Source organism: Bradyrhizobium semiaridum, from assembly GCF_020329505.1.
Classification (GTDB): Bacteria; Pseudomonadota; Alphaproteobacteria; order Rhizobiales; family Xanthobacteraceae; genus Bradyrhizobium; species Bradyrhizobium semiaridum.
In genome coordinates, this window is the sequence record NZ_JAGKJJ010000024.1 from 1 (window position 1) to 57013 (window position 57013).

Genomic DNA, 57013 nt, shown 5'->3' on the forward strand with positions numbered 1-57013 from the left:
CGGCGGCGGCACCAGCTGGGCGGTCGGCGCGTTCAACGCCCACAATGCCTATCTCGATGCGGCGATCACGACCGGGATTCCGGGACTGATCCTGACGCTGGCGCTGCTGGTCTGGCTGCCGCTGCGCGACGTGAGCCGGGCTGCGGCGCGCGACAACGATCCCGCGCTGACCAGGCTGTTCACCCGGATCTGGCTCTACGGCGTGTTCTCCGCCTGTGTCGAGAGTCTCTATTTCCAGTCCGGCAGTCTCGTCTGGTTCATGCTGGTGGTCGCGATCTTCGGCCTTCGCCTGCAGGCGAGCGCGCACGAGATCCGCGAAGTTGAGGCCGCAGCGCCCGCAGCGGAGCCGGCCCATGCATAGCCCGGCCGCCGCTCCGCAACCGATCGCGCGCAACGCCCGCTTGCCGGCGCCGATCGACCGGCTCGCCGGCCGGCTGACCAACCGGCTGATCCGTGCCACGCCGTGGCAGCTCATCGATGTTCCGACCCGCAAGCCGATCGTTTCCTTCACGTTCGACGACGTGCCCGACACTGCACTTCGCTCCGGCGCCACGATCCTCGAGGCGCACAGCGTCCGCGGCACGTTCTATATCGCGGGCGGCCTGGAGGGGCGCATCGAGGCCGATCGCACCCTGATCGATGCGGCCGGCTGCCGCGAGCTTGTCGCGCGCGGCCACGAGATCGGCTGCCACACTTACGGCCACCAGGACTTGCGGCATGTCGATCGCTCGTTCCTTGCCGCGGACCTTGCCTGCAATGCGCGCTATCTCGACGCGATCGATCCGCGGCGGAGCCGGCGCAACTTCGCCTATCCCTACAACAGCGGCTGCCTCGGCAAGCGGCCGATGCTGGCCCATGCGTACCGGAGCTGCCGCGCTGGCGGCGAGGCGATCAATCGCGGTCCGACCGACCCGACCTTCCTGCGAGCGGTCGAGATCAGGCAGTCCGAAGCGCATGTCCGCGGATTGACCCGCTGGATCGACGCGCTGGTCGCCGATCCGGGCTGGCTGATCTTCTTCACGCACGATATCTCGCCGACGCCGACGCCCTATGGCTGCACGCCAGCCGCTTTCGCGCGGCTGGTCGGACATGCGGTCGAACGCGGCTGCTGCGTGCTGACCATCGATGCGGCACTCGACCGCATGGGATTCCGGGAGCGCACACAATGACCGGTTCACGGCGGCTGCTGGCCATCAACAATTACTTCTACCGGCGCGGCGGCGCCGAGAGCGTGTTCCTCGACCAGATCGATCTGTTCGCGGCGGCCGGCTGGGACGTCGTGCCCTTCGCGATGGAGCATCCTGACAATCTGCCCAGTCCGTGGTCCGAATACTTCGTCTCGGAGATCGAGTACGGCCGGGCGGGCGGGCCGATCACCAAGGCGCGGCAGGCCGCCAAGATCATCTTCTCGCTGGAAGCGCGCCGCAAGATCCGCGCCCTGATCGGCCGCGTCCCGCCGTCGGTGGCGCACGCCCACAACGTCTATCATCACATCTCGCCGTCGATCTTCGATGTCCTCAAGGGCGAAGGCGTGCCGGTCGTGATGACGGCCCACGATCTGAAGCTCGCCTGTCCCGCCTACAAGATGCTGAATCGCGGCCGCGTCTGCGAGCGCTGCTTCGGTGGACGCATCCACAACGTCTTGCTGCACCGCTGCGTCAAGGACTCGGCCATGGTCAGCGGGCTGGTCTTCCTCGAGACCCTGGTGCACCGGACGCTGGGTCTCTATCGCGACACGCTCGACTGTCTCGTGACGCCAAGCCGTTTCTACCGCGACAAGCTGGTGGAATGGGGCTGGGATGCGAGCCGGATTGCCTACATCCCGAACTTCATCGACGCCGACCAGTTCACGCCCTGGTGCCATGAGGGCGACTATTTCGTCTATGCGGGACGGCTCGCGCCCGAGAAAGGGCTGGGCACGCTGTTGCGTGCCGCCGCGCTATCGCGCCAGCGGCTGGTGCTGGCCGGCACCGGGCCGGAGGAGCCCGCGCTGCGCCATCTCGCCTTCGAGCTCGGCGCCGACGTCACTTTCACCGGCCATCTCGACAAGCCGGAGCTGAAGCGGGTGATCGGCGAATCGCGCGCGCTGGTGCTGCCCTCCGAATGGTACGAGAACGCGCCGATCAGCGTGCTCGAGGCCTACGCGCTCGGACGCCCGGTGATCGGCACGCGGATCGGAGGCATTCCCGAGCTCGTCGTCCCCAACAAGACCGGCGCGCTGGTGGCGCCGGGCAACGTCGCTATGCTGGCCGAAGCCCTGAGCGGCATGGCGCGGCTGTCCCGGACCGCGCGCAACAGGCTTGGCGCCGCCGGCCGCGATTGGGTGCTGCGCGAATTCTCGCCGGAGAAATATCGCGAGCGCACCACGGCCGTGTACGAGACGGTGCTGCACTAATGTACACCCTGACACCAGCCGCGGCAGGCCGCTCCCGGAGGAAGGTGATCTTCCTCGGCCTGCGCGGCATTCCGGAGGTTCAGGGCGGCGTCGAAACCCATGTCGCAGCCCTCGCGGTCAGGATCGCCGCGCGCGACTGGCAGGTCGAGGTGCTCGGACGCAAGCCGTATCTTCCGTCGCCAGAGCCCTATGTCTGGAAAGGCGTCACCGTGACGCCGGTCTGGACACCGCGCTCGAAAAGCTTCGAGGCGCTGCTGCATACCGCCCTGGGCCTGCTCGTTGCAGCCCGCCGCAAGCCGGATCTCGTCCATATCCACGCGATCGGGCCGGCGCTCCTGACGCCGCTGGCCCGTCTGCTCGGCCTTCGCGTCGTCGTGACCCATCACGGCTTCGACTACGACCGCCAGAAATGGGGAGATCTCGCCAAGTCGGTGCTGCGCGCCGGCGAACGGATGGGAATGAGTTTCGCGCACGCGCGCATCGGCGTGTCGAAAGGCATTGTCGATTCGGTTCGCCTGAGGTTCGGTGTTGCGGCGAGCTTCATCCCGAACGGCGTGGAAACTGACCTGCCGAAGTTCGGCACCTCATATCTCGATTACATCGACGTGGCCCCGCGCCGCTATGTCCTGTGCGTCGGCCGGATCGTCGAGGAGAAGCGGCAACTCGATCTGATCAGCGCCTTCGCCCGCCTCAACGATCCCGACGTCAAGCTGATCATCGTCGGCACGGCCGATCACAAGGGCGGCTATCTGCACGCGGTCGAAGCGGCCGCGGCGGCGACGCCCGGCGTGGTGATGACCGGCTTCCAGACCGGCGAGGCGCTGGCCCAGCTCTATCAGCATGCCGGCCTGTTCGTGCTGCCGTCGAGCCATGAGGGAATGCCGATGGTGCTGCTCGAGGCGCTCAGCCACGGGACGCGGTGCCTGGCAAGCGACATCGACGCCAATCTTGCGCTCGATCTCGGGGCTGACAGCTATTACCCGCTGGGCGACGTGGCGGCGCTCGCGGCGGCGATGCGGATGAAGCTGGCTACGCCCGACAGTGCGGCGGACAGGGAGGCGCGGGCGGCACGGGTCATGGCGTCCTTTGGCTGGAGCCCGATCGTGGACCGCACCATCGAGGTCTATGAGAGCGCGCTGGTTGCCTGGAAGGCGGGCGGCGCGCATCGCGGCGGCACCGGCCTCAAGAAACATCTCGAGATCGGAGGTCACTGATGACGCCCGCTTTGCGAACCCTCGAAATGAAGCTCCTGGGCCTCGGTTTCCTTGGCCTTGCCTGGAGCAAGGACAGGCTGCGCGGCTATGCCACGCCGAACACCGTGGCCAAATCCGATGTCGAGGGACAGATCACCTATCTGCTCGACGTCTTCGCCTCGCTCCGCCGCTTCATGCCGGCGGAATTCGATCTGCGCGGGCGCGACGTGCTGGAGCTCAGTCCCGGCGCGTCGCGCGGCAACGGCGTGCTGTTCCTTGCCATGGGCGCGCGGTCCTATCATGCCATCGACGTGTTCGATCTCGCAGGGAAGGAGGATCCGGCGTTCTACCAGCGGCTGCTCGATCGCTTCGCCGAGGGCAGCGAGACGGACCGCACGCGCGCCCGCGCCATCGCCGCGAACTCCGGCGCCCGCGAGTTCGGCTACGCCGTCGGACGCGACTTCGACATCCCGCGCCTCGCCGAGGGACGGACCTTCGATCTGATCGTGAGCTGCGCGGCGTTCGAGCATTACGACAGCGTACCGGATGCCGTCGCGGCCCTGACGCAAGTGGCGCGGCCCGGCTGTGCCAGCGTGCACATCATCGATCTGCAGACGCACTCGCGCTGGATCCGCGAAAACGACCCCAACAACATCTATCGTTATCCCGAGCCGCTCTACCGCCTGTTCCGGTTTCCCGGACAGCCGAACCGGTTACGTCCGGCCGACTACGTGCGCGCCTTCAGCGCCGAGGGCTGGAGCGACGTCCGCTTCGTGCCGTCGCGCACCATCGATCCCAGCCTTCGCGACGTCTCGCTGCGCGGGCTTGCTACGCCCTTTGCGGGGCAACAGGACATGATCGTGCTCGATGGCGCGCTGACGGCGCGTCATCCCGGAAGGGCCGGTTGAATGCGATCACGGCATCGTCCACGTCCGGACATTCGAGCGGCAGGAGAGGCCGCCATGACCACGCGCCGTTCGGTTCTCGGCAGCATCGCCGGCATCGCAATGCTCGCTCCGTTCGGGACGCAGGGCGCCTCGGCTCAGTCTGCCGGCCAGATGCCCGGCTTTCGCCGCGGGATCGGCGTCGCCCATGCGTTCGGCTGGGCGGATGTCAACGCGGACGGCTCCTATGCCGTGCCGCCGTTTTCGGCGCCGCGGTTTCAGTTCATCGCGGAGGAGCGGCAGGCGATCCGGGCCGCAGGATTCGACTTCGTGCGTCTTGCCGTCGACGTTGGTCCTTTTCTCGCCTTCGCGGGTACCCAGCGCGACCAGTTGGACGATCGTGTCATCAACACGGTCCGCGATCTGCTCGATGCCGATCTCGGCGTGATCGTCGATCTGCATCCCAGCATGATGAACTCCGCCTACCAGCCCCGAGAATTGACCGCCGGCGTAAGTACGCCGAAGTTCCAGGCCGTGCTCGGATTGCTGAAGCGTTTCGCCGGCCGCCTGGCGCAGCTTGCGGCGGAGAATGCGGCCGGCTCGCCGCGGCTCGCGCTCGAGCTGATGAACGAGCCGGAGATATCAGCGGCCGCATGGCAACCGATGCTCGAAGCCGCCTACCGGGCCGCGCGCAGCGGTTCGGAGACGCTGCCGCTCGTGCTGGGCGGTGGCTCGATGAACGCTCCCGGCGCGCTGCTGCAGATCGACATGCGTCCGTTCGCGAATGATTCCCGGCTGATCTACACGTATCACGACTATTCGCCGTGGCAGTTCACCCATCAGGGCGTATCAGGCAGTCCGGCCTACGCGCTCGATGCGATCGCCTATCCCGCGCCCGCATCGCCCGACGCGATGTACCGGGCAACCGATCAGCGCATCGCGGCGCTCGGCCTTGCCGGCGCCGAACTGCAGCAGGCGCAGCAGGCCAGGCAGACGCTGGCGAGCTATGTCAGCTCCGGATTCAACCGGTCGACGCTTGAAAAGACCTTCCAGCAGGTGAGAGCCTGGCGGATGGCACAGCGTCTGCCGGCGCGCGCGATCCTGCTCGGCGAGTTCGGGGTCCACATGACGCCGTATCAGACCACGGCCGAGGGCGCGACCGCGCGCGAGAGCTGGTTGCGCGACATGCGCCAACTCGCCGAGGCCTACGGCTTCGCCTGGTCGTGCTGGACCTATGTGGCGACAGGCGGGTTCGCGCTGGCTGAAAACGAGACCGGGCCCGGTTTCGACGCGACGACGCGGCGCGCGCTCGGTCTCGTACCCGCGTGAGCGCCGTCATGACATCCCAGCGCTACGCCAATATCGACGGATTGCGGGCCATCGCCGCGCTCGGTGTCATGATCGAACACCTGTTCGGCGATCTGCTGCGGCAGACGCCACCGGCGGCCGGCCCGCTCAACGCGGTGGCCGACGCGCTCGTCCATAACATAAGCCTCGGCCGCTTCGGCGTGGCGCTGTTCTTTCTGATCAGCGGCTTCGTCGTGCCGTTCAGCATCGGCGGCGAACGGCCGCTGCTGCAATTCGCCGTCACGCGGACGTTCCGGCTCTATCCCGCATTATGGCTTGCGCTCGCGGTGCTCGCGACCACGGCCTGGCTCGCCGGCGCGCCGCCGCGGACGGCAACGGTGCTCGCCAACATGACTATGGCACCGGCACTGTTCGGCCAGGCCTGGCTGTCGCCGATCTACTGGACGCTGTTCATCGAGCTGGTGTTCTACATCCTGGTCGCGCTGTTGTTCTCCGCCGGCAGGCTGCGAAGTGTCGGCGTGCTGTCGCTGCTGAGCCTCGGGCTTGTCGCTGCAACGGCGTTGCCCGTGCAGTTGCGCATGCACGGCATCGCCAATCTGCCGGTCCAGTATCTCGGCATGCATCTGTCGTTCCTGTTCCTTGGCCTGTTGCTGAGGCTGTGGCTGGTCGAGCGGGCGCCGGGCGCGCGCTTTGCCGTGCTGGCCCTTGTCGTCGCGCAATTCATTGCGGTGCCGTCCGTTGCGACGTTCTCGCTGGACCGCGGCGACAACTTCATCATGGAGGGACTGCAACCCGTCCTCGTCGCCTATCTGCTCGCTTTCGCCGTCTTCCTTGCTGCCGTCAGGTGCGATCGGCCGCGGTCGCTGCTGCTCGCGCGGGTCGGCCTGATCAGCTACTCGATGTACCTGCTGCACTGGAGCGTGAATGTCGCCGTTTACAGCGTCCTGCCCTTGTCCGGGCGGTTCGGTGACGTCGCCACCATGCTGATCTGCATGGTCCTCACGCTGATGGTGTCCTGGCTGGTCTATCGGACCGTGGAGCGTCCGATGATCCTGTTCGGGCGCGCGATCGTGCTCCGGTATGGCGCAAAGCGCCTCTCGAACAACGCCGATTCCTGATGGAGGCCAGCGGTCGCGTTCCGGCTGGACGCTCTCAAGCGCCCGTGACCGCTTGTCTGCGCAGAAATTTTCTCGGTGAATCGCTTCGCGTTAGGCGGTCTCGAACGGTCTTATAAGTGACATCCGGCACAGTCGGCGCGGCTGCCTGCGGCGCGCGGCGCATCACTGATGGCCGGATGCACGGAGCTTCGTTGGCCGGCCCGGCATCACGTCGGCTCCGATCGGAGCGGCGTGGCCTTTTGCCATGAACGGACCCGAGCCATCGGTTCGTGTCGCCGGCCTATTGGCCTGCGGTTAGACAGCCGTCACATTTCGGATATAAACAACGCTGGTCCATCGGCCGAAAGGCTGATCCACGCACATGCTGGCCGAATTCATCCGCGGTCACTTATGGGCCAAAGCTAAGCTATGACAGCAATTGAGTTATATGGTGCTGGCACAGCGACCAGGCGTGATGATGCCGCAGCCGCCGCGAGACCGCGACGCCTGCTCGGGATTGGCGCGGTCCTGTTGATCGCCAGCATCTGCGCCGCCGCTGCGCAGCAGCGCGAGGTCATTGCGGCATCCGCGCCGGTCGAATTCCACATCCCCGCGCAACCGCTCGCCAGCGCGTTGCAGGCCTATGGCGAGCAGGCCGGCATTCAGGTGCTCTATGAGAGCGGGTCGGCCAGCGGCCGCAGGTCGATGCCGGTCGACGGCAAGCTGCTGCCCGAGGACGCGCTGAGCGTGCTGCTGACCGGGACCGATCTGAAGGTCCAGTACATCCGACGGGATGCCATCACGCTCGCCTTGCGCACCGCAACGTCCGACCGTCCGCCGCCGAGCCCGCTCGCGACCGCGGACCTGTCGCTGGGGACGCTGCAGGTGCGGGCGACCACCGACGCTGACGATACCAGCGCATTGCATGACTACAGCGAGAGCCTTCAAACCGACATCCAGAAGGCGCTGCAGAAGCATGCCGCGACCCGCGGCGGCAACTATCGGCTCACTCTCGATCTCTGGATCGATTCATCCCGTACGATCTTGCGGACCCAGCTGCTGCGCTCGACCGGCGATCAGGACCGCGATGCGGCCGTGGCCGCGGCGCTGCGCGGCTTGACCGTCAGCCGGGCGACGCCGGCAAATGCTCCTCAGCCGGTGCGGATCGCGATCCGCGTGACATCGCTGCAATGAACGCCGGCGACACACGCGCACGGGACGAGGTGCCCGACACAGGTCCGATGACCTCGCTGTTCTATCCCGAGGACCCGAGTGCCTGGACCTCGCGCGAGGTGCTGCGGCTGTTGCTGGTGCCGACCATCGCGACGCTGTTGTTCGTCGGCGGAATCTACTGGATCCGGCTGCAACCGCCGGCCGGTCCGGCGAGCCGCGAGCAGAGCTCGGTCGTGCAGGTGCGGCTGCTGCCGAGCCCCGTTCCCGCGCCGATTCCGGTGGCGCCGGCGTCGCAGCCGCCGACGGCGGCGCTCGCGAGCCGGACCGACGTTTCGCCGGAAAACTCCGATCAGGCGCTGGACGACACGCCGGCGACCCCGGCGCGCGAGCCGATGCCGACCGAACCGACCATGCCGAGCCTGCGTCCTGCGCCATCCCCGGCCGATGCGCCGCCGAACAGCGCTGCGGTGAAATTTCAACAGGCACTGCTCCGCCATGTCGCCCGCTATCAGCGCTATCCGAACGCGGCGCGGCCGGGTCGGCTGCACGGCGCGGTCGAGACCTTCTTCTCGATGCGGCGCGATGGCACGCTGCTGGACGTCTGGGTGAAGACCAGCTCCGGGCAGGCGGTCCTCGACCGCGCCGCGATGGATGCGATCCGGCGCGCGCAGCCGCTGCCGTTGATCCCGTCCGAACTGCCCGACCGACTGAATATCCAGATCACGCTGGTATTCGAGCCGACCTGATTGCAGGCGCGGTGCTCCCCGTTGCGATGGTCGCCATCACGGTTGTGGTCGAGCATGATCGGCTCCCGGCATCGCATACGTCTTTCGGATGATGCGCGGCGACGCGACCGGCGCGCCGATGTGATCGTCTTGCAGCACATGACCGGGTGTCTGGCCGCCGTCTTGTCGCCGTCATAAATATGTTGTGCGGGATCGTTACGACGAGGCGAGTTTCAAGAACAATTCAATTCTGGATATCGGGCTGGTGTCTGGGGGGCCGCTGAACGTGGCTGATGTTAATCGAGTGCGGCTGCGGGGCCAACTCGTCGAGAACTATGACGGTCTGGTCAAGAAACTGACACGCCGCCTGGGATCTTCCGATTTCGCTTATGAAGCCCTGCACGAAACGTTTCTGCGGCTGGAGAGGGTGACCGACTCGGTGCCTATCCGCAGCCCGGCGGACTATATTTTCCGGATCGCCATCAATATCGCCAAGGATCGTCAGAAGGCGCAGAATCAGCGCGTCAGCGCCGCCGAGATCGATGCGCTGCTCGAGGTCTGCGACGACGGCCCGAGCCCGGCAAGGATCGTCGAGGCGCGTTCCGATATCGACGCCTTCAAGCGCGCGCTGGCCGGGTTGCCGGCCCGGCCGCGTGATGTGCTGCACAGCATCGCGGTCGAAGGACGATCGCCGCACGACGTTGCGACCCGCCTCGGCGTCAGCGTGCGAACCGTCGAAAGCGATTTGAAGCTCGCGCTAAGTCATTGTGCCGATTGCCTTGATTATACGTTGATCCGGCGCCTCGGAGGCCCGCGGCCGCGCATGTGATCGTGCGTGGCTCATCGTCTGCGGCCACCGAGAATGTCGTGGCCATGGTGAGCGCCCGCTCACGTGCATCAGGACCGAAATTTGCTGCAGAGGCCGTTTTCCAGCGGCCCGGGACTTGGTATCAGGAGTGATAGTTCAGAGAATATTTCGACTTTCGTTCTGCGGGATAGCGGTTTTTCAGTCGTCTATCGAATAGAGAACCATCTCATGAGGACCGCCGGGGTGCCCTGGGAAAGGTTCGCCGAAGTGTTGAGCCGTTTGAAAACAGGTCAAGATGCCAATCGCCGCCGGGCCGGCCTTGCGCGCGGGGCCGCGATTGCCGGATGTTTCTGTTTGCGACCCGCGCAGCCAGGCATTGCGGTCCCCGGATGCCGCAGGAATCGTCTATACAGCAGCTCCAAGATGCGTTCGACGCGACCAGAGGCTGGGCGTTGACGAGCATAGTGATGAGCAATCCATCGTGACCGAGCCGATCCGCACATCCGACACCGATCCGTTGCTGGACGAGGCGCTCGACTGGGTTGTCCGGCTGAAGGCCGGCGCGCCGACTCGGGCCGACGTGGACGCGTTGCAGGACTGGCGCGCGCAAAGCCCGGCGCATGAGGCGGCGTTCAAGAAGGCTGTAGGTGTGCTCCGCACCGCCAGCATCGCGGCGCAGGAACTGGCCAGCGAGCAGGGAGCGACTGCCGCTGTTGCGACCTTGCCGCGAAAGCCGCATCTGCTCACGCGGCGCCTCGTGCTTGGCGGCGCGATCGCCGCTGCCGCCGGCTACGTGATGATCAATCCGCCGCTCGACATGTGGCCCTCGCTCGAGGAGTTCTCCGCCGACTACCGGACCGGAAAGGGCGAGCATCGCAAGGTCATGGTGGCGCCGGATGTTTCGATCGAATTGAACACCCAGACCAGCCTTGCCCTGCGGCCGGTGCCGAACGAGACCCGGATCGAGCTGATCTCCGGCGAAGCGTCGGTTGCGGCCAGGCAATCGTCGTCGACGCCGCTGGTGATGCTGGCCCGTGACGGCCGCATCAGCGCGCTGCAGGCCGATTTCAACGCGCGTTGTCTCGACGGGGTGGTTTCCGTCACCTGCCTCGCCGGGATCGTGAGCGTCGAACAGGACGGCCGGACCGTGCAGCTGCGCAAGGCCGAACAGGTCAGCTATTCGCGCGCGGGATTGCAGGCGTCGCGTCCGGTCGATGCCGCGCAGGTCACGGCATGGCAGACCGGACTGCTGATCTTCCGCGACCGGCCGCTGGCAAGCGCCGTCGACGAAGTGAATCGTTACCGCTCCGGCAAGATCATCATCACCAGCACGGAACTCAAGCGCCGTCTCGTCAACGGAACGTTCCAGCTCGACAAGCTCGACAGTTTCGTCGCCCAGGTCGAGCAATTATTCGGCGCGCGGATCACGTCGCTGCCCGGCGGCGTCGTGCTGATGAGCTGAGGCGGGCCGAACCGCCGGGGCGCCGAGCCTGATTCCCTAACAAACCGAAAATTTCTTTCGCGAAGCGGCAAAATCTTTTGCATGTTAGCGCTCGCTCAGCCGTCTTCTGAATAAGGCGTCGTCATCCCGGCCATTCTGCCGCGATGGCGCGCGCCTGCGTGAAGCGAGCGAAGTCGGTGCGTAGTCGAAGAGATCATCCGAGTTTTGGGCATCGCAGCCGATGCCGGGTTGGGTTGCGCGCCTCGGTCGCGGCGATCACCGTGGCCGGATCCGTCGCTACCATCGTCCCGGCCTGTGCGGCGAAGCGGGCGGCGGATGCCGCGCCGGCCGCGGCCGCCAAGCCGCCGGCCCAGGCCAATGCGCCAGCACTGGCGAATGCGCCGGCGCAGAAGCCGGCGGCGCCGCTGCAGCGCTTCGACATCGACGATTTCGCGGTGCAGGGCGCCGACACCTTACCGCAGATCGAGATCGAGGAAGCGATCTATCCGTTCCTCGGTCCGAACAAGACCGCCGAGGACGTCGAGAAAGCGCGAGCCGCGCTCGAGAAGGCGTATCACGACAAGGGCTTTCAGACCGTCAGCGTCGCCATCCCGCAGCAGAACGTGCAAAGCGGCGTGGTCGCGCTCAAGGTGACGGAGCTGAAGGTCGGGCGGTTGCGGGTGAAGAACTCGCGCTATTTCGATCTCGACAAGGTCAAGAACGGCGCGCCCTCGCTGAAGGAGGGGACCGTTCCCAACTTCGGCGACGTCACCAAGGACATTGTATCGCTCAATCAGTGGCCGGATCGCCGCGTCACGCCGGCGCTGCGTGCCGGCGTGACGCCCGGCACCGTCGACGTCGATCTCACCGTCGAGGACAAGCCGCCGCTGCATGCCAGCCTCGAGGTCAACAACCGGCAGTCGCCGTCCACCACCGCGAGCCGCATCGCGGCGACCGTGCACTACGACAATCTGTGGCAGCTCGGCCACTCACTGAGCTTCACCTATCAGGTCGCGCCGGAGCGGCCGAGCGATGCCGAGGTATTCTCCGGCTCGTATCTGGCGCGGACAAACGTCGACTGGCTCAATCTCCTGGTCTACGGCGTTAAGTCGAACAGCAGCGTCGCGACCGTCGGCGGCACCAACGTGATCGGCCCCGGCGAGATCATCGGCGAGCGCGCCGTGATCACGCTGCCGACCCGCGAGGGCCTGTTCCACACGCTGTCATTCGGCATCGACTACAAGCACTTCGACCAGACCGTGAAGCTCGGAACCGACGGCTTCTCCTCGCCGGTCACCTATTATCCTGTCGTCGCGACCTACGGGGTGACGTTCCAGGAGGAGAAGTTCACCACCCAGTTCAACGCCGGCATCACCTACAATATCCGCACCCTGAGCAGTCCCACGGACGAGTTCGATACCAAGCGCTACAAGGCGTCGCCGAGCTTCACGCATTTCAATGCCGACGTCTCGCATACGCAGGAGCTGCCGGAAGGCTTCCAGCTCTACGGCAAGGTGCAGGGGCAGCTCGCCGATGGGCCGCTGGTGTCGAGCGAGCAGTTCAGCCTCGGCGGCCTCGATACCGTGCGCGGCTATCTCGAATCCGAAGTGCTCGGCGACAACGGCGTCGCCGCCAATTTCGAGTTCCGCACGCCCAATGTCGGCGCCCTGCTGCAGGCGGAACTGAAGGACGAGACCGGCCAGGGCAAGCCGCGCTTCATCACCTTCAACGACTGGCGCTTCTTCACGTTCGTCGATGGCGGTTACGCGGCGATCCATGACCCGCTGGTCGAGCAGCAAGCCACGTTCAGGGCCTGGAGCTATGGCCTCGGGACCCGCTTCAAGACCTTCGAGTATCTCAACGGCATGGTCGCGCTCTCGGTGCCGATGATTTCTCAAGCGTACACAACGGCACGCAGTCCGCGCGTGAACTTCCGGATCTGGGGTGAATTCTGATGGGGACGAGTTTTGATATCACGCGGCGCATGCGCCGGCCGGCGCTGCGGCGGGGCATGGCGAATGCCGCGACCGGATTGCTGCTTGCGCTCGTCGCGCTGCTGACATCGCTGTCGCCGGCCAAGGCCTGGTGGAACGATGAGTGGCAGCTGCGCAAGAAGATCACCATCGATGTCAGCGCATCCGGCGCCAACGTCACCGATCCGATCGGCACCGCGCCGGTGCTGGTGCGGCTGCATGTCGGCAACTTCCGCTTCAACTCGGCGAAGGACGATGGCAGCGATCTCAGGTTCGTGGCCGGCGACGACAAGACGCCGCTGAAGCATCACATCGAGAAGTTCGATTCCCTGCTCGGTGAGGGTCTGGTCTGGGTCGCCGTGCCGAACCTGTCGCCGGGCACCAAGAACGATATCTGGCTGTACTACGGCAACAAGAAAGCGATCGCGACCGGCGATCCCAAGGGCACCTACGATCCGGATACCCAGCTGGTCTATCACTTCAACGAGCGCGGCACGCCGGCACTCGATTCCTCGGTCTGGGCCAACAATGCGCAGAGCGTCGGTCAGCCCGCGGACGGCTCGTTGATCGGCACCGGCCTGCGGCTGGACGGCCGCGCGCCGCTGACACTGCCTGCTTCGTCCTCGCTGGCATGGCCCGAAGGATCCGCGCTGACCTGGTCGGCCTGGATCAAGCCGGCGGCGCTGCAGCCGAACGCCGCGCTGTTCAGCCGGCGTGACGGCGCCAATGCGCTGGTAATCGGTCTCGACAACGGCATTCCGTTTGTCGAGGTCACCAGCGGCGGCTCCGCGCAGCGCACCGGCGCCGGCGCGCCGATCGCGGCGAGCACGTGGCACCATGTGGCCGTCATCGCCGCGAACGGCCAGGTCACGCTCTATCTCGACGGCGTGTCCTACGCCTCGCTCGGCGCAACCGTGCCGGCACTCAATTCAGTTGGCCTGATCGGAGGGGACACGTCGACCTCCAACGCTTCTCCGATCGCGCCTGCGACGGCCCCGTCCGCAGCGACATCATCAGCGCCCCCTGATGCATCGACTGCGGACGGTGGCGCCGCGGCTGCCGCCACGCCCGATGCCGCTGCCACCCCGGCGCCCGCCGCCGCGATGGCCGGCTTCGCCGGCGACATCGACGAACTGCAGATCAGCAAGATCGCGCGCCCGGCCGGCTTCATCAAGGTCATGGCGATCGGGCAGGGCCCCGACCAGGCCAAGCTGATGACCTTCAGCGTCGACGAGGAAACCGCGAGCTGGCTGTCCGGCTATTTCGCGGTGATCCTCAAATCGGTGACGCTCGACGGCTGGGTCGTGATCGGCTTCCTCCTGATCATGGCGGCGGTCAGCTGGGTCGTGATGATCGACAAGGCCTCGTATCTCAACAAGCAATCCAAGGCGAACGCCCAGTTCATGAAGGGCTTTCGCGAGATCGCCGCCGACCTGACCATGCTCGATCGCGGCGATGCCGACGATGTCTCGACGCTGGGCGGCCGTCTCACCGAGGCCGACGCCAAGATGATGCGCTCGTCTTCGCTCTATCGCATCTATCACATCGGCGCCGCCGAGATCCGCCACCGCTTCGTGGGTAGCAACGGCCAGCAGCGTGCACCGGTGCTGTCGGCGGCGGCGATCGCGGCGATCCGCGCGTCGCTCGACAGCGGCGTGGTCAAGGAGATGCAGCGGCTCAACCGTTTAATGGTGGTGCTGACGATCGCGATCTCGGGCGGACCGTTCCTCGGCCTGCTCGGCACCGTGGTCGGCGTCATGATCACCTTCGCGGCGATCGCGGCGAGCGGCGACGTCAACGTCAATGCGATCGCGCCCGGCATCGCCGCCGCGCTGGTGGCGACGGTCGCCGGCCTTGGCGTCGCGATCCCAGCGCTGTTCGGCTACAACTATTTGATCTCGCGCATCAAGGACCTGACCAGCGACATCCAGGTTTTCGTCGACGAGTTCGTGACCAAGATGGCGGAATTCTATTCCGCCGACCGGCCGGACCCGATCGAACACCGCATCGCGGCGGAGTAACGGCGATGCAGGTCCAGAGCGACGCCAAGCCGTATGACGACATCAACATCACGCCGATGTTGGACCTCGCCTATGTACTGCTGGTGATCTTCATCATCATGACCACGGCCACGGTGCAGGGGCAGAAGGTCAACCTGCCCAAGGCCTCGGCGGCGCCGAGCCTTGCGACCCAGACTACCAAGGCGATCACGGTGGCCAATGACGGCAAGATCTTTCTCGACACCGTTCCCGTCACCCTGGCCGAGCTCGAGCAGCGTCTGATCCAGCAGAAGGCGCTGACGCCGGAGTTTCCGGTGGTGCTGCGCGGCGACGCGCAGGCGCAGTACCAGAGCGTGATGGACGTGTTCGATCTGCTCAGCCGCATCGGCCTGACCCAGGTCGGGCTTGCCACCAAGCCGCTCGTGAAGTGAGCGGTCCGAGAAGCGCCGCCATGACCACGCCGATGTCGCCATTCGTACTCAGACAGCGCAGGACGCTGCGGTCCTGGCTGAGCAGCGTGTTGCGATCGTTCGATCATGGCAGAAACGCCGGGGGTCATAGAGGCACCGCGCCGGTGTTGCCGGCGGTGCTCCGCACTGCCATCGATCCTGAGCCCCGCGTGATCCCGCCTCGCGCTGACGCGAGCGAGGAGATGCGCGGCGAAGTGGTGGCATTTCCTCTCCATGGCGAGGCCCTGCTGGTCAGGCTGGCGGACGTGTTGCGCCAACGCGTCGCGGGCCGGCAGCCGGCTCACAATCCGCTGTGGCTGACGATCTCGCGGACCCCGCGCACACGGCTGTCGATCGATCGCACGGCCTATGTGGATTACGTCAGCGAGGCCTCGACATATCGCGCTGCGATCGAGGCGGCGCCGGACACCAAGGTCATCCTGAAGACCACGAATTTCGATGCGCTCGCCAGCTTCGTCATGCAGTACATCGATGACCGGCTGCTCGACCGCGCGCCCGTGGAGGCCGCGCCATGAACGTGCCGGTTCGAAACGAGAAAGCACCGGCCGCGTCCGGCGAGAATCAGGCCACTGCGACGACCGGAACGGCTTCGGCCCCGCCGCCGCTTGCCGGCAAGCCGGCCGTCCGCAGCAAGGAGCGTTCGCTGCTGCGCCACGGCGCGGTGGTGGTGCCGGTCGCGATCTTGATCTGCGGCGTCATCTATTTCCTGCTGCGCTCTGACGATATGCCGCCGCCGCGTCAGGTGCGCGATCTCACCATCGTCAACGTGACGCTGCCGCCGCCGCCTCCTCCGCCGCCACCGCAACAGCCGCCGCCCGAGCAGAAGATGGTCGAGCAGCCCAAGATGGCAGAGCCCGAGTTCAAGGAAGAGAAGCCGGTCGATAAGCCGAAGGACGAGCCGGCCAAAGAGGCGAAGAACGACGAGCCGCCCGGTCCGCTGTCGCTCGACGCCAAGGCGACCGGGCCCGGCGATCTCTTCAATCTCGGCGGCAAGCCCGGCGGCAGCCCCTATGGCGGCGGCGGCGGTGGCGGCGGCAGCCGCTGGGGCTGGTACGCCACCATCGTGACCTCTCAGATCGAGGCGGCGATCCGCGCCAATCCGAAGACGCGAAACATGACCACGCAGATCCAGGTGCGGCTGTGGGCCGACAGCTCCGGCCGTATCAGCCGGGTCGTGCTGACGCCGTCGACCGGCAACGCCGAGATCGACGCGGCCCTCCGCAACGAGGTGATCGGCAGCCTGACGCTGCGCGAGCCGCCGCCGAAGGACATGCCGATGCCGGTGGTCACGCGCGTCACCGCGCGGCGGCCGAGCTGACGACACGCGACGTTTCAAACTATTCAATGTGCGAGTGAGAACTGGGGGACTGATGTTTAGGATCAAAGCTGACGCAGAGTGGCACGTCTTGCCGCTTGCGGTGTCGCTGAGCGCGCTCGCTTGCATCACGCCTGCCTTGGGCCAGAGCAACGCCGATCAGGCGGCCCCGGCCAAGCGCACCGAAGCCAGGCGGCCGACGGTGTCGAGCGCGAAGCCGACGTCGCCGAACGCCACCATCAACCTGGTCAACCTGCTGGTGAAGCAGGGCGTGCTCAAGGAAGAGCAGGCTCAGGCCCTGATCAAGCAAGCGGAAGACGAGGCCTATGTCTCGCGCCAGGCGGCAAAGGATGCATCGAGCAAGGCCGACGAAGCGACCAAGGCTGCAACGGCGGCCGCAGCGGCGGCGCAGCCGCCTGGAACCAAGCACGTCACCTATGTACCCGAGATCGTCAAACGGCAGTTACGTGAGGACATTAAGAAAGAGGTGATGGCCAAGGCACAGCAGGAGAACTGGGCGTCACCCGGCACCTATCCCGAATGGGCGCAGCGCATCCGGTTTTACGGTGACGCGCGCGTGCGCTATCAGGGCAGCTATTTTCCGACCGGCAACGACCAGGCAGGTGCGGCCAATTACAACGCGATCAACACCGGCCCACCTTATGACGTGTCGAGCCCGATGTTCGGGCCGACCTACGACGCGACGCAGGATCGCAACCAGTTCCGTTTCCGCGGCCGGCTCGGCATGGAAGCGGATTTGCTCTACGGGTTCACCGCGGGCCTGCGCATTGCGACCGGCGAGAACAGCTCGCCGGTGTCAACCAACCAGACTCTCGGCGGCGGTGGCGGCAATTTCTCGAAATACGGCGTGTGGCTCGATCGCGGCTACATCAACTGGCAGACCTGGGGCGGCGATCTCAGCCTTTCCGCAGGCCGCTTTGACAATCCATTCTGGTCGCCGACCGATCTCGTCTGGTACCGCGAGCTCGGTTTCGACGGCTTTGCCGTTCAGGCCAGGCATGAGGTCTTTGAAGGCTTCACATCGTTTGCGGTCGCTGGTGCGTTTCCGATCTACAACACCGATTTCAACGCCGGCAACAATCTGCCATCCGATCCGACCAACCCCGATGGATCGCCGCCGAGCAAGTTTCCGAGTCACGACAAGTGGATGTTCGGAGGCCAGGTCGGCTTCAATGCGCGTGTCAGTCCGGAATACGCATTCCGTTTCGGCGTTGCCTTTTACGACTTCGATAACGTCCAGGGGCAGCTATCGAGCCTTTGCCAGGTCAGATCGGCATCCGATGTCTGCGATACCGACCTGACCCGGCCATCCTTTGCGCAAAAGGGAAACACATATTTCCCGCTGCGCAACATTATGCTCGATCCACCCGGAACGGGTAACAATACGGGTGGAACCAATGCCGGTCTGTACCAGTACTTCGGCCTTGTCAGCCAGTATCGTCCGGTGGTCGCGAGCGGCCAGCTCGATATCGGAGTCTTCCACCCAGCCCACATCGTGCTCGATGGCGAGTATGTGTACAACACCGCATTCAGCCGCTCCTACATGAACTCGCAGGCGGCCATCTACGGCTTCCTGATGAACAACCGCGCAGCCAGCCCCGATCAAGGGGTTACGCCCGGTCCATTCAACGGCGGCAACCAGGGTTGGCTCGGGCGCGTCACGGTCGGCAACAGGGAGATCAAGCATCTCTGGGACTGGAGCGTTCATGCCGGCTACAAGTATCTTGAATCGGACGCGACCCTCGACGCCTTCGCGGACTCCGACTTCGGTCTCGGCGGCACCAACCTCAAGGGATACTTCCTTGGCGGCAGTGTCGGTCTCGGCGAAAACGTCTGGGCGACGTTGCGCTGGATGAGCGCTAACAGCATTGCCGGCAACCCCTATGCCGTCGACGTCCTGCAAGTCGATCTCAACGCGAAGTTCTGACCATGCGCATCGCTCTCTTGATCCTGATCGCGGTGCTTGGAGCGTTGAGCTCCGGCACCGCGTCCGCCCAATCCGAGACCGACCGGCTGCGCGATGCCTTGCGCAACGCGACGGCGCAGACCCGTGCCCTGGAAGACCAGCGCACCGCGTTGCAAGCCAAAATCGCCGATGCCGAACGCAAGACGGCGGAGGCCAAGAAGGAGGTCGACGGCCTCAAGGCGCAGCTGAAGAAGGCCGAGAAAGAGCACCGCGACGCGGTCGAGGAGTTCAATCAGCGGCTCGCCGAACGCGACGATACGCTGGAGAAGTGGAAGGCGGCCTATGAGGAGGCCGCCACCGTCGCCCGCAGCAAGGACGCCGAGCGCGCCAAGTTCGAAAGCGAGGCCACCACCTACAAGGCCTCGACCAAGAGCTGCGTCGCCAAGAACACCCAGCTGGTCAAGGCCGGCAAGGATCTGGTGCAGCGCTATCGCGACGTCACGATCGGCGAGATCGTGGTCGCGCGCGAGCCTGCGCTCGGCTTGCGCCGGGTCGAGATCCAGAACCAGCTGCAGGAAACCCAGGACAAGTTCCTCGATCAGAAGGTCAATCCATGAATAACCCCCACATCGTGACATCGCTGCGGTCGATCGGGATCGCAGCCCTCGTGACGGCTCTCGCCGCGCCGATCGATGTGTCGGCGCAGCCGGTGACGCCGCCGCAGCAGCCGCGGGCGGTGCAGGCCCCCGCCAGGCCAAAAGCGCAGCCGCAGGCCGCGGCCCAAGCTGCCGCCACGCCGGCGCCCGCGCCTGCTGTTGCCGCGCCGGCGCCGGCAGCCGGAAAGGCAGCCGGTGCCGACGACATCATCGCGCGCGTCGGGGATACCAACGTCTCGGCCGACGATCTCCGCAGCTATGTCGCCGCGCTTGCGCCGCGTGAGCAGGCCGCGCTGGCCAAGGATCCGGCCGTGCTCAGCCAGGCCGTCCGCCTGCTGCTCGCCAACCGCCTGGTGCTGCAGGAAGCGCAGGCCAAGAAATGGGATCAGCAGCCCAATATCGCCGCCCAGCTCAACCGGATGCGCGAAGGCGCGCTGGTCGAGCTCTATCTGCAATCGGTGTCGACGCCGCCGGCCAACTTTCCGAGCGAGGACGAATTGCAGAAGGTCTACGACGCCAATCGCGCCGCCTTCCTGATGCCGCGCCAGTTCCAGCTGGCGCAGATCTTCATCGCCGCGCCGAAGGAGGGCGACAAGGCCGCCGAGGACAAAGCGAGGCAGGATCTCGACGACGTGCAGCGCAAGCTGAAGGCGCCGGGAGCGGATTTCTCGGCGATCGCGCGCGGCGACAACAATGCCGCCAAGGACTCCGGCGACCTCGGCTGGGTTGCGGAAACCCAGATCCGTCCGGAGATCCGCAGCCAGGTGATGGGGCTGGCCAAGAACACCGTCTCCGAGCCGATCAAGCTCGACGACGGCTGGCACATCATCAAGCTGATCGACACCAAGGCGTCCTACACCCGCACCCTGCCGGAGGTGCGCGAGCAACTGGTGCAGCAGATCCGCTCCGAACGGTCGTCGATCATGCGGCGCGCCTATCTCGCCGAGCTGCTCAAGCAGCATCCGCCTGTTCTCAACGAACTCGCGCTGTCGAGCCTGCTCGACGCATCGAGGAATTAGCACGGAGACCACGATGTCCGAGACCATCACCGGCCTCACCCTCGAGGCCTTGCGCGATGCCTTCCAGAATGTCGGCTACCGCGTCGAGACGCTGACCGATCCGGTCGCCGGCACCAGCTACCTGCGCTCGGCGACGGCGGGCCTCGGCTTCGAGATTCGGCCGGGCAATAGCCTCGTTGGCGACGACCAGAATTTTGTCGATGTCATGCTGGTCTCCACGCTGCAAGTGCAGGGCGAGCTGCCGCTCGACCTCGTCAATCGATGGAACGCGACGCGGCGGTTCGGCCGGTTGCAGCTCAGCCCGCCGTTTCTCGCGTTCTGCCTCGACGTCTCCGTCGCAGGCGGCGTGGCGCCGAACTATCTGCGTGCCCAGATCGAGATCTGGGACCGTCTGGTCCAGGAGCTGATCGGCTATCTGCGCGAGGAGCTGCCGAAAGTCGCCGCTGCGAACAATGCCGCCGCGGCGGCCGCGCAGGCAGGGTCAGCCGCTCAGCAGCCCGCGCTTGAGCGCACGGCTGAGCAGGGCGCGGGAGCCACGATCCAATAGCGGTGCCGGAGTTCGGCGATCGATCATGACCGCGACGATGACGGGGGCCTTCACGATGGGCAGGAGCTGTTCCGGGCAGCGGCGAATGCTGCCCGGTTCGGCGCATCGTGCAGGCGGACCTGTCGCCGTTGCCGCTGCGCTCGCCGCAGCCGTTGTCATATTTCCTGGCCTGACGCGGCCAGCCGCCGCTGAGACTGACGCCGCGACGTCGTCCTTCAGCACGCGTTTTGCCGCGGTCGAAGCGGCCGAGCCCGAAGCAGGAACGACACCGTCCGAACCCGCGTCCAAATCCGCCGAGCCGGCCAAAGATGCTGCCAGGGATCCGCCCGCCAGGAATGACAACGCGGCGCCGCCCAAGACTCAGCTCAAGCTTCCGTTCACCAGCCGGACCGACGCCGTCTCCGGTGCGCGCGCGCGTTATCGCGCCGCGATCGAGAAGGAGACCGCCGGAACGGGACTCGCGCCGGAGATTGCCGAGGCCGTCATGGGCGTGGAAAGCGGCTACAATCCCGACGTGATCGGCGGCGTCGGCGAGATCGGGCTGATGCAGCTGTTGCCGTCGACCGCCCGCATGCTCGGCTTCACCGGCACGCTCGCCGAGCTCGCCGTGCCCGAGACCAATATTCATTACGGCGTGATGTATCTGGCGCGGGCATGGCGGCTCGCCGGCGGCGACCTCTGCACCGCGACCATGAAGTATCGTGCCGGTCACGGCGAAACCCGGTTCTCCCATCTGTCCGTCAACTATTGCGTCGCGGTGCGCGCCAGGCTTGTCGCGCGCGGCTTTCCGGTCACGGGAACCGTCCCGGTCGCTACCTTCGGCGAGCCCGCCCGCGGTGGCGGGGGTGGCGGATGTGGCCGCAAATGTCTCGGCGGTGCGCGGATCGGGCGAGTCGATCTCGCCGCGCTCAACACGCGGCTGAATGCGCTGGTGGTGCAGGTCCGGGGTGGACGGTAACCCGCGACGCATTGATATCGATGTCGGGGCTTTCTACCGTCTGAGAACAGTCAGGTTCTGCAAGGAGCGGCACCGATGAAATCAATCGTGTCAGCGATCGCCATTGTCGTGCTGGCCGGCCTGCCGGCGCAGGCACAGGAACACACGACGCTGCCGGGAATCATCGTCGGCGCGCCGCCGCCGGTCAATCTCAACCGCGACGGCGGCAACGGCGCAGGCCGGGCCGCCACCGGACGAGGCACCGGTCAGGAGCGCTGCGGCGATGCCGCAGCGAGCGGCGGCCAATCGCTCGGCTGCATCAACGAGCGGCTCAGGCAGCAGGTCGACCGCGTCAATCCGCCGGTCACCAACACGGCGCCGATCGACGCGAAGTCGCAGGATCTCAAGGTCGGCGTGGTGAACGTCCCGGCGGTGCAGCAGCAATATGGACGCAACTTCGGAGTCTCCGCTTTTCCCTATCGTCCGGCAGCGCCGGTGTACACCTCGCCGGTCGGGCATCGATGAATCCGCGGCGATCGGTGAAGATCGCCGCCCTTTTGGCGTGATGCGTCACATTTCCGCCTACGGGTGTATGGGAAAATGGAGAGAGCAACGGCTTGCTGATCGCATGCGCAAATCGGATGTGACCTGTCCCCAATGCCAAGCCGGGTATCGCCGCATCGAATTGACGTCGAAGGGCGGTGTCGCCGGCGAGTTTCGCTGCCTGGTGTGTGACCATCTGCTGGAGCAGATGGACGGTTCGACCGAGATCGCCCTGCGGCTGACCGTGCAGCCGAACAAGACATCTTACGCCACCTAAAGCATGATCCGGAAAAGTGCAAAGCGGTTTTCCGAGAAGATCATGTTCAAACAAAGAGCTAAAGCGCGATGACGATTCAACCAAATCTCATCGCGCTTTAGACCCGTCGATGCTGGCGCACGGTCACTCCGCCGCGTGCGGCACCCCGGACGGCTTGTTGGCCTCGGCCTTGCCGCGAGGCAGCACGGCGATCGCGACCAGCGCCGCCGCGAAGCCCGCGGTCGCGCCGACGCCGAGCGCCCAGCGCGGGCCGAGATGATCGGCGACCCAGCCGACGATCGGTGCGCCGATCGGCGTGCCGCCGAGCGCGACGCCGAGCCGCAGCGCCATCACCCGTCCGCGCATCGCCGGCTCGGTCGAAAGCTGCATCAGCGCGTTCGAGGTGTTGGTGACGGTCAGCGCCGCGAGGCCGATCACCACCAGCGCGGCGGCGAACAGCCAGTAGTTCGGCGCCAGCGCGGCCAGCGTGCAGCCGAGGCCGAAGATCGCGGCGCCCTTCAGCAGCGAGGCGAAGCGCGGCCGCTCGCGGCTTGCGGCGAGCAGCGCCCCCGACATCGTGCCGACCGCCATCATCGACGACAGCAGACCGAAGCCGCGCGCATCGGTGTGGAACACGCCGACTGCCATCGTCGAGATGAAGATCGGGAAGTTCAGCCCGAACGTCCCGATCAGGAACAGCATGATCAGCATCACGCGCAGGTCGGAGCGGGACCAGACGTAACGAAACCCTTCCGTAAGGCCGCCCTTGGCGCGGTGCGCGCGCGGATTGGGGCGCAATTCGGAGCGGCGCAGCAGCGACAGCGAGGTCAGCACCGCCATGAACGACATGCCGTTGGCGAGGAACGCCCAGCCGGTGCCGACCGAGGCGATGACGAGGCCGGCGACCGCCGGGCCGATCATGCGCGCGGCATTGAACGTGGTCGAGTTGAGCGCGATCGCGTTCGACAGATCGGCATCGCTGACCAGCTCGGCGACGAAGGTCTGACGCACCGGCGCGTCGAACGCCGCGCTGCAGCCGAACAGGAAGGCGAACACATAGACGTGCCAGAGCTGCACCAGCCCGGTGACGGTCAGAATTCCGAGGATCAGCGACAGCGTGCCCATCGTCGCCTGCGTCAGCATCAGCAGCCGGCGCTGGTTGAAGCGGTCGGCGGCGAGGCCGGTCCAGGGCATCAGCAAAAGTTGTGGTCCGAATTGCAGCGCCATCACGATGCCGACGGCGGAGGCGCTGTGATTGGTGAGCTGGGTCAGCACCAGCCAGTCCTGCGCGGCGCGCTGCATCCAGGTTCCGATGTTGGACACCAGCGCGCCCGCAGCCCAGACCCGGTAGTTGAAGTTCCGTAGCGATCGAAACACGTGCCTCATTGTCGCTCGGGCTCGTTGCCGCCATGAAACCGGCCGAAGTGCCGCGCGAGGTAGAGGCCGATCACGAGTCCGCCGAGCAGGAGCGCGACGACATGGCTCGTCGTCCGCAAGCCGAACTCGCCGACACGGCAGACCAGGAGATATCCGATCAGGAGATTGAAGAAGCCCCATGCGATGTTGACGGTTGACGACGAGAGGCCTTCGCCCCGCGGTTTCGCGAACGGGGTCTGGAACGGCTGGCCCATCATGCCGGCCACGACATGTGGAATGGCATTGGTGAGGAAGGCGCCGCCGAAGAAGTAGGCGACGAGGTCGAGCCCGTCCATGCGCGTGTCCTTTGTCAATCGTCGATCAGCCGCTTCAGCAGTCCGACCGCGGCGGCCAGTTCGTCCTGTTCGCGCGGCGTCAGCCGCGCCGTGATGGTGCGCGACAGCCAGTCCTGCCGCGCGGCGCGGCCGGCGCGGATTCGCTCGCGGCAGGCGCCGGTGAGGGACATCAGGGTTTGCCGTCCGTCGTCCGGGTCGGGCGTGCCGCGGACATGGCCCGCGGCCTCGAGCGCCGCGATCGCCGAGCTCATCGATTGCGGACGCATCCCTTCGGCGCGGGCCAGGCTCGACACCGTCGCCGGACCATCCTTTTCGATGCGCAGCAGGACCGCGACCTGGGACGGCGTCAAATCGTCGTGATCGCCCTGCTCGCGCAGCCGGCGCTTCAGCCTTCCGACGAGCAAGCGGAGGTCTTCGGCAAGCGCGGACGCGCGCGCAGAGGCAGGGCGGGCCGGTGAGGTGCTCATGCCGGCCTCAATAGCAGATATGAAGGTAAACTGTAAAGATAATCTTTGCAGTTTACCTGCCGAACCTAATTCGCGGCGCCGTCGGTTGCATCGCCATAGATGTCCCGCGCGCGCTTCGTGACCGTGGCGTAGCGCGCCGTCGCGCTGAGGCTCATCAGGCCGGCGCGCACCAGCCCGAGAATGGCGCGCCGCGAATGGAACGGTCCAGTCTTGCTCGCGGCGTAGCCGCGCGGATAGAGCTGCAGGCGGCCGGCGAGCGCAGCCTGCAACGCCAGCTTCTGCGTCGCGCTCACGCGGCGGCGCCGCAGGGGCTTCGTCGCCTCGGCCAGCATGCGCAATTCGGTGCGCGAAAGTCTTTGTGGCGCGGCCGTCATCTGTCAGCTCACACTTGGGTCGGACCGCACCGCCTTCCCGAGGCGCGGCCCACCTTGGAGCGCCGTGTCGCGGGCAGGGGCCCGTCGCGGCGTGCGGACTTCGTCATGGTGAATCAGAACCGCATTTTGCGCGGCAGTAACATCTGACGAAGGTCAGGATCGGTTATGACGAAAGTCATATTCGTTTGCGGCGGCGCATGGCTTACGCCAGAGTGGGCGGCTCGCCGAGCTGGATTTGGGCAACGCATGATCGACCTGAGCGCGGACTTGCTTGCGGCCGCAGAGGCCGATGTGATCGGTCTCGCCGTCATCGGCGCCGACCGCAAGATGGTGCGCAAGATCGGACGGCTGGTCGAATGGCTTCCCGCCGCGGGTGCCGATTGCTGCGAATGCATGCTGCTGGTCGGAATGGAAGATGAGCTCGCGGCGCTGGCCGCCGGGCGGCGGGACAACATCGCGCTCGCCGGCGTGCGCGGCGCGGCGCCGGGGATCGCCCAGCCGGTCACCGCGGTGGTGCTGTGGAACGGCGCGCGGTCGCACTATTTCGTTATCGCGATGCCGGACTTCGCCGCGCGTCAGGTCGAGACGCTGCTCGGCAGCGAGCGGCGCGCTCGCCGCCTGATGGAGCAGCAGCTCGAGGCGGCGAGCGCCGAGGTGCGCTTTGCCTCGCTGGCGCGCACGCGGCTGCGGCTGGCGCGCGATCTGCACGATACGCTGGTGCATTCGATCGTGGCGCTGCTGACCCAGATCCGCCTCATCAGGCATTTCCTGTCGGCCGATCCCGCGCGGGTGGCGGACAGCCTTGCCACCGCGGAGAACGCCGCGGCGAGTGGCCTCGCGCGCGCCCGCGAGGCGATCGCCCGGCTGCGCATGCCCGACGATCTGAAGCTCGAGCCCGATGTCGATGGCTTGCTCGCCGATTTCGCTGAGCGCAGCGGTGTCGCGGTATCGACCCATATCGACGAGCGGGCGCGCGACGGCTTGCGCGATTGCGCGCTGACGGTGCAACGGATCCTCAATGAGGCACTGCGTAATGTTCAGACCCATGCGCAGGCGCGGCAGGTGACGTTTCGCGCCTTCGAGGAGCCGGCCGCTTCCGGCCGCAAGCTGATCGTCGAGATCCGCGACGACGGCCGCGGCTTCGATCCGGCCATCCCGACACCAGGACATTTCGGATTGATCGGCATGGCCGAATTTGCTGAACTCGTCGGCGGAACTTGCGTGGTGCAGAGCGCGCCGGGTCTCGGCACGCTGGTGCGGATCGCGCTGCCCGTGGCCGCGCCGCCGGCTGCGACGCGCGGCGTGCTGGCCGATTGAGCTGCGGCCTGCGATGATTGCGGCGACTTCAAGAGGATGACGAAGAGCTCGTGAGCAAGATCGACAAGGTGCGGGTGCTGATCGCCGAGGATCAGGCGTTGATCCGGGAGGGCATCGCGACGCTGCTCGCCCAGCAGAACGACGATTTCGAGATGCTGCCAGGCGCAGCCGACGGCGAGCAGGCGATCGAGTTCGCGCGCCGCTACCGGCCCGACGTCATCCTGATGGACTTGCAGATGCCGCGCGTCGACGGCATCGCGGCGACCCAGCGCATCCTGCGCGAACTGCCGCACACCCACATCGTGGTGCTGACGACGTTCGAGACCAACGACCTGATCTTCGAGGCGGTGAGCGCGGGCGCCAAGGCCTATCTGTTGAAGGACGCCAGGATCGACGAAATCGCGACGACCATCCGCGCCGTGATGAACGGCCAATCGGGGCTGTCGCCGAGCGTCGCCGCGCGCATCCTCGACGAGTTCAAGCGGCTGCGCGGCCCGCGCGTCTCGGCCAAGCTGCCGGTCCGCGACGGCCTGACGGCGCGGGAGAATGAAATTCTCACGCTGATCGTCGAAGGCAAGAGCAACACCGAGATCGGCGAGCGGCTGCATTTGGCCGAGGGCACGGTGAAGAACTATGTCAGCACTATCCTGGAGAAATGCCAGGTCAAGAACCGTACAGAACTCGCAATAAAGGCAATAACTTACTAGGATTAATTGCCCGCGCTTGGACGCCCGCCGGTTTCATCCCCGCACTATTGCTCGCCTCGCTCTGGGCCGGGCCATTGAAATTGGCTATAGGATTGTTCTGGATTGCTTTTTGGCTTGCAGCCGGATCGCGCAGCTTGAGTAAGTAAGGAATGACCATGAAGGGAAACGAGCGCCAGACCAAGGGTCCGGACGGACTCGCAAATGCCGCGCCGGCCGGCAATGGCACGGATACAGCGGCGCATGCCATGGCGGCGATCGACCAGGTCCGTGATCTTCTGTTCGGGGGCGCGCAGCGCTCGATCGAAGGCAACCTCGCAGGCCTCCGCGAGGAGATGCAGGCGTCGCTGAAGCAGATGCAGGCGGATTTTGCCAACGAGGTCGCCGCCCTTCAGGCGAGGGTCTCGGATCTCGAGCGCGACACCGAACAGAAGCGGCTCGACTCGCTGAAGGATATCGGTTCGGCCATCTCGCAGCTCGGCGCTGCGATCAGCGGATTGGGATCCGGCCGTACGGGAAAATAGCATGGCAGCTGCTGCCGGCCAGAACCGCGAGATCGAGCAGCTCAAGACATTGCTGTTTCAGCCGGAGGCGACGCGCCTGCAGTCGCTGGAGGCGGAGCTCGGCTCGCTGCAGCAATATGTCGGCAACGCCGATCGCCTGGAGGCGGCCACGGCCAGCATCCTGGTCGAGGCGCTGGAGCGCGCCGAAGTCAGCCGCCCGCGCGAGCTCGCCAACGCGATCGCGCCCACCGTGGTCTCCGCGATCAGGAGCGAGATCAAGAACTCGCGCGAGCTGATGGTCGAGGCGCTCTATCCGATCGTTGGCCGGTTGGTCAGCGCCGCCGTCGCGAACTCGTTCCGCGAAATGGTCGCCTCGCTCGAGCAGCGCATCAACAACCTGACCTCGGCCCAGCTCTGGGTCGGGCGCATCAAGTCGCTGGTCACGGGACGTCCGATCAGCGAGTTCGTGCTGGCCGACAATCCGCCGCGGGTGAAGCGGCTGTTGATCATCGAGCGCGGCAATGGCCGCCTGGTCGCGGACTGGAAGCGCGATGAAACCCCGGACGAGCGCGCCGATCTCTTGAGCGCGATGGTCGCCGCGATCCTGGAGTTTTCCGTGCAGGCGCTCGCCGGCGAGGGCAATCTGCAAACGCTCGATTTCGGCGGCCGCGAGATCGCGCTGCGCGCTTCGCCGCGCTTCATCCTGGCGGCGGAGTGCCTCGGCCCGCTGCGGCCCTCGGACAATGCCCGGATCAATGCGGTGTTCTTCGATGCGATCGAGCGCATCGACCGCGGCGCGGACTGCGATGTCAGGATGCTGGCCTCGCTCGCGACGTCGATCGAGACCGATGAATTGCCACGCAAGGCGACGGGCCGGCGCGGCAAGGTCATCCTGTTCGGCCTGCTGGCGGGTGCCGCCGCGCTGCTGGTCTGGTTCGCCGCAGTCTCCGTCACGCGCAGCCTCCTGGAGAAGCGGACGTACGCGGCGTTGGAGCAGCTTACGGCCAGGCAGCCGCTGCTGGCGTCGTTCCCGCTGCGGCTCGACTTCGATCATGGCAATCGAAGCGTCACGGTATCCGGCATCGAGCCGAGCCAGCTTGCGACCGCGCCGATGATCGAGACGCTTGCGGCAGCCGCGGCGCCGTACCGGGTCATCGATCGCATCGGCCTCGTGTCCGGACCGGAGCAGCAGGCGGCGGCCGAAGCCGGCATCGCCGGCGTGCAGCAGAGCCTGGCGCGCCTGCAGGCAAGCCTCGACCAGATGCGCGATGCGATGGCAGCGCAGGCGAAATCGGGCGAGCAGCAAGTTGCCGGCCTCAGCCAGCAGGTCGACAGGCTCGGCGGCCAAATCGCAAAGCTTGGCGAGCAGGCGGCCGGGCTCGAATCCGTCGTCGACGGCCCGGCCGCGCGGCTCGGCCGCTTCATCGGCTCGACCGCGATCTTCTTCAACAACAATTCCGACAGCTTCCTCGACAATGACCAGGCCGAGCAGCAGATCCGCGAGCTCGCGGGACTGCTGGCGAGCAACGACCTGAGAGTGCGCATCGTCGGCTATGCGGATCAGAGCGGCACGGAAGGCACCAACCGGACGCTCGGCCGCAAGCGGGCGGAGCAGGTGACGAACCGGTTGACGGCGCTCGGGATCGAGCCGTCGCGGCTGATCCTGGTATCGCGTGCGGCGACCATGCCGATCACCGACCGACTCGATGCAACGACCGGCGGCAATCGGCGGGTGTCGTTCGAAACCGTCTATCGAGGCGAAGTGGCGCGCTGATGCTGACCGCGAAAGTCATGCTGCTCGGCGATATGGGGGTCGGCAAGACGTCGATCCTGTACCGCCTCGTCTATGACCGGTTCGAGGGCCAGTACAAATCGACCCTCGGGGTCGAGATCCTCAGCCACGACGTCGCGGCGGCGGATGGCAGCGAGCCGATGCGGCTCGTGCTGTGGGACACCGACGGCGATTTCGGCACGCAGATCTTCGACACGGTGTACGTCACCGGTGCGGCGGCTGCGATCATCGTCTCCGATGTCACCCGTCCGCAGACGGTGGCGCGCATGGTCGAGCTGGTCCGCGGCTTCGAGGCCCGCTTCCCGGGCCGGCCGTACAAGGCGCTGCTGAACAAGATCGACCTTCCGGAGGCGGCGGGCAGCGCCGGCGCGATCGGCGAGCTCGCCAGGTCGAGCGTCAAATCGGTGAGCGCCAAGACCGGCGCCGGCATTGCCGAAAGCTTTGCCGAACTCGCCGCGGTCATTCGCCGCCGGCAGCTGTAATCGTCTTTCGTCTTGGCAATGACGGATAGAGCTGCGTCGGCCGCGTCATCACGACGCGCAATTCTTGTCAGCCGCCCCGGCTACACGGGGCTGGCGAATCGGGGCCGAGGCGGCTGACTTCATCGTACGTGGGGCGCACGATGAAAGGGTTTTAGCGCGCGGTCCGTTCAGCACCACACGCTGCGCGGCTGACTGCATCACGTCGCCACGCTTTCCGAAAGTGACGATGGTCATCTTCCGCGCGTCCGGCCGCCTGCCTATCGTCCGCCCCATCGCTGGACCCAACCACGCGATTTCAGGCGCACGGAGTGAAGGATCATGAGCATTTTTGGAAGCATCATGGGTGCAATCTTCGGCCACGCGGCCCAGGCCCAAACCCCTGCGGCGACGCCCGCGGCAGTGCCGGCCGGCTCATCGGCGCCCGCAGCACCGGGCGCGGCTGTGCCGCAGACCGTCGATGTTGCCGCGATCGTCGACAAGGCCGCGGCCGCGACCGGCGAGCGGCTGGCGTGGCGAACCTCGATCGTCGACCTGATGAAGGCGCTCGGCCTCGACAGCAGCCTCGCCGCGCGCAAGGAGCTTGCGAAGGAATTGCACTACACCGGCGACACCAGCGACAGCGCCACGATGAACGTCTGGCTGCACCAGCAGGTGATGACGAAGCTCGCCGCCAATGGCGGCAAGCTGCCGGATGACATCAAGAAGGCCTGAGCGCCGGCGCCAAAACCGTGCGAGACGTCCCACGCAAATGCGGGCCGCCTCGCATGCGTTGCAGCGATTTGTACCGCGTGAGGAGAGTCGCAATGGCTTCGCATGACCTCGCCACCATCGATAAGTCGCGGCCTGCCGGCAGCAACACGCTGCAACCGGCCGCGCCCGTCAAGGCAAGCCTGGCGCTGGCGGCGCTGCTGCTCGGCGTCGTCGGCGCCGTCGCGCACGCCGATAATACGACGAGCGAGCCGCGGCCGCCGGCGCCCGTCGATGCGCAGCGCACCGCGCAGAATCCGCCGCCGGCGCGGGTCATCCTGCCGGCACCCTGGGAGCCGGCCACGGCCACGCCGTCTGCCACCGCGCAGGCCGCAACGACCAGCCGCAAATAGGCCGGTGGCCCTTCTATCATTCATCTTTCAGAGGAGATTACGCATGCTGAAGGAATTCAGGGAATTCGCCATGAAGGGCAACGTCGTCGATCTCGCCGTCGGCGTGATCATCGGCGCGGCGTTCGGTGCCATCGTCAGCTCGATGGTAGCCGATATCATCATGCCGGTGATCGGCGCGATCACCGGCGGTCTCGACTTCTCCAACTACTTCACCGCGCTCTCCAAACAGGTGACGGCGACCAATCTGGCCGACGCCAAGAAGCAGGGCGCGGTGCTGGCGTGGGGCAACTTCCTGACCTTGACGCTGAACTTCATGATCGTCGCTTTCGTCCTGTTCATCGTGGTCCGTCTGATGAACCAGCTCAAGCGCGAGGCGCCGGCCGCGTCCGCCGAGCCGCCGAAGCCGACCAGGGAGCAGGAACTGCTCGGCGAGATCCGCGACCTTCTGAAGGCGCGCGCGTGAGGGGCGATGGGGGCATCGCGCTCACGGTCCAGCACTGGAGTCACAGCCATGCCAGACGAGGTCAAGCTGCCCCGTAAATTGTCCCAGGAGCCTGACGCACCGGCGCCGCTCCGACCCAGTCACGAGCGGGTCATCGAGGAGCTGGACCGCTGGGCCAACAGCGCCGGCCTGCAGCCGCCGACGGCGAGCGAGGGAAGGCGGAGGGATCGCAAGCGCTCGCGTGGATGAAGAGAGCCTGGACGATCAGGGCCGCATCGCGGTCGCGATCAGCGCGGTCGACGGAATTGGAAAGAGATCGCCGACCCGTCCGCGCTCGATCTCGTCCCAGAACGCGCGCGCGACCGCCTCGCGCTGCGGTAGGTCGAGCGCACTCCAATGCGTGGCGAACGGCAGCAGCCGGTCGACGCCGTCGAGATCGGCAACATTGAGCTCGAAGTCACGCGTGACTTCGGTGATTACGGGATGCGCGAAGCCGGCGGCCGTGACCGCCGCGGCAAGCCGCTCGGGATCGGCGAGCTCGGCGAGGCCCGCCGCCGGCGGCGGACCGATGCTGTCCGGATACAGTGCCCGCACGATCTGCGAGACCAGCATATGCACGGCACCGCCGTCGGCGCTGTTCCAGACTGCGATCGCCGCCAATCCGCCCGGCCGCGTCACCCGCGCCATCTCGCGCAGGCCGGCGCGCCAGTCCGGAAACAGCATCACGCCGAACACCGACAGCACCGCGTCGAAGGCGGCATCCGGCAGCGTCAGCGCCTGGCCGTCCATCTGCCGCGCGTCGATGTTCGGCAGCCCATGCGCGCGCACCCGCTGCACCATGCCGGCGGAGAAATCGATCGCGGTGACCGCAGCGCCGGTGCGCGCGGCGGCCAGCGCGGCGGCACCGGTGCCGGTCGCGACGTCGAGCACTTTTGATGACGGACCGATCGCCAGCGTCGCGAGCGCGGCCTCGGCGAAATGCGTCGTGAACGGCTGCGCCTGCGCCTCATAGGTCGCGACCATGCGGTCCCAATGCGCGGGATCGTTGAACGGCGGATGGTGCGCCGGCTCATCTGGCATGGATCTGGTCCTCGATGGTCTGCCGGTGTTTTGCCAGCCGGCGCTTGAAATCGCGCGCGAGCGTATCGAGCGTCACGGCGCCGAGCCGCTTCATGAAGATCGCCTCGACCTCGCGGAAGGCATCACCGAGTGCGTCGTTGACGGCCTGCTCGACCAGACAGCCGGGATTTTCCGAGCGATGGCCCATCGCGATGATGGTCGGCGCGCCGACCGCGCGATAGATCTCCGCAAGCGTGATGCCGGACGCATCGCGCGCCAGCGTCCAGCCGCCACCATGGCCCTTCTCCGAACGGACGATGCCTTGCTCGCGCAGCCCTGCCATCACGCGCCGCACCACCACCGGGTTGGTCGCCATCGCCTTGGCAAGCTGTTCCGACGTCACGGGCTCGCCCGCTCCGATCATGTGGAGCAGGCCGTGCAGCACGCTGGACAGACGGCTATCGCGGATCATGTAACTTCATATGTTACATGATGGCGTGTTCGTCAAGAGTGCGGCTGACCACCGAGTTCGCCGCGTCGCCGCCGGCGAGCGCGCGCTGCTGCTTCTGGAGGCGGCGGAGGGCTGATCGTAGAGCATGATCCGGAAAAGTGCGAAGCGGTTTTCCGGAAGACTCATGCGCAAACAAAGAGATAAAGCGCGATGCGACTCAACTCAATCTCATCGCGCTTGAGGCTGCCGACAGCCGGATCCGGAATTTGCTGTCGGTTCCCTTGGCGAAGCGCAGCAGTCTCTTGGTGTTGGGAAGAGTCTGGCCGCTTTCGAGCCGGGCAATAGTGGACTGACTGGTCCCCATCCGGGCTGCCAGTTCGGATTGCGACAATGCCGCGCGCCGGCGCGCGCGCAGAAGCTCGGCGGCAATCTCAAACTCGGGCGCAAGCGCGTCGTACTCGGCCTCGACCTTGGGATTGGCCAACAGGCGAGCCGTCAGCTTTCCGAACGGAACGGCCATACGATCCTTCTTGCCGCCGCAGCGCCAGGACACTTCCACGCTATCTCATTTCTGAGATGGCGTGAATCTGCGGCGCGCGCCTGCTGTCACCCCGCGCTCATCCCCTGCGCGCCGCCGAGCAGCTTGGCGTTGAGCCGGCCGCCATCGAACAGCATCTCGTTGACCGCGGTATCGATATCGCCGGTGGTGACCTCATTGCCGTCATCGCGGACGATGCTGGTCTGGGCGAGGCGGCGCATCAATTCCTTGATGAAGGCGGCGCTGACGCCTGCGGTGCGGCGCACCGCCTCGTCGATGATCGGCGGCTGCAGCGGCAGGTCCTTGCCGTAGAGCCGTATCAGCTTGCGGCGTCCGATCTCGTCGGGCAGCGGCACCTCGATCGCCTGGTCGATGCGGCCAGGCCGGCCAGCCAGCGCGCCCTCCAGCTCTTCCGGCCGGTTGGTGGTGAGCACGAACAGGATGTCGCAATCCTCCTTCAGGCCGTCCATTTCGTTGAGCAGCTTGTTGAGCAGCGATTCCTCGCACGGCCCGTCCATCTGCTCGCGGCTGCGCGCGATCAGGTCGACGTCCTCGATCACGACCATGCTCGGCTGCAGCAGGCGCGCCAGGCTCATATAGGCGCCGAGCATGCCGACCTGCTCGGCGGTGATGATCAGCGTGGTATGGCCGGGCAGGTTGGTGGCGAGATAGCGGATGGTGTGGGTCTTGCCGGTGCCGGGCGGGCCGTAGAGCAGGATGCCCTTGCGGGTCGACTGGCCGAGCTTGCGCAGGAGATCGCGGCTGCCGACGAAGTCGAGCACGTTGCGCTCGAGCAGCCGCAGCGTCCGGTCCGGCAGGATCACGGCATCTCGCTCGACGGTCGCCAGCCGATGCACGGTCACGCCGCGCGAGCGGCCGCGGTAGTCGGCGTCCCCATCCAGCGAGAGGATCTTGCCACGATAGGACCGTGCTCCATCCACCGCAGCTTCCAGCTCGGCGAAGATGCGCTTCGCAAAGTTGCTGCCGGCAGCGCCGGTGGGCACCGCGAGCTCGATCCGCAGACCGGACTCACGGCCGTATTCGCGGTGGAAGGTCAGCAGCACCGCGTAGCGCAAGTCGCCGCTGCAGCACAGCCACAATCCATTGACGAGGCATTTCACCGGCTCACCCTCGCCGATATCGACGTCGTGATATTGCGGTGGCGCGATCGCCGGCGTATTGCGGCCGCCCATCATCAGCGCCGCGAAGTCGACGGTCTCGTAGCGCGATGCCTCGTGAAGGCCGAAGAAGTGCAGCGGCTCGGTGAACAGCCTGTCGATCGCGATCTGGACGTCGGCGCGCATGTGACCGGGAAACTGCCGTGACCGCGTCACGATCTGATGGCGCATTCCGGCGAAGTGCCATTCGAGCGCAGTGAAGGCATATCTGAACTCGTCGCTGGGCACGTCCTCCGAACTGCTTCGCACGGACAGCATGCACTCCGTGCACAGGCAAACCGTGCCGCCGTCGATGAAGATATCGGTCACCGGTTTCTGTCCGTCACAGAGCGCGCACGGGCGAACCGCCTCGGCCGGCTCTGCCGTGATCCGCAACGGATGGTCATCGCTGCGGATCAGCTCATTCGCGGCGTCCAACAGGGCCCTTGCCACCGGGGCAGGGTAGGGACCGCAGCTGATGCCGCCCTCATCCCAGATCTGCGCAGCAAGCGCGATGCCTTCTCTCTCGGACTTGCCGAACACCGTGCGCAGCAGATGCTGCACGAAGTCCAGCGGGGTCTCTCGTTCATCATGAAGGAAGAGCCGGACTGGCCCAGTCTCGGCAATCTTGTCGTGCACGGGAACCTCGATACGCAATGACGGGAAAAGAACAAACCAAGAACATCATGAAGCGCGCAGCGCGTCAAGCGAAAGATTCGCGCGCAGCAGCCCTGGCGTGTGAAGCTGCACACGCCGGTTTCGGAGAGCTCTGCACGCGGTCAACGCCGTGCAACACCTGCGACGATCGCGCTGCGGCAAATGCCAAGACATCGCCGCCGCGGCGGCAAACTTCCGACACATCATCGGGGCGAAAAGGGGTTCATCGACATGATGCGCGCGCGAGGGCAGATTCACCGCACGAATCGCCTATCGCGCATTATTTTATGAGGTCCTCGTGTCGCAGAAACTTCGTTTTGCGATTCTTCTCGCTCTCACGCTGTTCATCTCTCCCGCGCTCGCGCAGCCCGGCGCCAAGCCGGCGCCGCCGCAACAAAATGCCAGCGATGCGCTGACGCCCGAGCAGGCCAAGCGCGCGCTGGAGACGCTGCAGGACGACAAGAAGCGCGCCGAGATCATCAACACGCTGCGCGCGATCGCCACCGCCTCGCCGCAGCCCGCGCAGCCGGCGCCGGAGCAGTCGCCGATTCCGCTCACCGCCGACAGCCTCGGCGCGCAGCTCCTGCTGATGGTGTCCGAGCAGGTCACCGAGATCTCGCACGAGGTCGCCGATGTCGCGCGCACGCTGACGCATTTCCCGGCGTTCTATTACTGGTTCCTGCGTACCGCCAACGATCCCGCCGCCTACGGCCTCCTGATCGATATCGCCTGGAAGCTGGCGCTGGTGTTCGGCTGCGCGCTCGCCGTCGAATGGGTGGTGTTCCGCCTGATCAAGCGGCCGGTGGCATTTCTGGAGCAGCGACTGCCGCAGACCGCGCGCGTGCCGGTGCAGGTGCTTGCGACCGCCGATCCGCCGTCATCGGTCGCCGACGTCACGCCGCAGGGCGATTTGCAGCGGCGCCGGCTCAGTCTGGCGCGGGCCTGGCAGTCGCTGATCCGGCTGCCTTTCGTGCTGGGGCGGCTCGTGCTCGAGATGCTGCCGGTGGTCGTCTTTGTCGGCGTTGCCACCGCGCTGCTCGGCACCGAGATCGGCGACCAGCCCACCACGCGCCTCGTGATCCTCGCCGTGGTCAATGCCTACGCGTTCTCGCGCGCGCTGATCTGTGCCGTGCGCGCGCTGGCGGGTCCGTTCGGATTGATCCGCGTCCGCGCCGAGACCGCGGCCTATATCGAGATCTGGGCGCGCCGCATCGTCGCAGTCGGCGTCTCCGGCATCTGCTTTGCCAATGTAGCGCTGCTACTCGGGCTACATCGCGGCGGCTATGCTGCGATCCTGCGGCTGGTGATGCTGGTGGTGCATCTGTTCATCGTCGTCATCATCCTGCAGTGCCGCCGCCAGATCGCGGACGCGATCCGCGCGCCGGCCGACCGCAGCGGCCTCGCGGCGCGGATCCGCAACCGCGTCGCCGGGCTGTGGCATGTGCTGGCGATCGCGCTCGACCTCGCGCTCTGGGCGGTGTGGGCGCTCAACATCCGCAACGGTTATTCGCTGCTGCTGCAGTATTTCGTCGGCACCATCGCGGTGCTGTTGATCACCCGCCTCGTCACCATGGTGGTGCTGAGCCTGATCGATCGCGGCTTCCGCATCTCGCCGGATCTGTTGCAGCGCTTCCCAGGGCTGGAGTCGCGCGCCAACCGCTATCTGCCCCTGCTGCGCAAGGTGGTGACGGCGATCATCGCCTTCATCGGTTTCGTCGCGCTGCTCGAGGTCTGGGGCGTCGACGCCATCGTCTGGTTCTATGGCGGCCAGATCGGCTCCCGCCTGATCTCGGCTCTGGTGACGATCGGCATTGCCGCGCTCGCCGCCGCCGTGATCTGGGAGGTCGCCAATGCGGTGATGGACCGCCAGATCAACACGCTGTCGCGCGAGGGACATTTCGCCCGCGCCGCACGCCTGCGCACCTTCCAGCCGATGCTGCGCACCGCGCTGTTCTGCATCATCGTCGCGGTGGTCAGCCTCACCGCGCTGAGCGAGGTCGGCGTCAATGTCGCGCCATTGCTCGCCGGCGCCGGCATCGTCGGCATCGCGATCGGCTTCGGCTCGCAGAAGCTGGTGCAGGATCTGATCACCGGCCTGTTCCTCTTGATCGAGAACACCGTGCAGGTCGGCGACAACGTCACTGTGTCCGGCCTCTCCGGCGTGGTCGAGAACGTCTCGATCCGCACCATGCGGCTGCGCGCCGGCGACGGCTCGGTGCATGTCGTGCCGTTCAGCGCGGTGACGACGATCACCAATGCCAGCCGCGGCGCCGGCAACGCCGCGGTCAGCATCAACGTCGGCTACAAGGAGGATACCGACCGCGCCGGCCAGATCCTCAAGGACATCGTCGCCGAGATGCGGCAGGAGACCGCCTATCGCGCGCTGATCCGCGGCGATCTCGAATTGTGGGGCGTCGACAAGGTCGACGGGTCGATGGTGACGATCGTCGGCCAGATCCGCTGCACCGACGGCGGCCGCTGGTCGGTGCAGCGCGAGTTCAACCGCCGCATGAAGCGCCGTTTCCAGGAGGAGGGCATCGAGATCGCTTCCACCGGCCAGACCATCCTGATGCAGCTTCCCGCGCCGCCAGAGCCGGACGCCGGCGCGCTGCCGCGCCGCGCCGCGGGGTGACTTACGCTTCGGGCCTCCCGCTCGGCGGAAACATCGCGAACAGCCGCATCAGTTCGGCCTGCGAATGCGTCCCGGTCTTCTCGAAGCAGCGGCGGAGCTGGGTCTTGATGGTCGCCGCGGTGACCCCGAGCATCGCCGGCATCTGCGCGCCGGTGATGCCGCTCGCCAGCAGCAGCGCGACGCGCGCCTCGGCGCCGGTCAGCCCGTAGGCGGCCTGGATCGCCGACGCCGTGGCGCGCGACTTCGCAGCGGGATCGACGATCACCACCAGCACGCGCGCCGGCGCCACCAGATCGGCGAACGCAAAGGCGGGGCGCGGCAGCGGCACCGCGGTTACCAGCAGGTGCGCCGCACCGGAGGGACGCGAAATCCGCACCGGTTCGGGAAGGCGCGCGCCAATTCCACTGACCAGGCGCAGCGCATTGTCCAGCATGCGGGAAAATGCCTGCCGCTCGCTTGCGAGGGCGGAGACGAGTCGGAGGCCACCCTTGGTCTCGAATGCAATGCCGTCCGATTGCCGGAGCAATTCCGCAGCGGCGGAGTTCGCCTGCGTGACATATCCGCGTCGATCCAACAGAAGCGCGCAATTCGGCATCAGCTCAAGAATGGTCGATAGATGTCGCCAGCCGTCGGCCTGGCCGCCCACGAGCAAGGACGCCTCGAATGCGCGGCAGAGATGTGGCGCGATGGCATCGAGTTCAAGCGCCCGCTCAACGGCCCGCTCCGCGGCGCGTGAAGATAGACAAAAGCCGAAGCCTCCGATGCTGTCGTCAGCGTTGAATGCCTTATGTGTGATGTTCAATGTGTCGGCGTGGTCCCACGGAGCGAGCACATCGGCGTAAAATGCCGTCTTCTCGATTGTCCCGGGCTCGATCAGCGAATTGGCGCTTGCGGCCTTCCCGAACGGGACGCGCGCGATGGCGAATGTCCATGGATTCCAGACATAGTGCTCCTGGAAAATGGCCGCCGGTTCCTCCGACAGTCTCGCCAGGGTCTGGGTAGCCGGCCTCCCGCTTGCCGCCGGAGGACACTGGATGAGCATGCCGCCTTGGGCGCCGAGATGATCGGACACGCCAACGAGCACGTCCGGCCATCGGCCCGGATCGGCGACCACGCTGTAGATCAGGTCGAGTAGATTGGCGTCCAACGCATGATCTCCGTATGGTTCGTTCAGGCCGATTGCAGGAGCCTTCAGTTGCTCGGCGGGAACATCGCGAACAGCCGCATCAACTCGGCCTGCGAATGCGTCCCGGTCTTCTCGAAGCAGCGGCGCAGCTGGGTCTTGATGGTCGCCGCAGTGACGCCGAGCATTGCCGGCATCTGCGCGCCAGTGATGCCGCTGGCCAGCAGCAGCGCAACGCGCGCTTCGGCACCGGTCAGCCCGTAGGCGGCCTGGATCGCCGACGCCGTGGCGCGCGACTTCGCAGCGGGATCGACGATCATCACCAGCACCCGCGCCGACGGCACCAATTCGGCGAATGCAAAGGCCGGACGCGGCAGCGGCACCGCGGTCACCAGCAGCGGTGCTGCGCCGGAGGGGCGGGCGATCTGCACCGGCTCCGACAGCGCGGTGCTGCGGCCGTTTGCGACATTGAGCGCGTCCTTCAGCATGCGCGCCAGCGCGCGCCGTTCGCCGACCAGCGCGGCGACCAGCTGCAAACCGCCTCCCTTTTCGAAGGCAATGCCGTCGGATCGGCGTAGCAAGGCGTCGGCGGCGCCATTGGTCTGGGTGATGCGGCCGGCTCCATCGAGTAGCAGCGCCGCGTTTGGGATCATGTCGAGGATCACGGCGAGCTGCTGTGGTCCGTTGGCGCGGCTCGCCACGATCAGCGAAGCGTCGAGCGCCCGGCACAGATGCGGCGCCAGCCGCTGCAGCTCGCGCACGCGCTTGTCGGCATCCGCGGCGGCGGGCGTCGACAGGCAGAAGCCGATTCCGCCGGTGCCGCCATCTTGCGACAGCGACTTGTGCGGAAGGTTGAGGACGTCGGCCTGGTCGAACGCGATACAGACGTCGCTCCAGAATGCGGTCTTCTTGATCGAACCCGGTTCGATCAGCGAATTGGCATTGACGGCCTTGCCCGGCGGCACCTTCGACACGGCCACCGTCCACGGGTTCCACTGGTAGTGCTCGCGAAACACCGCAAAGGGCTCTTCGGGAAGGCGCGCCAGGATATGCATCGGCAAATGCCGGCTGCCAGGCGGTGGGACATGCACCATCAAGGCGCCCATAGCGCCGAGATGATCGGAGACGCCGATCAGGACATCCGGCCAACGGCTTGGATCGGCAACCACGCCGTAGATCAGGTCGAGCAGTTTGTCTTCCACGGGATCGCCCTGCGCACTTGCAACCATAACAGTAACCCAAACGAATGACGCTATTGCAGCCAAAAATCTGCGCACCGCATGCGCGTTCGCCGCCGATGGAACCGCGACCATCACCCGAACGGATGATGACGTGTGACGGCGAGTTGCCATATTGCCGGACGGTCGTCTCCGCCGGCCGTTGCCGGCGATCTCGATCGCGCGGGAGGCTTTGCGATGACCAGGCTGTCGGCTATCGGAGCGCGTTCACCGGTGCGCGAGCATCATCTGCCGGAGCATGACCGTTCGACGTACCGGCGATGGGCGCGACGCACTGCTGTTGCCTATTTCATCATCATCGGATTGCTGGCGGTCAGCCTGTCGCTGCATGACAGGCCGGCCGCGCAGCTCGCAAGCCGCGATCAGGGCAGCGGCGCCGGTCACGCGATCATGGCCGCGCCGCCGGCGAGCGACGGCATTTCGCGACCTGATGATTCTTTGAGCCGGCCTCGGCGCTGAATGTGAAACAGTTCATGCGCAGCTGCTCACGCAACGTGTTAAAGATAAGGAGATTGCAAGCCGCGACGATTGACCGAATGCCGCCGTCAGCCGAACGGTGGGGCGCCTTGGACCAGATTGATTTGTCTTCGCAATAACTCCTCGGATTGTAGCGGCGGCGCGCCGACGGCCTGCCGCCTCGGATGGGGGAGCCCAGGTGAATTTCTCGAGTGAAAAGATCAACAAGGTCCTCGACCTGATCTACGACGCGGCGGCCGAGAATGATCTGTGGGCCGATGCGCTCACCGCGATCGCCGATCTGACGCACAGCGAAGGCGGCATCCTGTTCGGTCAATCCTTCACCGCGCAGAAGATCTATTTCGATTTCAACGGCCGGCTCGATGAGGCATGCAACCGCGCCTACCAGGAGCGGCACATGCGCAATCCGTGGTCCGCCTACATGGAGAGCCAGCCGGTGGGGCGGCTGGTGTCGTCGGACGAGGCGATCGACGTCGCGGGGCTGCGCAAGTCGGCGTTCTACGACGAGGTGCTGCGGCCGCAGGGCATCACGCATAATGGAATGATGGCGCTCGCCGCCAAGGAGGATTTTCGTGCCGCCTTCAACATGTGCCGGAGCGAGCGGGATGGACCGCATGATCCCGAGCAGCAGCGGCTGCTGGAGTGGCTGTCGCCGCATCTGTGTCGTTCGGTGACGCTGGGATTTCGGATCGACGGCTATCTCGCCATGCAGCACGCGGCATTCGACGTCCTGGAGCGGCTGTCCGACGGCGTCATCGTGCTCGACCGCCGGCTGCGGGTGTCGTTCGCCAATTCCGCGGCGCGCCGCTTCGCCGCCGAGGGTGTGCTGCGGCTGCAGCAGGCGGTCGCGACCTACTCGATCGCGCATTCGCAGCGGCTGGCCGAGCTGATCCGCTCGGCATTGCACGGTGCGCCCGGTGGCACCATGAGCCTGCCGCACAATGCCGACGGGCGGCTGCTCACCATTCTCGCCACCTCGATCCGCAGCAAGGATCTCGGCCGGCTCTCCGATGCCGGCGTGAAGGATGCCGCGGTGCTGCTGTTCGTGATCGATCCGGCGGGCCGCCGCTCGATCCCGCTGGCGCAGATCATGGATGCCTACGGCCTGACGCAGGCCGAGGCGCGGGTGGCGCTCGCAGCGTCCTCAGGCAATACCATCGTCGAGACCGCGCAGCTTTTGAACCTGTCGCCCAACACCATCAAGACGCACCTGCGGCGCGTGTTCGCGAAGACCGCGACCGGGCGCCAGGCCGAGCTTGCAGGGCTGATCGCCGCGATCGGCAGCGTGCGCATCGGCGATGCCGACGCCGGATCGTGACTTTGATCATGCTTTTGGGATCACCCGATCAGATGATGACCGGCAAGGGCGCGGCGACGATAACCGGCGGCCGGATCGCGCTGGAGGGAAACCTGTCTTGCGGTGGGTAGACGTGGCTGGATACATCGCCTGCGCGCTGGTGTTCCTGACCTTCTACATGAAGGGCATGATCCAGCTCCGTCTGGTCGCGCTGTGCAGCAATGTCGCCTTCCTGGTCTACGCCTTCTCGCTGCATCTGGCGCCGATCGCGATCCTGCACAGCGCGCTGATCCCGGTAAACGTCATCCGCCTGATCGCCGCATTGCGCGAGAGCAATATCCGCCTCGCCATTTTCGACGAGCCGCCGCGCCCGCGCCAGCCTCCCTTCTGACGGCAGTGAATTCGTCTCACCTTTGCGACAGCGTCTCGCGACCGTGAGACGGCCGGGCCCTTGCAAGTCCTCATGGCGGCCGTAGCCGGCCGGAAAGCACACGTTTTTCCGGCTTCGCTGCGATTTCCTCACTGGCACAGCGCTTGCTCATCGCATCGGCGAATGCGCGGCAAGACGCATTGCTCGACTGCATCGTAACACCAGAAGGAAACACGCCATGGAGCTTGGATATTTCACCATGCCCTCGCACCCGCCGGAGTGCGGGTTGAAGGAGGGCCACGACTGGGATCTGCAGACCCTGCGCTGGCTCGATGAACTCGGCTATCAGGAGGCCTGGATCGGCGAGCATCACACCGCGCCCTGGGAGCCGCATCCGTCGCCCGATCTGTTGATCGCGCAGGCGCTGCTGCAGACCAAGAATTTGCGCATCGGGCCCGGCGGCTTCCTGCTGCCGTATCACCACCCGGCTGAGCTCGCCAACCGCGTCGCGATGCTCGATCACCTCTCGAACGGACGGCTGAACTTCGGCGTCGCCGCCTCCGGCCTGCCGAGCGACTGGGCGATGTTCAACGTCGACGGCATGTCCGGGCAAAATCGCGACATGACCCGCGAGGCGCTGGAAATCATCCTGAAGCTCTGGACCGAGCCGGCACCGTTCACCCACAAGGGCAAGTACTGGACGGTGAGCAAGCCGGACACGATGTTCGACTTCCTCAAACCGCACATCAAGCCGCTACAGGGGCCGCATCCGCCGATCGGCGTGGCGGGTCTGTCGAAGAATTCGGACACGCTGAAGCTCGCCGGCGAGCGCGGCTTCATCCCGATGAGCCTCAACCTCAACCCGGCCTATGTCGGCAGCCATTGGGACTCGGTCGAGGCCGGCGCAGCCAAGACCGGCCGCACGCCGAGCCGCAAGGACTGGCGGCTGGTGCGCGAGGTGTTCGTCGCCGACACCGATGAAGAGGCCTGGAAGCTGTCGACCGGCGACATGATGGGCCGCATGATGAGCGAGTATTTCCTGCCGCTGCTCGGCCATTTCGGCTTCAAGGACTATCTCAAGCACGCACCCGACGTGCCGGACAGTGACGTCACCGTCGAATATTGCGCGCGCCGGAATTGGATCGTCGGCTCGCCCAAGACCGTCGTCGAGAAGATCGAGACGATCTACCGCGAGGTCGGCGGCTTCGGCGTGCTCTTGGTGTTCGGCTTCGACTACAAGCACAAGCCGGAGGCGTGGCGGCACTCGCTGGACCTGCTCAAGAATGAGGTGATGCCCAAGCTCAAGCATCTCGGCGCCGAGTTCGAGAAGGCTGCATGACAGCTGCGCGGGGTGCGGGGCTTGCCTCGCACCCCGTGTTCCATATCTTACGGGGAGTTTTATGTTCCGAGGTCAGGCATGTCGGTCGACGCACAGAGTTTCAAGCAGGCGATGCGCCATTGCGCCGGCGCGGTTGCGCTGGTGACGGTGGGCAGGGAAGCGGGGCAGCGCACCGGCCTGACCGTCACCTCGGCCTGCTCGCTGTCGGACAATCCGCCCTCGGTGCTGGTCTGCGTTAACCGTAACGCCAGTGCTCATGCCCGGATCCGCGAGGACCGCCATTTCGTCATCAACTTCCTCAACGAGGAGCACGCCCTGCTCGCGCTCACCTTCAGCGGCCAGAAGGGCGTCAACGGCGACGACCGTTTTGCGTTCGGACGCTGGACCACCGGTGCCACCGGCGCCCCCGTTCTCGAGGATGCGGTCGCGGCGTTCGACTGCGTGCTGGCCCAGGAGCTCGAGACCAAGACCCATTCGGTGTTCATCGGCGAGGTCAAGCACGTTCGCGCGGTCACCACGGTCGATCCCCTGATCTACTTGCGCAGCGGTTTCCAGAGCGTGCGCAACATCCGCGATCCCGTGACGCTCGGCGACCTCGACGCGCGGCGCGTCAGCTGGAACGAGTTTTCCTGACGCTGCCCTGAGATTAGGCTGAGCCCGAGCGGCGTTGAAGGTTCACCTCTCCCTTGGGAGAGGTCGATTTGCGCAGCAAATCGGGTGAGGGGGTTGCGGTCTATCGAGAGAGCAAGAGCCCTCACCCGGCGCTGCGCGCCGACCTCTCCCCGTCGGGGAGAGGTGAACCCGCGGCTCCAGCTCAGCCCAACCTCGTCACGCTCAGCTATTTGAGCCACACCAGCATCGGCACGGGCGCGCGCCCGGCGCAGGATAGCGTACCCTCATAAGCGCGCATCTTGCTGCGCGCGCTGTATTTGCAAGAGGCATCGTCCAGCATCAGCTCCGCCGTCACCTGCGACTCCGAGCCTGCAAACTGCAGCTTGATCTCACCGGCACGCTCGTCCGGTCCGTCCTGCGTGCAGATGCCGACATGCTTCATCTTCAACGGACCGGAGAATTGCTTCGCCGGCCCCTCGTTTTCGGTGAGATTGCCGGTCAATTCCCATTCGCCCAGCACGCCGGCCTGACCGAGGAACTCCATCGCGCGAAGCTCCGGGATCTGACACAGAAATAGTGCGACGGCGCCGAGCAGCACCGCACCGCCGTCGCGCCTGATAGTCCGTCGCATCACAGCCTGCTTCCGATCGTCTGCCGGATCTCGATCAGCTCCGGTCTGGAGACGCTGGCATCCGCGGTGAGCCGGGCGATCTGCGCTGCAGATTCCTCGGCCTTGGCCTGATCGCCCGCGGCCTTGGCGCTCTTGCTCATTCCGATATAGGCGGCCAGCCGGTTCGGCTCCTTCTTGAGCACGGCCTCATAGGCGGCAAGCGCTTCCTTGGCCATGCCGCTCTCGAGCAGCATCGCGCCGTAGAGCTCGCGCGCCGGCGCGAGCGGCCCCGGCGTCACCGGATGCTTGTCGGTCTTGTCTTCTGCCTCCGCGGCGGCGTTCATCGCTGCCAGCGCCGCGTCATGCTTGCCCTCGGCGTAGAGGACCCAGGCGCTCGCCACCTGCCGCTGAATGTCGACGATGTTGGACCAGTAGGCGTCCTTCGCGTCCTTCAACTTGTCGCGCAATTCGGCAAGCTTGGCGACATCAGCTTGGGCGGCGGCGGGGTCGCCGGAGCGCGCGGCACCGACCGCCCGGGCAAAATAGGTGATCGCATCCGCGTAGGCGTATTTGGTCTGCTTCGGCTGCAGCGCGGCGGCGGCCTTCCAGTCGCCGCGTTCGAACACATAGCGGGCCTGGCTTGCCGCGACCGCATACGGCCCCGCGAAGCGCTCGAGCCTGAATTGCATCGGGCCGAGCTCGTCGACGACCGCGCGCGCCGCCTCGTCCTGGCCGAGCTGGAGATAGGCATAGACCAGGTAATCCATCGCGTGCGCCTGATCGTGCTGCTCGCCGTCCTCCTTGGCGATCCGCGCCGATTCCGCGTTCGAGGCGATCGACTCCTTCCAGTAGCCGACCCGCGTGAAGATATGCGACGGCATGTGCTGGGCATGCGGTGCGCGCGCCGCGATCTTCGCATAGCGCGTCGCCGCGTCGAGGCCCTTCTCCGCCAGCGCCGGATAGTCGTAGAGATGGATCAGGTAGTGGGCGACGCCGGGATGATCGGGCTGGCGCTTGAAGATCGGCTCCAGCAGCGCTGCGCCCTTGAGCTGGTTGGCGTAGGTCTTGTCGGTCGGCAAGGCCGCGACGTTGAGCGTGATCGCATAGGCAATCTGCGCTTCGTCATCGTCGGCATAGCGGCTCGCCACCTGCTCCTCGGCAGCGAGGAATTTTTGCACCCGCGTGCGATGGTCGAGCTTGTCGTAATCGACATACATCGCGGCGATCGCATCGATGTAATCCCGCTCGCGCTGCGTCTTCGCTCCCAATGCCTGGCCCTTCTTCACCGCCTCCAGCCCGAGCGGAAGATTGTCCGGCGGCGGCGGCGCGTGCGGATTGTAGAGATAGCTGAGCGCGATCCCCCAATACGCGATGGCGCATTGCGGATCCTCCTTGAGGACGTCCTCGAAGGTGCGCCGCGAAGCGCTGTACCAGAACGAGTGCTGATACCGCATCGCATGGTCGAACAGCTCTTGCGCCTGCGGCGTGCAGGACGTCGCGAAATGCACGGTGCCGAGCTGCTGTTCGGCGGAATGCGAGGCGGCAGGTTGCGAAATGGTCGTGGCAACCAGGCCAAGGACCACAGCGAGAGGAAACCGCGTCATGGGACCTACTCCGTGTCGTCGATGAAAGTGAACACAATATCATCATTTTGCTTCTATCGCCGCCCATTTGGCGAGCCCGCCCTCCATCACGACATCGGGATGGAATCGATCAGTATTGCTGACCGGTCGACGAACCCGCCATAAATCCGAACGTCATGGTATGCTGCTATCGCGTGTCTCAGGATGACGGGTTGGTTTGCTCCACTTGCTTGGTGCCATCGCCCGGTCAATGTGCGCAATTGCGCACAGGCCGCACGATGACAGCGGTGGCTAGGACAAAACCTCACGTTCCTCAGGACCATAGGAGCGCCACCACCATGAAGATCGTCGTGATCGGCGGAACCGGCCTGATCGGATCGAAGACCGTTGCCATTCTGCGCGAGCGCGGCCATGACGTCGTCGCCGCCTCGCCGAGAAACGGCATCAACGCGATCACCGGCGAGGGCCTCGAGGAGGCCATGGCGGGCACGGCAACCGTCATCGACCTCGCCAACTCGCCCTCGTTCGAGAACAAGGCGGTGCTGGATTTCTTCGAAACCTCCGGCCGCAACCTGCTGGCGGCCGAAGCCGCCGCCGGCGTCCGCCACCACGTCGCGCTCTCGATCGTCAACACCGACCGGACGCCCGAGAACGGCTACTTCCGCGCCAAGGTCGCGCAGGAGAGACTGATCGAGGCTTCCGGCATTCCCTACACCATCATCCGCGCCACCCAGTTCATGGAGTTCATCGGCGCCATCGCCGATGCGGGCGCTGACGGCAATACGGTCAGGCTTTCGCCCGGCCTGTTCCAGCCGATCGCGGCGGAGGATGTGTCCGCCATGGTCGCGGATATCGCCCTCGAGCCGCCGCGTGGCGGCATCGTCGATATCGCCGGCCCCGACCGCGCGCCGTTCGATGAGATCGTCGCCCGCTACCTGAAGGCCGTCGGCGACCCGCGCCAGGTCGTGCGCGACCCCGATGCGCTCTACTGGGGCGGCCGGGTCGAACAGCATTCGCTGGTGCCACTTGGCGAAGCTCGCCTCGGCCGCATCGATCTGGACGAATGGCTGCGCCGGTCGCGGGCGGCAGGCTGAGCGAAGGTGAGTGGGTGGCGCGCGAGCGGCACCAAACATTCCCCGTCGTCCCGGCTTTCGCACTAGGGCATGCACACATCTGCTGCGACGGCTTACAAATCAGGAAGGCACCAATGGATGGGTTCCCTCCCCCCTTGCGGCGGAGGGTTAGGGAGAGGGGCAAGCCGCGCGAGCGGTGTTTGTGGCTTACCCCTCTCTCCAACTCTCCCCCGCAAGGGGGGAGAGAGCCCTCCCACCTCCCGTGCAGTGCAGCCTTAAGCAAAAGCCGGGCGATGACACCGCGCAAGTTGAGCAAACCAACCCGTCATCCTGAGGGCACTGTCACCCCGATCAAATCTGGCTCCGGCACGGGCTTTTTTGCCCCGCGGGCATGGTGATTTGCCTCCGTTTGGCGTAAAGCAGCCGAAATCACACATCGCTACGGCGCGGCCATGCCACTTCCGGCCCCGCAGCCTCATGTCACGCGGCGCCCTGCTCCGCGCCAACCAGGATTTTTTCCGTGTCATTTTCGACCACAAGCCCGCCGCTTGCCCGGGCGCTTGCCGAGCGCAGCTATGACAAGCCGACGCCGGTTCAGGCCGCCGTGCTTGACGATGAGGCCGCAGGCCGCGACCTCTTGGTGTCGGCCCAGACCGGCTCCGGCAAGACCGTCGCCTACGGCCTGGCGATGGCCAGCAATGTTCTCGGCGACGCCGAGCGGTTCGAGCGGGCCGGTGCGCCGCTGGCCCTGATCGTCGCGCCGACGCGCGAGCTGGCCTTGCAGGTCCACCGCGAGTTGGCGTGGCTTTACGAGCATGCCGAGGGGCGTGTCGTCGCCTGCGTCGGCGGCATGGATCCGCGGCGCGAGCAGCGCGAATTGGCCGCCGGCGCTCATATCGTCGTCGGCACGCCCGGCCGGTTGTGCGATCATCTGCGCCGCGGCCATCTCGATACGTCGGAGCTGAAGGCCGTCGTGCTCGACGAAGCCGACGAGATGCTCAATCTCGGCTTTCGCGAGGACATGGAGTTCATCCTCGAGGCGACGCCCGAGACGCGCCGTACGCTGCTGTTCTCGGCGACCTTTCCGCGCGGCATCGTCGCCTTGGCAAAGCAGTATCAGCAGGACGCGTTCCGCATCGAGGTCGCGGGCGACGAGGGCGGCCATGCCGATATCGACTACCGCGCCATCCGGATCGCGCCCGGCGATGTCGAGCACGCCGTCGTCAACGTGCTACGCTTCTTCGAAGCGCCGAGCGCGCTGGTGTTCTGCAACACCCGCGAGGCGGTCCGGCATCTGCAGGCGGCGCTGCTGGAGCGCGGCTTCGCCGTCGTCGCGCTGTCGGGCGAGTTGACCCAGAACGAGCGCACCCACGCGCTGCAGGCGCTGCGCGACGGACGCTCGCGGGTTTGCGTCGCAACCGACGTCGCGGCGCGCGGCATCGATCTGCCGAGCCTCGATCTCGTCATCCATGCCGATCTGCCGAATGATCCTGAAGTCATGCAGCACCGTTCGGGCCGCACTGGCCGCGCCGGCCGCAAGGGCGTCAGCGTTCTGCTGGTGCCGCCGGCGCGCAGGAAGCGCGCGGAAATGCTGCTCAGCCTGTCCGGCATCGATGCGCTCTGGGGCACGGCGCCGCAGGCCGATGAAATCCGCAAGCTCGATCACGAGCGCATGCTGAAGGATCCGGTGCTGTCGGAGGAATCGAGCGCTGACGATCTGGTGCTGGCGCAGGCCCTGCTCGCCGAGCGGTCGGCGGAGCAGATCGCCGCGGCGCTGGCGCGGCTCTATCGCGCGCGGCTGCCGTCGCCCGAGGATATCATCGACCCCGGCGAGGTCAGATCGCGTGACGATCGCGGCCGCGACAGGGCGGGGCATGCGCGCAGCGATGACCGGTCGGAGCGACAGCGAGCGAAGCCGGGCAAGTCGTCGGCGCGCCACAGCATGACGGAAGCCAGCGTCTGGTTCCGCGCGGCGATCGGACGGCGCAAAAATGCGGAGGCGCGCTGGCTGCTGCCGATGATCTGCCGTCGCGGCGGCATCGACAAGCGCGACATCGGCGCGATCAGGATTTCGGACACCACCACCGAATTCGAGATATCCGCGCGCGTCGCCGATAGCTTCGCGGCGAAGGTGCAGCGCCCCGACAAGGAAGACAGCATCCGCATCGAGCCGCTGGCGCACGTGCCGCAAGGCGAGCCCGCCGATCCGGACATTCGTCAGCGTCGCGATGACCGGCCGCGTGAGCCGGCAGGGTCGAAGCATCGCGGCAAGTCCTATCGCGACGGCGGCGCGAAGTTTGCCGACGAGCGGCCCTCGGGGAGGAAGAACAAGCATCGCAACAAACCCGATCGCACGGGGGCAGCGGTTGGCGTCACGGCGTGGCCGACCAAAGCTGCGTCCGGAAAGAAGGGAAAGAAAAAGCGCCGCAGCTGAGAAGTGGTGAAGCTTATCTCCCCACCCGCCGCTGTCATCGCCCGGCCTGATGTTCAGCCCGGGGACATGACCGACGGGTGTTCGGGGACATAGCCGACACATCATGGTGGATGGATTTGGCAGTGTGGGAGGGCCAGTCCATGCCCTGGCGAGAGGTGTCGGCGATGGATCAGCGTCGGGAGTTTGTGCGGCTAGCGATGCAGGAGGGAGCGAACCGGCGAGAGCTCTGTCGGCGGTTCAATATTCATCTCGACACGGGCTACAAATGGCTTGCCCGATGGCAGGCCGACCGGAATGTCGGCGGCTGCGGCCACCGGCTCCTTTGCATGGGGTTGTTTTCGCTGTTTTGGCAGCGCGCCCCTGTCCAGCGCCTCGCGGACGCCGTCAAGTCCGGCTTCCTCGCGCCTCAGCCGTCCAGTGCGATCTTCAGCGCCTTGATCTTGCGATACAGCGTCGCGCGGCTGAGCTTCAGCGCCTTGGCGGCTTCTGTCACCCGCCCGCCGCTCGCGCGCAATGCCTCGACGATCGCCGCGCGCTCGGCCGCGTCGTGATCGGCCATCGCCGATCGCGTGCCGGGCGGCGGCAGATCGAGATCGGCTTCGGTGATGACGCCGCCCTCGGCCGTGGCGCCGGCGAGCCGCAGCACGTGGCGGAGCTGCCGCATGTTGCCGGGAAAGGGATAGGCGACCAGCGCGGCCCAGGCTGTGGGCGCGATCCGGCAATGCGGGGCTTCCTCGTCGGCAATCTGCGCGATCACCTCCTGCTTATCGGCCCGTTCGCGCAGCGGCGGTAGCCGCACCTCCATGCCGCGCAGCCGGTAATAGAGATCGGCGCGGAAGCTGCCGTTCTCGGCCATTTCGGCGAGATCGCGGTGCGTCGCGCTGATCAGGCGGATGTCGACCGGCACGGGCTTGAGCGCGCCGAGCGGCCACACCTCGCGGTTCTCCAGCACGCGCAGCAGCCGGGTCTGCAGCGCCAGCGGCATGTCGCCGATCTCGTCGAGGAACAGCGTGCCGCCGCTGGCCTGCACGATCAGTCCCTTTGAGCCCTCGCGCCGCGCGCCGGTGAAGGCGCCGGCCTCGTAGCCGAACAGTTCGGCGTCGATCAGGCTCTCCGGCATCGCCGCGCAATTCAGCGCGACGTAGTTGTTGTGCGCGCGGCTGCTCGCGGCATGGATGGCGCGCGCGAACACGTCCTTGCCGGCGCCGGTCTCGCCATGCAGCAGGATCGGCAGATCGAGATGGCCGACCGTCATCAGCCGCTTCACGCCCTTGATCAGCACGGGATCGCGGCCGGCGAGCCGGTGCAGGCCGTCGAATGGTCCGGCCGGCTTGCTGCGCGGCGGCGCCGGCATCGGACGCGGCGATCGTGTACGCAGCGGCGGCACGATGCGGCCGTGTCCCCACGGCGTGCCGTCGGCGCGGCGCAGCGCGATGCTGTCCTCGGCAGTCCGTGCGGCGCGATCCTCGAACTGGATCAGATGCGACAGGTCGATGCCGTCGGACAGCATCGCGTCGGTCAGGCCGAACGCCGCGCGCGCGGTGCGGCAGGCGCCGACGACGCGACGGTCGTCGTCATAGGCCAGCATGCCGTGCCCGTCGCTGCCGGGCAGGGTGGCGATCCACGCGGCGCGGTAGCGGCGGCGGAAGAAGGCGCGCTCGATCCGCCGCGTCGCGTCGGTGGTGACGGCGAGCGCGAGTTCATGCGCCGCGCGGCCGAGATCGCCGCGGCAGGACGAGATATTGACGGCGCCGGCGAGCCTTCCGGCATGGTCGAACAGCGGCGACACCGCGCAGGTGAACATGTGCCACTGCTCGCGAAAATGCTCGTCGCCATGCACGATGATCGGCCGCTGCTCGGCGAGCGCGGTGCCGAGCCCGTTGGTGCCCTCGAACGTCTCGGCGAAGTTCGAGCCGGTGTAGATCTTCCACTCCAGGAACATCCGCGCGTAATGGCCTTCGGGCAGGCGGCTCACCAGCATGGTGGCATTGGGGTCGGCGAGATTGACGCAGTAGCCGGAGTCGCGCAGCAGCCGCGCCAGGTCCTCGAGTTCCGGCATCGCGACCTGGATCAACTCCTCCATCGGCTCGGCGACGTGCCGGATCTCGGCCTCGGTCAGCGTCTGCGGCGGCCCGCGCCGGGCCGGATCGAGCTTGTGGCTGACCACGCAGCGCCGCCAGGACGCGGCGATCCGCGACTCGGTGTCGACGCCGGCCACCTGATTGGCCGTCGACAAAACACGGGCGACATGATTCGAGGCCGATAGATTGGCCATCCAGCGTCTCCACCCTGTATTTTTGCCGAAGTCTGGCAGCCCGCGGCCGAATGTCAATTGGCCGGCAGGGTCGCGGGCAGGGGACCTTTGGGTGGCAGGCAGCGCGGCCGTCCGGGGCGTGCGAAGCACGCGCCCGGAATCCATCAGGCGGCCGATTCTGCGGATCAATGGATTCCGGGCTCTCGCTGCGCGATCCCCGGAATGACGAAAAGAGAACTTACTTCACCTCGCCGGCCGTCAGCAGCACGAACGAGCGTCCCGTCACCTTGTACGTGCTCTCGAACGCGAACGTCCCGCCTGCCGGCTCCTCCGGAGCGTGGGTATCCACCAGCAGCGCCCAATGCGGGCCGGCGGTCGTCGTCGGCAGCTTGAAATCGATCTCGCCCTCATAGCTGTTGAGGATGACAAGCACGGTGTCGTCCTCGCCCTGCCGCGCAATCGCGGTTTTTCGCGCACGGCCGTCCAGCACGACGCCAAAGCATTTGATCCAGCCGGTGGTCCAATCGGCTTGCGTCATCTCGGCGCCCGAGGTGTTGATCCAGACGACATCGCGGATATCGAGCTGCGCGTCGCGGTCGCCGGAGAGGAAGCGGCTGCGGCGCAGGATCGGATAGTCGCGGCGCAGCTTGATCATCCGTTTTGTAAAGGCGAGCTGCTTCTCAGCGGTTTCTGACAAATTCCAGTCGAACCAGGAGATGTCGTTGTCCTGGCAATAGGCATTGTTGTTGCCGCGCTGAGTGCGGCCGAACTCATCGCCGCCGAGCAGCATCGGCGTGCCCTGCGAAGCGAACAGCGTGGCCAGCATGTTGCGCTTCTGGCGCTCGCGCAGGGCGATGATGTCGGGGTTGTCGGTCGGGCCCTCCGCGCCGCAGTTCCAGGAGTGGTTGTCCGACGAACCGTCGTTGTTGTTCTCGCCGTTGGCCTCGTTGTGCTTGGCGTTGTAGCTCGCCCAGTCGTTCAGCGTGAAGCCGTCATGGGCGGTGATGAAGTTGACGCTGGACCAGGTGCGGCGGCCCTCGCGGTTGAACACATCGTGCGAGCCGAGCAGCCGCGGCGCCAGAGCGCCGGGAGACGCCTCGCCGCGCCAGAAGTCGCGCACCGTGTTGCGGTACTTGTCGTTCCACTCCGCCCAGCCGGGCGGAAAGCCGCCGACCTGGTAGCCGCCCGGACCGCAGTCCCAGGGTTCGGCGATCGGCTTGACGGTCGCGAGCAGCGGGTCTTGGTTCATCGCCTTGAGGAAACCCGACTGCTCGTCGAAGCCGTAGACCTCGCGCGCCAGGATGGTGCCGAGGTCGAAGCGGAAGCCGTCGACATGCATGTGGCCGGCCCAGTAGCGCAGGCTGTCCATCACCATCTGGATCACCCGCGGGTGCGACAGGTTCACCGTGTTGCCGGTGCCGGTGTCGTTGATGTAGTAGCGCCGTTTGTCGGGCAGCAGGCGATAGTAGCTCGCATTGTCGATACCCTTGAACGACAGCGTTGGGCCGCGTTCATTGCCCTCGGCGGTGTGGTTGTAGACGACGTCGAGAATGACTTCGAGGCCGGCGCCGTGCAGCCGCGACACCATCTCCTTGAATTCGCGCAGGCAGTTCGCGACGTCGGCGGCATAGCGCGGGTCCGCCGCGAAGAAGCCGATCGTGTTGTAGCCCCAGTAATTGGTGAGGTGCTTTTCCAAGAGGTTGCTGTCATTGACGAAGGAATGCACCGGCAGCAGCTCGACCGAGGTGATGCCGAGCGCTTTCAGGTAGTCGATGGCCGCGTTCGATCCGAGGCCGGCATAGGTTCCGCGCAGGTTCTCGGCGATGCCGGGATGTCGCTTGGTAAAACCTTTGACGTGCGTCTCGTAGACGATGGTCTCATCCCAGTGGGCTTCCTGCCGCTGCGGCTCCTGGGTCCACTCGAAATTCGGATCGACCACGACGCATTTCGGCACGAACGGCGCGCTGTCGCGCTCGTCGAAGGTCAGATCGTCACCGGTCTCCATCTTGTAGCCGAACACCGCCGGATTCCAGGTCAGCGATCCGACATGGGCGCGGGCATAGGGATCGAGCAGCAGCTTGTTGGGATTGAAGCGGTGGCCGCCCTCCGGCTGGTACGGGCCATGGACGCGATAGCCGTAAAAGGTGCCGGGCTGCACGCCGTTGACGAAGCCGTGAAACACCTGGTCGGTATATTCGGGCAGTTCGAAGCGATGCGTTTCCCGCTCGCCGTCGAACAGGCAGAGCTCGACCTTGGTGGCGTTGGCGGAAAACACCGCGAAATTGGTGCCGTTGCCGCTCCAGGAGGCGCCCAGCGGATAGGGCAGCCCTTCCTCAATGACGTAATCGGACATCGTGTCCCCCAGCCCAGGAATTTGACCTGCAACAAACGCCGCGATGCGGAAAACGTTGCATTGGCTATTTTAGCGGCAGTCGTGCGTGGTTCGTATGACGAGACGTGGGGGCATCGCGGGGGATGACGGGTTGGTTTGCTCAACTTGCTCGGTGTCATCGCCCGGTCCATGTGCGCAATTGCGCACAGGCCGGGCGATGACAGCGACGGGTGGGACAAAGCTTCACCCTCTCTGGATGACGGGTCTGATAGCTCCGCCGGGACGGCGGTCGGCAGCGAGCCGCGCCCCTCACATCAGCCGCATCCCCTTCAGACTCGCATGGCCGTTCTTGCCGACGATGATGTGATCATGCACCGCGATCCCGAGCGGCTTGGCGATTTCGACGATCGCCTTGGTCATCTGGATGTCGGCCTGCGACGGCGTCGGGTCGCCGCTCGGGTGGTTGTGCACGAGGATCAGCGCGGTGGCCGACAGCTCCAGCGCGCGCTTGATCACCTCACGCGGGTAGACGGGCGTGTGGTCGACCGTGCCGGTCTGCTGCACCTCGTCGGCGATCAGCTGGTTGCGCTTGTCGAGGAACAAGAGGCGAAACTGCTCCTTGTCGGCGAACGCCATGCTGGAGCGGCAATAGTCGATCACCTCGTTCCAGGACGATAATGCGACGCTGCGCTTGATCTCGCCCCTGGCGATCCTGTCGGCCGCGGCCGCGAGCAGCTTGAGCTGGTTGATCGAAGCGTCCTTGACGCCCTCGACCTCGCGCAGCCGCGCGACCGGCGCATGCACCACCTCGGCGAACGAGCCGAACTTCTTCAGCAGCGCCTTGGCCAGCGGCTTGGTGTCGCGGCGCGGGATCGCCGCGAACAGCGCCATCTCCAAGAGCTCGTAGTCGCTCAGCGCCTCCGGCCCGGCGGCATAGAAGCGCTCGCGCAGCCGTTCGCGATGGCCGTGATAATGCGGCGTCTCGTCGGAATCGGCCGGGATGTCACTGTTGGCGGGCATCGGCCACAACCATGCCGTGCCGGCCGCGATTTGCAAGCGCTGATCGCGCCGCGACGGTTGCGAGTGGTTTGCCTTGGCCGGACCGCTGAATTACCGTTGAGCTCTCGCCAGGGGAAGCGCAACAAGGTGTCCGCATGACGTCGTTCAAGGTGATCCGCGCCCGCGCCGAGAAGCGCAAGGGCGGGCCGAAGGCGCTGGAGAAGCTGCTGCATCCGCCCGCGGGCGCGAAGGCGCTGGCAAAACTCGGCGACGACCGCGTGCTCGCCGAGATGACGCGGCGGGTGTTCTGCGCGGGCTTTGCCTGGAGCGTGATCGACGCGAAATGGGACGGCTTCGAAGCAGCCTTCCTCGGCTTTGTGCCGGCCAAGCTCGCCTTCAAGCCGGACGAATATTGGGAGAAGCTGACCAGCGACGCCAGGATCGTGCGCAACGGCGCCAAGATCATGTCGGTGCGCGACAATGGCCGCTTCGTGCAGGAGATCGCGCGCGAGCACGGCAGTTTCGGCAAATTCCTCGCCGCCTGGCCGTCGTCGGACGAGGTCGGGCTCTTGGATCTCCTCGCCAAGCGCGGCAGCCGGCTCGGCGGCAACACCGGGCAGATGCTGCTGCGCTTCCTCGGCTGGGACGGCTTCGTCACCTCGCGCGACGTCGTCGCCTGCCTGCGCGACGCAGGTCTCGACATCGCCGAGGAGGTCAAGTCGAAGCGCGATCTTGCCAAGGTGCAGGCGCAGTTCAACGCCTGGGCCGAGGAGACCGGTCTGCCCTATCTGCATCTGTCGCGCATCTGCGCGATGTCGGTCGGGGAGAACTACACGCCGCAGCAGATCGAGGAGCGTACCCGCAGCGATTACTGATCGCGCCGCGTGTTACACCTGCACCCACGGCTTCTCGCCGTGGCGCTCCGACAGCGTGAAGATCTCGACGCCGTCGGCGGTGACGCCGACCGAGTGTTCGAACTGTGCCGACAGCGAACGGTCGCGAGTCACCGCGGTCCAGCCGTCGGACAGGATCTTCACGTGCGGCTTGCCGAGGTTGATCATCGGTTCGATGGTGAAGAACATGCCGGGGCGCAGCGGCACGCCCTCGCCGGGGCGGCCGATATGGATGATGTTCGGCTCGTCGTGGAACAGGCGGCCGAGGCCGTGGCCGCAGAAATCGCGCACCACGCTCATGCCCTGCGGCTCAACGAAGCTCTGG

The 57013-nt window shown here is 66.2% G+C and carries 56 protein-coding genes and 1 pseudogene (1 of these 57 cut by a window edge); 41 read left to right on the plus strand and 16 right to left on the minus strand.

Features of this window, described 5'->3' with window-relative positions; translation table 11 throughout:
* The 23 genes from J6500_RS24185 to J6500_RS24295 form a co-directional block, all read left to right on the plus strand.
* Positions 1-361, plus strand: a 361-nt coding sequence (locus J6500_RS24185; protein WP_512699716.1) for an O-antigen ligase family protein, incomplete at its 5' end; no start/stop codon positions are given.
* Positions 354-1169 (plus strand): polysaccharide deacetylase family protein, encoded by an 816-nt coding sequence (locus J6500_RS24190; RefSeq protein WP_225715205.1) that lies wholly within the window; start codon positions 354-356, stop codon positions 1167-1169. The genes J6500_RS24185 and J6500_RS24190, both read left to right, overlap by 8 nt.
* Positions 1166-2395 carry a glycosyltransferase family 4 protein gene (locus J6500_RS24195; RefSeq protein WP_225715206.1) on the plus strand — a complete coding sequence of 410 codons (1230 nt, stop codon included), beginning with the start codon at positions 1166-1168 and terminating at the stop codon, positions 2393-2395. Before J6500_RS24190 ends, J6500_RS24195 begins: the two co-directional genes overlap by 4 nt.
* Positions 2395-3609, plus strand: a complete 1215-nt coding sequence (locus J6500_RS24200) for a glycosyltransferase family 4 protein (RefSeq protein WP_225715207.1) — start codon at positions 2395-2397, stop codon at positions 3607-3609. The genes J6500_RS24195 and J6500_RS24200 overlap by 1 nt, the downstream gene beginning before the upstream one ends.
* A gap of 26 nt (positions 3610-3635) precedes the next feature.
* Positions 3636-4496 carry a class I SAM-dependent methyltransferase gene (locus tag J6500_RS24205; protein WP_225715208.1) on the plus strand — a complete coding sequence of 287 codons (861 nt, stop codon included), beginning with the start codon at positions 3636-3638 and terminating at the stop codon, positions 4494-4496.
* A gap of 54 nt (positions 4497-4550) precedes the next feature.
* Positions 4551-5801 carry a glycoside hydrolase family 5 protein gene (locus J6500_RS24210; protein ID WP_225715209.1) on the plus strand — a complete coding sequence of 417 codons (1251 nt, stop codon included), beginning with the start codon at positions 4551-4553 and terminating at the stop codon, positions 5799-5801.
* An 8-nt stretch (positions 5802-5809) separates the two neighbouring features.
* The gene (locus tag J6500_RS24215) at positions 5810-6898 is read left to right on the plus strand and encodes an acyltransferase family protein (protein WP_225715210.1); all 1089 of its coding nucleotides are present in this window, start codon (positions 5810-5812) and stop codon (positions 6896-6898) included.
* A 510-nt stretch (positions 6899-7408) separates the two neighbouring features.
* On the plus strand, positions 7409-8071 hold the full coding sequence (locus J6500_RS24220) for an energy transducer TonB (RefSeq protein ID WP_225715211.1): 663 nt from the start codon (positions 7409-7411) through the stop codon (positions 8069-8071).
* Positions 8068-8796 (plus strand): energy transducer TonB family protein, encoded by a 729-nt coding sequence (locus J6500_RS24225; RefSeq protein WP_225715212.1) that lies wholly within the window; start codon positions 8068-8070, stop codon positions 8794-8796. Before J6500_RS24220 ends, J6500_RS24225 begins: the two co-directional genes overlap by 4 nt.
* 184 nt (positions 8797-8980) lie before the next feature.
* Positions 8981-9604, plus strand: coding sequence for an RNA polymerase sigma factor (locus J6500_RS24230; RefSeq protein ID WP_225715213.1), 624 nt, complete (start codon positions 8981-8983; stop codon positions 9602-9604).
* A 274-nt stretch (positions 9605-9878) separates the two neighbouring features.
* Positions 9879-11045: a FecR family protein gene (locus tag J6500_RS24235; RefSeq protein ID WP_225715214.1), complete on the plus strand. Its 1167-nt coding sequence runs from the start codon at positions 9879-9881 to the stop codon at positions 11043-11045.
* A 143-nt stretch (positions 11046-11188) separates the two neighbouring features.
* A complete protein-coding gene (locus J6500_RS24240; RefSeq protein ID WP_376707852.1) occupies positions 11189-12979 on the plus strand; it encodes a ShlB/FhaC/HecB family hemolysin secretion/activation protein in 1791 nt (596 codons plus the stop codon).
* Positions 12980-13035: 56 nt separating this feature from the next.
* A complete protein-coding gene (locus tag J6500_RS24245; protein ID WP_225715267.1) occupies positions 13036-15018 on the plus strand; it encodes a DUF2341 domain-containing protein in 1983 nt (660 codons plus the stop codon).
* Between the two features lie 5 nt (positions 15019-15023).
* Positions 15024-15428 carry an ExbD/TolR family protein gene (locus tag J6500_RS24250; protein WP_211983246.1) on the plus strand — a complete coding sequence of 135 codons (405 nt, stop codon included), beginning with the start codon at positions 15024-15026 and terminating at the stop codon, positions 15426-15428.
* 20 nt (positions 15429-15448) lie between these two features.
* Entirely contained in the window at positions 15449-15982 is a 534-nt protein-coding gene (locus tag J6500_RS24255; RefSeq protein WP_225715216.1) for a hypothetical protein, read from the plus strand.
* Positions 15979-16785: a TonB C-terminal domain-containing protein gene (locus J6500_RS24260; RefSeq protein WP_225715217.1), complete on the plus strand. Its 807-nt coding sequence runs from the start codon at positions 15979-15981 to the stop codon at positions 16783-16785. The genes J6500_RS24255 and J6500_RS24260 overlap by 4 nt, the downstream gene beginning before the upstream one ends.
* Positions 16786-16837: 52 nt before the next feature.
* Positions 16838-18730, plus strand: coding sequence for a putative porin (locus J6500_RS24265; RefSeq protein WP_225715218.1), 1893 nt, complete (start codon positions 16838-16840; stop codon positions 18728-18730).
* A gap of 2 nt (positions 18731-18732) precedes the next feature.
* Positions 18733-19326: a hypothetical protein gene (locus J6500_RS24270; RefSeq protein ID WP_225715219.1), complete on the plus strand. Its 594-nt coding sequence runs from the start codon at positions 18733-18735 to the stop codon at positions 19324-19326.
* On the plus strand, positions 19323-20384 hold the full coding sequence (locus J6500_RS24275) for a peptidylprolyl isomerase (protein ID WP_225715220.1): 1062 nt from the start codon (positions 19323-19325) through the stop codon (positions 20382-20384). Before J6500_RS24270 ends, J6500_RS24275 begins: the two co-directional genes overlap by 4 nt.
* 13 nt (positions 20385-20397) lie before the next feature.
* Positions 20398-20931 carry a YbjN domain-containing protein gene (locus J6500_RS24280; protein WP_225715221.1) on the plus strand — a complete coding sequence of 178 codons (534 nt, stop codon included), beginning with the start codon at positions 20398-20400 and terminating at the stop codon, positions 20929-20931.
* Between the two features lie 25 nt (positions 20932-20956).
* On the plus strand, positions 20957-21889 hold the full coding sequence (locus J6500_RS24285) for a lytic transglycosylase domain-containing protein (protein WP_376707853.1): 933 nt from the start codon (positions 20957-20959) through the stop codon (positions 21887-21889).
* A gap of 75 nt (positions 21890-21964) precedes the next feature.
* Positions 21965-22393 carry a hypothetical protein gene (locus J6500_RS24290; protein WP_225715222.1) on the plus strand — a complete coding sequence of 143 codons (429 nt, stop codon included), beginning with the start codon at positions 21965-21967 and terminating at the stop codon, positions 22391-22393.
* A gap of 103 nt (positions 22394-22496) precedes the next feature.
* On the plus strand, positions 22497-22688 hold the full coding sequence (locus tag J6500_RS24295; protein WP_225715223.1) for a hypothetical protein: 192 nt from the start codon (positions 22497-22499) through the stop codon (positions 22686-22688).
* A 123-nt stretch (positions 22689-22811) separates the two neighbouring features.
* On the opposite strand, the gene J6500_RS24300 is transcribed toward J6500_RS24295, so the two are convergent.
* The 4 genes from J6500_RS24300 to J6500_RS24315 form a co-directional block, all read right to left on the minus strand.
* The gene (locus tag J6500_RS24300; protein WP_225715224.1) at positions 22812-24053 is read right to left on the minus strand and encodes an MFS transporter; all 1242 of its coding nucleotides are present in this window, start codon (positions 24051-24053) and stop codon (positions 22812-22814) included.
* Positions 24050-24379 (minus strand): hypothetical protein, encoded by a 330-nt coding sequence (locus J6500_RS24305; protein ID WP_225715225.1) that lies wholly within the window; start codon positions 24377-24379, stop codon positions 24050-24052. The genes J6500_RS24300 and J6500_RS24305 overlap by 4 nt, the downstream gene beginning before the upstream one ends.
* 14 nt (positions 24380-24393) lie before the next feature.
* The gene (locus tag J6500_RS24310; RefSeq protein ID WP_225715226.1) at positions 24394-24846 is read right to left on the minus strand and encodes a MarR family winged helix-turn-helix transcriptional regulator; all 453 of its coding nucleotides are present in this window, start codon (positions 24844-24846) and stop codon (positions 24394-24396) included.
* A 65-nt stretch (positions 24847-24911) separates the two neighbouring features.
* Positions 24912-25220 (minus strand): hypothetical protein, encoded by a 309-nt coding sequence (locus tag J6500_RS24315; protein WP_225715227.1) that lies wholly within the window; start codon positions 25218-25220, stop codon positions 24912-24914.
* A gap of 246 nt (positions 25221-25466) precedes the next feature.
* Here J6500_RS24315 and J6500_RS24320 point away from each other — a divergent pair, with 246 nt between their 5' ends.
* From J6500_RS24320 to mscL, 8 genes are all read left to right on the plus strand, one after another.
* A complete protein-coding gene (locus J6500_RS24320) occupies positions 25467-26537 on the plus strand; it encodes a sensor histidine kinase (RefSeq protein WP_225715228.1) in 1071 nt (356 codons plus the stop codon).
* Positions 26538-26587: 50 nt separating this feature from the next.
* Complete coding sequence (locus J6500_RS24325; RefSeq protein WP_225715229.1) at positions 26588-27244, plus strand: response regulator transcription factor; 657 nt, start codon at positions 26588-26590, stop codon at positions 27242-27244.
* Positions 27245-27393: 149 nt separating this feature from the next.
* Positions 27394-27765, plus strand: a complete 372-nt coding sequence (locus J6500_RS24330) for a hypothetical protein (RefSeq protein WP_225715230.1) — start codon at positions 27394-27396, stop codon at positions 27763-27765.
* 1 nt (position 27766) lies between these two features.
* Positions 27767-29518, plus strand: coding sequence for an OmpA family protein (locus J6500_RS24335; protein WP_225715231.1), 1752 nt, complete (start codon positions 27767-27769; stop codon positions 29516-29518).
* Positions 29518-30018 carry a Rab family GTPase gene (locus J6500_RS24340; protein ID WP_225715232.1) on the plus strand — a complete coding sequence of 167 codons (501 nt, stop codon included), beginning with the start codon at positions 29518-29520 and terminating at the stop codon, positions 30016-30018. The genes J6500_RS24335 and J6500_RS24340 overlap by 1 nt, the downstream gene beginning before the upstream one ends.
* 318 nt (positions 30019-30336) lie before the next feature.
* Complete coding sequence (locus J6500_RS24345) at positions 30337-30729, plus strand: DUF3597 domain-containing protein (RefSeq protein WP_225715233.1); 393 nt, start codon at positions 30337-30339, stop codon at positions 30727-30729.
* A gap of 92 nt (positions 30730-30821) precedes the next feature.
* The gene (locus J6500_RS24350) at positions 30822-31118 is read left to right on the plus strand and encodes a hypothetical protein (RefSeq protein ID WP_225715234.1); all 297 of its coding nucleotides are present in this window, start codon (positions 30822-30824) and stop codon (positions 31116-31118) included.
* 43 nt (positions 31119-31161) lie between these two features.
* Entirely contained in the window at positions 31162-31581 is a 420-nt protein-coding gene (gene mscL / locus J6500_RS24355; protein WP_225715235.1) for a large conductance mechanosensitive channel protein MscL, read from the plus strand.
* Positions 31582-31824: 243 nt separating this feature from the next.
* Here the strand turns inward: mscL and J6500_RS24365 are convergent, their stop codons facing one another.
* The 4 genes from J6500_RS24365 to J6500_RS24380 all read right to left on the minus strand — a co-directional run bounded on the left by J6500_RS24365 (position 31825) and on the right by J6500_RS24380 (position 35404).
* Positions 31825-32640, minus strand: coding sequence for a class I SAM-dependent methyltransferase (locus tag J6500_RS24365; protein ID WP_225715237.1), 816 nt, complete (start codon positions 32638-32640; stop codon positions 31825-31827).
* Positions 32630-33091, minus strand: coding sequence for an Rrf2 family transcriptional regulator (locus J6500_RS24370; RefSeq protein WP_225715238.1), 462 nt, complete (start codon positions 33089-33091; stop codon positions 32630-32632). The genes J6500_RS24365 and J6500_RS24370 overlap by 11 nt, the downstream gene beginning before the upstream one ends.
* A gap of 196 nt (positions 33092-33287) precedes the next feature.
* Positions 33288-33629 (minus strand): helix-turn-helix domain-containing protein, encoded by a 342-nt coding sequence (locus J6500_RS24375; protein WP_225715239.1) that lies wholly within the window; start codon positions 33627-33629, stop codon positions 33288-33290.
* Positions 33630-33676: 47 nt separating this feature from the next.
* Positions 33677-35404 (minus strand): ATP-dependent Clp protease adaptor ClpS, encoded by a 1728-nt coding sequence (locus tag J6500_RS24380; RefSeq protein ID WP_225715240.1) that lies wholly within the window; start codon positions 35402-35404, stop codon positions 33677-33679.
* Between the two features lie 316 nt (positions 35405-35720).
* Between J6500_RS24380 and J6500_RS24385 the strand changes: the two genes are divergently transcribed.
* Positions 35721-38054, plus strand: a complete 2334-nt coding sequence (locus J6500_RS24385; RefSeq protein ID WP_225715241.1) for a mechanosensitive ion channel domain-containing protein — start codon at positions 35721-35723, stop codon at positions 38052-38054.
* Between the two features lies 1 nt (position 38055).
* Here J6500_RS24385 and J6500_RS24390 read toward each other — a convergent pair whose 3' ends face one another.
* Together J6500_RS24390 and J6500_RS24395 are read right to left on the minus strand one after the other, a co-directional pair.
* Positions 38056-39168, minus strand: a complete 1113-nt coding sequence (locus J6500_RS24390; RefSeq protein WP_225715242.1) for a helix-turn-helix transcriptional regulator — start codon at positions 39166-39168, stop codon at positions 38056-38058.
* Between the two features lie 77 nt (positions 39169-39245).
* On the minus strand, positions 39246-40379 hold the full coding sequence (locus J6500_RS24395; protein WP_225715243.1) for a helix-turn-helix transcriptional regulator: 1134 nt from the start codon (positions 40377-40379) through the stop codon (positions 39246-39248).
* A gap of 213 nt (positions 40380-40592) precedes the next feature.
* Here J6500_RS24395 and J6500_RS24400 point away from each other — a divergent pair, with 213 nt between their 5' ends.
* The 5 genes from J6500_RS24400 (at position 40593) to J6500_RS24420 (ending at position 44531) form a co-directional block, all read left to right on the plus strand.
* On the plus strand, positions 40593-40874 hold the full coding sequence (locus tag J6500_RS24400; protein ID WP_225715244.1) for a hypothetical protein: 282 nt from the start codon (positions 40593-40595) through the stop codon (positions 40872-40874).
* A gap of 196 nt (positions 40875-41070) precedes the next feature.
* Positions 41071-42210: a helix-turn-helix transcriptional regulator gene (locus J6500_RS32115; RefSeq protein ID WP_225715245.1), complete on the plus strand. Its 1140-nt coding sequence runs from the start codon at positions 41071-41073 to the stop codon at positions 42208-42210.
* 112 nt (positions 42211-42322) lie between these two features.
* Entirely contained in the window at positions 42323-42580 is a 258-nt protein-coding gene (locus J6500_RS24410) for a hypothetical protein (RefSeq protein WP_225715246.1), read from the plus strand.
* 217 nt (positions 42581-42797) lie between these two features.
* Positions 42798-43898 carry an LLM class flavin-dependent oxidoreductase gene (locus J6500_RS24415; protein WP_225715247.1) on the plus strand — a complete coding sequence of 367 codons (1101 nt, stop codon included), beginning with the start codon at positions 42798-42800 and terminating at the stop codon, positions 43896-43898.
* Between the two features lie 78 nt (positions 43899-43976).
* Positions 43977-44531: a flavin reductase family protein gene (locus tag J6500_RS24420; RefSeq protein WP_225715248.1), complete on the plus strand. Its 555-nt coding sequence runs from the start codon at positions 43977-43979 to the stop codon at positions 44529-44531.
* A gap of 205 nt (positions 44532-44736) precedes the next feature.
* On the opposite strand, the gene J6500_RS24425 is transcribed toward J6500_RS24420, so the two are convergent.
* Together J6500_RS24425 and J6500_RS24430 are read right to left on the minus strand one after the other, a co-directional pair.
* The gene (locus J6500_RS24425; RefSeq protein ID WP_225715249.1) at positions 44737-45141 is read right to left on the minus strand and encodes a hypothetical protein; all 405 of its coding nucleotides are present in this window, start codon (positions 45139-45141) and stop codon (positions 44737-44739) included.
* Positions 45141-46724, minus strand: a complete 1584-nt coding sequence (locus tag J6500_RS24430; RefSeq protein ID WP_225715250.1) for a tetratricopeptide repeat protein — start codon at positions 46722-46724, stop codon at positions 45141-45143. The genes J6500_RS24425 and J6500_RS24430 overlap by 1 nt, the downstream gene beginning before the upstream one ends.
* A gap of 317 nt (positions 46725-47041) precedes the next feature.
* On the opposite strand from J6500_RS24430, the gene J6500_RS24435 reads away from it, so the two are divergent.
* The 3 genes and pseudogenes from J6500_RS24435 to J6500_RS24445 all read left to right on the plus strand — a co-directional run.
* Positions 47042-47797 (plus strand): SDR family oxidoreductase, encoded by a 756-nt coding sequence (locus J6500_RS24435; RefSeq protein ID WP_225715251.1) that lies wholly within the window; start codon positions 47042-47044, stop codon positions 47795-47797.
* 499 nt (positions 47798-48296) lie between these two features.
* Positions 48297-50210, plus strand: a complete 1914-nt coding sequence (locus J6500_RS24440) for a DEAD/DEAH box helicase (RefSeq protein ID WP_225715252.1) — start codon at positions 48297-48299, stop codon at positions 50208-50210.
* Between the two features lie 140 nt (positions 50211-50350).
* Positions 50351-50488 (plus strand): annotated as a pseudogene (locus J6500_RS24445) (helix-turn-helix domain-containing protein); the annotation flags it as partial.
* Between the two features lie 128 nt (positions 50489-50616).
* Here J6500_RS24445 and J6500_RS24450 read toward each other — a convergent pair.
* The 3 genes from J6500_RS24450 to radC all read right to left on the minus strand — a co-directional run bounded on the left by J6500_RS24450 (position 50617) and on the right by radC (position 55816).
* Positions 50617-52485 (minus strand): sigma-54-dependent Fis family transcriptional regulator, encoded by a 1869-nt coding sequence (locus tag J6500_RS24450; RefSeq protein WP_225715253.1) that lies wholly within the window; start codon positions 52483-52485, stop codon positions 50617-50619.
* Between the two features lie 217 nt (positions 52486-52702).
* A complete protein-coding gene (glgX, locus tag J6500_RS24455; RefSeq protein ID WP_225715254.1) occupies positions 52703-54817 on the minus strand; it encodes a glycogen debranching protein GlgX in 2115 nt (704 codons plus the stop codon).
* A gap of 288 nt (positions 54818-55105) precedes the next feature.
* Positions 55106-55816 carry a RadC family protein gene (gene radC, locus J6500_RS24460; RefSeq protein ID WP_225715255.1) on the minus strand — a complete coding sequence of 237 codons (711 nt, stop codon included), beginning with the start codon at positions 55814-55816 and terminating at the stop codon, positions 55106-55108.
* 134 nt (positions 55817-55950) lie between these two features.
* On the opposite strand from radC, the gene J6500_RS24465 reads away from it, so the two are divergent.
* Positions 55951-56670 carry a DNA-3-methyladenine glycosylase I gene (locus J6500_RS24465; RefSeq protein ID WP_225715256.1) on the plus strand — a complete coding sequence of 240 codons (720 nt, stop codon included), beginning with the start codon at positions 55951-55953 and terminating at the stop codon, positions 56668-56670.
* Positions 56671-56682: 12 nt separating this feature from the next.
* Here the strand turns inward: J6500_RS24465 and map are convergent, their stop codons facing one another.
* Positions 56683-57013, minus strand: the 3' portion of a protein-coding gene (gene map, locus J6500_RS24470) for a type I methionyl aminopeptidase (protein WP_225715257.1). Its footprint extends 494 nt past the window's final position; 331 of the gene's 825 nt are visible here — the last part of the coding sequence; the start codon falls outside the window, past its right edge; the stop codon is at positions 56683-56685.

Coding starts and splice junctions, on each gene's coding strand:
- glgX (WP_225715254.1), bottom strand. CDS start 54,817: ATGTCCGATTACGTCATTGAGGAAGGGCTGCCCTATCCGCTGGGCGCC.
- J6500_RS24465 (WP_225715256.1), top strand. CDS start 55,951: ATGACGTCGTTCAAGGTGATCCGCGCCCGCGCCGAGAAGCGCAAGGGC.
- radC (WP_225715255.1), bottom strand. CDS start 55,816: ATGCCCGCCAACAGTGACATCCCGGCCGATTCCGACGAGACGCCGCAT.
- J6500_RS24400 (WP_225715244.1), top strand. CDS start 40,593: ATGACCAGGCTGTCGGCTATCGGAGCGCGTTCACCGGTGCGCGAGCAT.
- J6500_RS24430 (WP_225715250.1), bottom strand. CDS start 46,724: ATGACGCGGTTTCCTCTCGCTGTGGTCCTTGGCCTGGTTGCCACGACC.
- J6500_RS24315 (WP_225715227.1), bottom strand. CDS start 25,220: ATGACGGCCGCGCCACAAAGACTTTCGCGCACCGAATTGCGCATGCTG.
- J6500_RS24260 (WP_225715217.1), top strand. CDS start 15,979: ATGAACGTGCCGGTTCGAAACGAGAAAGCACCGGCCGCGTCCGGCGAG.
- J6500_RS24295 (WP_225715223.1), top strand. CDS start 22,497: ATGCGCAAATCGGATGTGACCTGTCCCCAATGCCAAGCCGGGTATCGC.
- J6500_RS24330 (WP_225715230.1), top strand. CDS start 27,394: ATGACCATGAAGGGAAACGAGCGCCAGACCAAGGGTCCGGACGGACTC.
- J6500_RS24225 (WP_225715212.1), top strand. CDS start 8,068: ATGAACGCCGGCGACACACGCGCACGGGACGAGGTGCCCGACACAGGT.
- J6500_RS24320 (WP_225715228.1), top strand. CDS start 25,467: ATGATCGACCTGAGCGCGGACTTGCTTGCGGCCGCAGAGGCCGATGTG.
- J6500_RS24345 (WP_225715233.1), top strand. CDS start 30,337: ATGAGCATTTTTGGAAGCATCATGGGTGCAATCTTCGGCCACGCGGCC.
- J6500_RS24240 (WP_376707852.1), top strand. CDS start 11,189: ATGGCGCGCGCCTGCGTGAAGCGAGCGAAGTCGGTGCGTAGTCGAAGA.
- J6500_RS24310 (WP_225715226.1), bottom strand. CDS start 24,846: ATGAGCACCTCACCGGCCCGCCCTGCCTCTGCGCGCGCGTCCGCGCTT.
- J6500_RS24235 (WP_225715214.1), top strand. CDS start 9,879: ATGCCAATCGCCGCCGGGCCGGCCTTGCGCGCGGGGCCGCGATTGCCG.
- J6500_RS24350 (WP_225715234.1), top strand. CDS start 30,822: ATGGCTTCGCATGACCTCGCCACCATCGATAAGTCGCGGCCTGCCGGC.
- J6500_RS24340 (WP_225715232.1), top strand. CDS start 29,518: ATGCTGACCGCGAAAGTCATGCTGCTCGGCGATATGGGGGTCGGCAAG.
- J6500_RS24300 (WP_225715224.1), bottom strand. CDS start 24,053: ATGAGGCACGTGTTTCGATCGCTACGGAACTTCAACTACCGGGTCTGG.
- J6500_RS24210 (WP_225715209.1), top strand. CDS start 4,551: ATGACCACGCGCCGTTCGGTTCTCGGCAGCATCGCCGGCATCGCAATG.
- J6500_RS24245 (WP_225715267.1), top strand. CDS start 13,036: ATGGCGAATGCCGCGACCGGATTGCTGCTTGCGCTCGTCGCGCTGCTG.
- J6500_RS24250 (WP_211983246.1), top strand. CDS start 15,024: ATGCAGGTCCAGAGCGACGCCAAGCCGTATGACGACATCAACATCACG.
- J6500_RS24265 (WP_225715218.1), top strand. CDS start 16,838: ATGTTTAGGATCAAAGCTGACGCAGAGTGGCACGTCTTGCCGCTTGCG.
- J6500_RS24335 (WP_225715231.1), top strand. CDS start 27,767: ATGGCAGCTGCTGCCGGCCAGAACCGCGAGATCGAGCAGCTCAAGACA.
- J6500_RS24275 (WP_225715220.1), top strand. CDS start 19,323: ATGAATAACCCCCACATCGTGACATCGCTGCGGTCGATCGGGATCGCA.
- J6500_RS24280 (WP_225715221.1), top strand. CDS start 20,398: ATGTCCGAGACCATCACCGGCCTCACCCTCGAGGCCTTGCGCGATGCC.
- J6500_RS24190 (WP_225715205.1), top strand. CDS start 354: ATGCATAGCCCGGCCGCCGCTCCGCAACCGATCGCGCGCAACGCCCGC.
- J6500_RS24425 (WP_225715249.1), bottom strand. CDS start 45,141: ATGCGACGGACTATCAGGCGCGACGGCGGTGCGGTGCTGCTCGGCGCC.
- mscL (WP_225715235.1), top strand. CDS start 31,162: ATGCTGAAGGAATTCAGGGAATTCGCCATGAAGGGCAACGTCGTCGAT.
- J6500_RS24420 (WP_225715248.1), top strand. CDS start 43,977: ATGTCGGTCGACGCACAGAGTTTCAAGCAGGCGATGCGCCATTGCGCC.
- J6500_RS24365 (WP_225715237.1), bottom strand. CDS start 32,640: ATGCCAGATGAGCCGGCGCACCATCCGCCGTTCAACGATCCCGCGCAT.
- J6500_RS24195 (WP_225715206.1), top strand. CDS start 1,166: ATGACCGGTTCACGGCGGCTGCTGGCCATCAACAATTACTTCTACCGG.
- J6500_RS24215 (WP_225715210.1), top strand. CDS start 5,810: ATGACATCCCAGCGCTACGCCAATATCGACGGATTGCGGGCCATCGCC.
- J6500_RS24200 (WP_225715207.1), top strand. CDS start 2,395: ATGTACACCCTGACACCAGCCGCGGCAGGCCGCTCCCGGAGGAAGGTG.
- J6500_RS24205 (WP_225715208.1), top strand. CDS start 3,636: ATGAAGCTCCTGGGCCTCGGTTTCCTTGGCCTTGCCTGGAGCAAGGAC.
- J6500_RS24370 (WP_225715238.1), bottom strand. CDS start 33,091: ATGATCCGCGATAGCCGTCTGTCCAGCGTGCTGCACGGCCTGCTCCAC.
- J6500_RS24415 (WP_225715247.1), top strand. CDS start 42,798: ATGGAGCTTGGATATTTCACCATGCCCTCGCACCCGCCGGAGTGCGGG.
- J6500_RS24290 (WP_225715222.1), top strand. CDS start 21,965: ATGAAATCAATCGTGTCAGCGATCGCCATTGTCGTGCTGGCCGGCCTG.
- J6500_RS24435 (WP_225715251.1), top strand. CDS start 47,042: ATGAAGATCGTCGTGATCGGCGGAACCGGCCTGATCGGATCGAAGACC.
- J6500_RS24270 (WP_225715219.1), top strand. CDS start 18,733: ATGCGCATCGCTCTCTTGATCCTGATCGCGGTGCTTGGAGCGTTGAGC.
- J6500_RS24450 (WP_225715253.1), bottom strand. CDS start 52,485: ATGGCCAATCTATCGGCCTCGAATCATGTCGCCCGTGTTTTGTCGACG.
- J6500_RS24255 (WP_225715216.1), top strand. CDS start 15,449: ATGACCACGCCGATGTCGCCATTCGTACTCAGACAGCGCAGGACGCTG.
- J6500_RS24305 (WP_225715225.1), bottom strand. CDS start 24,379: ATGGACGGGCTCGACCTCGTCGCCTACTTCTTCGGCGGCGCCTTCCTC.
- J6500_RS24285 (WP_376707853.1), top strand. CDS start 20,957: ATGACCGCGACGATGACGGGGGCCTTCACGATGGGCAGGAGCTGTTCC.